Consider the following 57,059-nt stretch of genomic DNA (forward strand, 5'->3'; position numbering starts at 1 on the left):
GGCCGACCGGCGAGGGTGCTGCCGGCGTTGCAGCTGGCCGCATCGATGGCGCCGTTCCACGAACCCGTACAGGCCGGCCTCATCTCCATCCTCGGGGCGGCGGGACGCCAGGCGGAGGCACTGTCGGTGTTCCGCGAGGTCCGCGCCCGCCTTGCCGACGAGCTCGGTATCGATCCTGGCCCGGAGCTGCAAGCCGCACACCTGCGAGTGCTGTCGCAGCCCTCGGCGTCGCCGCTCGTGGCGCGTACGGACGGTGGGGATGACGGCGCGTCGGCGCGAACGGCAGCCGGGCTGGTCGGCCGGGCCGAGGAACTCGCCCTACTGCGGCAATCCATCGAGATCGCGTTCACCGGCCGCCCAGCGCTCCGTATCGTCGAAGGCGAGCCGGGCGTAGGCAAGACCCGCCTGGTACAAGAGATCGCCACCGAAGCGAGCCGGCGTGGCGCGCTGGTCGTCTGGGGTTCGTGCCTGGAAGGCGACGGAACACCGTCGATGTGGCCCTGGGAACAGACGCTCCGCCCGATTCTCGACAGCCTGCCCGCGCCGCTGCGGGAGAAGTGGCTCGCCAGTGAGCTCGGCAGTCTCCTGGAATCGCGAGACGACTACGCCGCCGCGCCGGCCATTCCCGACACCGGTGCCCAGTTTCGCCTGTTCGAGCAGGTCGTCACCGCCGTTGGGCAGGCCTCGGCGCAACGGCCCACGCTGCTGATCGTCGATGACCTCCAATGGGCCGACGTTGCCTCGCTCCAGCTGTTCGGCCACCTGACGGCCCGGCTACCCGCCGGCACGGTGATCATCGGTGCGCTACGCGATCGCGCACCCACACCCGGCTCTGATCTGTCGCGGGTCCTGGCCGCGGTCAGCCGGCTGCCCGGCCACCGCAGGATCCGGCTCGGCCCGCTCGGCTTGACCGACGTGACCGAGCTCATCCGCCGAGAGACCGGCCACGATCCCGGTGCCGAAGTCGCCCGCGGCATCCATGCCCGCACCGCCGGCAATCCGTTCTTCGTCCAGGAGCTGTCCCGGCTGCTCAGCGACGGCGGCTCGCTCGGCGACGGCGGCGCGTCAGTACGGGCCGGGGTGCCGGCCACCGTGCGAGACGTCGTCCGCGATCGGATGTCCGGTCTCGACGACAGCGCTCACGGCCTGCTGCGCATCGCCGCGGTCATCGGCCGCGACGTGGACCTCGACCTGCTCGCCCGCGCGATCGGCGTCGATGTCGCGGACTGCCTCGAACGCCTCGAACCGCTGCAAGCACTCGGTCTCCTGGAGACCGAGCCGGAAGACCCGTTCTCGTGGCGCTTCGCGCACGACCTGGTCCGCGAGTCGGTCACCGAGACCATTGCGCAGCGGCAGGCCGTCCAGCTGCATCTGCGCGTCGCCGACGCCCTCGAACACATCCATGCGGACGACGAGTCCGTCGCCGAACGCCTCGCCTACCACCTTCGGGGCGCCGGCCCCTTGGCCGACCCGGTTCGCACCGCGGAGGCACTGGCGCGCGCTGGTCACCGCGCGGCGACCAAGCTCGCGTTCGCGGCCGCCTATCGGAACCTGGAATCGGCCGTCCAGATCGCCCGGACGGCAGGGCTGCTGGAGCTGGAACTGTCGGTCCTGTCGCTGCTCAACCTCCTTGCAGTCGAGCCCCCGGGAATGGGCGGCTCGACGTTCGAACTGCTGGAACGGGGCGCATATCTTGCCCGCAGACTCGGCCGCGAGACGGCCGAGGCCGAGTTTCTCTTCGTTCGGATGACCGGGGCCTACGTCTCCACCGAGAAAGATCGTGGGGTGTGGGCTCGCCGGCTGTATGAGCAAGGCCAGGCGTCCGCGAACCCGATCATCCAGGCGTACGGCCGGCAGGCCTGGGGCCTGTACCACTGGGACATCGGCGACATCGGCGCGGCGTATCAATGTTTCAGCTGGGTAGGCCGTACCACTGCGGACGGCATTGCCTCGCTGCTCGCGAACTCGGCCGACCCACACCCGGAGCCGGCTCAGGAAAGCATGTACCACCTTGCCTGCCGGGTCGGGGGCGTCCCGGTTCGACGCCGCGACGACCTCGGACGTTGGCGGATCCAGGATGAGTGGGTCGGTTATCTGGCCGTGATCACCACGCTGCATGGCGATGTCGAGACGGGGCGGTCCCTGCTCGGCACGGTGTACCAGGCCGAGGGAGACCCCTTTGAGATGTCGGGCTGGACCCGCTACCAAACCATGGCCGCCACGATGGCCGGTGACACGACCTGGACGATGCACGCGACCGAGCGGTGGGTCGCGGTCAGCGCCGACCGTCCCGGCGTCGCGCAGGAAGCCTACATACGGCTGGACTGGTACTGGGCCCGTGCCCTCACCGGCGACGACCCGGCCGGCACCGCGGCCAAGGCCGAACATCTCCTGGCCGCGACCCTGCTCGACCCGCCGAGATGGGGCCTCGCCTACTGGTACGGACTGATCGCCGAGATGTGGCTGGCAGCCGAGATGCCCGACAAGGCCGCGACCGCCCTCGACCGGGCCGACGAGGCCGTCAAGGCCCACGGCCAACGCTATGCCGAAGGACTTCTCCTGCTGCTGCGCGCCCGCCTGCTGCACGCCCGCGGCGAACCCATCGACGTGGTGCGAGCCGCCGCCGACGAAGCCCGCGCCCGATCCGGCGAACGCGGGGCCCACCTCTTCGCCCGCCGCGCCGAGAGGTTCCTGGCCGATCTCGACCAGGATCCGGGAGGATGTTGATCGCGATGCGGCGAGATGGGGTCGGCTACGCGTCGGCTATTCGCGTTGTGTTGCGGAGCAGGCCCAGGCCGGCCAAGCCGGCCGCGGTGTCCAGGATAGTCTCCTCGATCGGCCGGGGCCGCCAGCCCAGAGCCTCACGCGCTTTCGCGCTCGACGCCTGGCGTGCCACGCCCAGGTCCGGAACGACCGTCGCGAGGCGAGGGCTCACCAGCGCGCCGAGGCGGATCGCCCAGTTCGATGCCGTCCCGGGTCGGCACTCGGCGGGCCGCCGGGCCGAGCCGTACCCGCAGCAGGTTCGCGATCTCCGGCAGCGACATCACCCCGGCGGCGGCCAGGAACCGCTCGCCCGCAGTACCCGGCTCGACCATCGCGCGCAGGTGCAGGTCCGCGACGTCGCGCACGTCGACCACTCCGAAGATCACGCGTGGAATGGCAGTGGGTGACCGTCCGGCAGGCGGTCGGCAGCGACGACGCATGCCGTCGGCCGTGCGGGTCGCGTACCGCGAGTTGCCAGCCCATTGACGGCAAAGCCGGGCACTGAAACCGCTGATCATCAGGCGGTGGCGTGGGAGAGCGCTCCGTACGGTCAGTAGGGTTGAGGGGTGGACTTTCGTGCGGTTGAACGCGCGATCATGGAGCGAGGCGTCGAGTGGGACTTCGAGCCGACGCTGGACCGGATCGCGGCTCTCATGGACCTGCTCGGCTCGCCGCAGCAGGCATACCCTGTCGTACACATAGCGGGCACGAACGGTAAGACGAGCACGGCGCGCTTGACCGAGGCGCTGCTCAAGGAGCGCAATCTGCGCGTGGGCCGGTTCACGAGCCCGCATCTCGTCTCGGTGCGCGAGCGCATCACCGTTGACGGCGAGTCGCTGAGTGAGGAGCGATTCGCCCAGGCATATGAGGAGATCGCCCCTTACGTTGAGCTCGCCGACACGCAGGGGCGGCGGATCCAGTTCTTCGAGTTGCTCACGGCCATGGCCTTCGCCGCGTTCGCCGACACCCCGGTGGACGTGGCGGTCGTCGAGGCCGGCATGGGTGGCTCCTGGGACGCGACGAACGTCGCCGACGGCACCGTCGCCGTCGTCACCCCGATCTCGCTCGACCATACCGACCGGCTCGGGCCAGACATTCCGAGCATCGCCGGGGAGAAGGCGGGCATCATCAAGCCCGGCGCCACGGCCATACTCGCCCAGCAGCAGCTTGAGGCCGCCGAGGTGCTGATGCGCCGGGCCGTCGACGTCGGCGCGGTGGTCGCGCGCGAAGGGCTCGAGTTCGGTGTGCTCGCCCGCGAGGTGGCGATGGGCGGACAGCTGCTCACCCTGCGGGGCCTCAAGGGCGTCTACGAGGAGGTCTACCTGCCTCTCTATGGCGAGCACCAGGCGAGCAACGCGGCCTGCGCACTGGCCGCTGTGGAGGCTCTGACGGGGGGTGACGATCCGCTCGACGTGGAGCTCGTACGCCAGGCGTTCGCGGGGGCGTCCTCACCGGGCCGGCTGGAGATCCTTCGCCGCAATCCCACGGTCGTCGTCGACGCGGCGCACAACCCCGGCGGCATGCAGGCGTCGCTCGAGGGCATGCAGGAGGCGTTCGACTTCGCCAAGGTCGTCGGCGTCGTCGCGGTGATGCGTGACAAGGATGTGGCTACCCTGCTCGACCTGCTGGAGCCGATTCTCGACGAGATCGTCGTCACGCGTAACTCCTCGCCTCGGTCGATGTCGCCCGCCGAGCTGGCGGAGGTGGCCATACCGCTGTTCGGAGAGGACAGGGTGCGGGTCGTCGAACGCCTCGACGAGGCCATCGACATGGGCATTGGCATCGCCGACGCCCAGGGTGAGTTCAGCGGCACGGGTGTGCTCATCACCGGCTCGGTCGTGACGGCCGGGGACGCGCGTCACCTGCTCAAGGCGGGGAGTGTGTGATGAACTTCCAGGTCACCCCGGGCATGCGCCGGCTCGGCGCCAGCGTCCTCGGCATGGAGGCCATCGTCGCCGCGCTGATTACGCCGGTGGCGATCAACAGCGGCGTTCAGACGGCGGTGGCGGTCACTGTCGGTATCGGTCTGGCGGTGCTGTGCGTGGTCGTCGCCGGGCTGCTCAAGCGGCCCTTCGCGTACGTCGCAGGCACTATCCTGCAGGTCCTGGCCATAGGCACGGGGTTCCTCGTGCCGACGATGTTCTTCCTAGGGGTGATCTTCGCGGCGCTATGGATTACCGCGATATTCGTCGCTCGCCGTGTCGAGGGCGTGACTTCCCGCTAAAGTCGGCGAACATGGCCGTCCCCCCGATCCAGCGGTCCCCGAACGCACACAGCGCGGGACCCACCGCACGCGTCAGGTTCCCATGGTTGCTCGACTCGGTGCTCGGGCTGCTCATCATCGTCGCGTTGCCACTGGCGATGCTCGCGATCCCCAACACCGTGTCCGTGGTCTCGGGTCTGTTGCCCGAGGGCTTCGACAAGCTCGCGCTGATGCGCGCGCACGGGCTGGCGCTTCCGGCGATGATCCTCACGGTGCCGCTCGCCGCGGTGGCGCTGCGCCACGTCAAGGTCCCCCACATGCTGCTCGGCGGGCTCACGGTGCTCGCGCTGGCCGACGTCGCGGGCGGGTTCGCGGGCTCGACGTTCCTGGTGGCGACGCTGCGCGTGCTGCACGGGATCGGCGCGGGCCTGCTCATCCCGGCCACGTTGGTCGCGGCCTGGGAGCGTTCCATGGCATTGCGGGCGATCTGGACCGGCATGCTCGCGTTCAGCCTGCTCACCGCCCAGGCGCTCGCATTGTGGCCGCTCGACCAGGTGAGCGACTGGAAGATCACGCTTCAGCCCTACCCGCTGCTGACGGGCATCGCGCTCGCGCTGGCAGCGGTCTACTTCGTCGTCTGGCTGCTGCAGGGCCAGCCGCCGATGCCCTCGCCACGGGCCGCCGAACGCAGCCGCTTGCTGCTCGCGAGCGTTCCCGCGGTGGGCATCTCGGTGGTGGCCATCAGCACGGCGAGTGAGGAGTGGGGGCCCGGCCTGGTCATCCTGCTGGCCGTGCTGGCGATCGTGGCGCTGCTCGTGATGGCCTCCTTCGGCAGCCGTGGGGGTCCCCGCACGCCGGCGTACGTGATGGTCGCCGTCGGCATCGTGCTGCTCCCGAGCCTGGCCCAGATCACCTACGTGGAGATGCGCGGCCTCGGCGGTCCGGGCCTGCTCGGCGGTTCGGGCATGACCGGGCTGTGGATCCCCTTGGTGGTGGCGGGAGTGTTGGCGCTGGCGTCCGCCATCGCGGTGCGGCTGTTCGCCGGAGCGCGGTGGCTCGCACCGCTGGGGCTGCTGGCGATGGTGGTCGGCCTGGCTTCGGTACGAGTCCTGGTGCCGGCGGCCGATGGGCTCGTGTTGGTGATCCCGTTCACTCTGCTGGCGGCGGGTGCGGCGGTGGCGCTCACGTCCGCGCTCAGCCAGTCGGGCATCGGGGCGGGGCTGTTCGGTCTGGCGCTCTGTTTTCCCGGTGTGCTGGCCGGTTATCTGCTGGCTACCGGGGTGCAGTTGATGATGCTGCGTGGGGTTACGGTGGCGCAGCAACTGGTGGACCGGTTCGTGGGCACGTTGCATCTGTGGTCGTTGATCGGCGGGTTCCTGGTGGTCGCGGTCATCGTCCTGGCGGAGCTGCTCTCGCGGCGCGCGGCTCCGGCCGATGAAGCAGATGAGGCAGATGAAGCGGCCGAGCCGATGGGCAGTGATGCGGCGCCTACGCCGTCTTCGGTGACTTCATCGGATGCAGACGGTCATTCGGTCTCTTCGGTCTCTTCAGGGACTTCCACGGACGTGGTCGCGGAGGTGGCTGGGGAAGGTGCGGGCGCTGAGGCGGCGGTCCCTACGGTGCGGAGGAGTCGCCGGTCTGAGCGCCGCGGGCCGACCATAGCGGTGGACGCCGTGGAGGTGCCTGCCCAGCCGGCAGCCGGGGCAGAGGATCGGCCTGCCGGGGCGATACCGCGCATCCCCGTGTCGCCCGACTCCTCCGGCGCGGCTGAGCGGAATGTCGCGAGTGTGGAGGGGGTGGGTGAGGTGACCGGTCCTGTCCCACCTGTCCCGCCGCAGGCTCAATCCCCCGAGGACACCACTCCATAGCACCGGCCCATCCGGGTTGCGCTGGCCCGGCGGATCGGCCCGGGGCGCCGGTCCGTAAGGGCCCCGCGTAGGGCCGGCCTGTATGTAGGGCCACTCACTCTGTAGGACCGGCCCGGACACACTCTGTGGGACCGGCCCGTAGGAGTGGGGTCCGCGGAGGGTTGCCTCCCAGGTCGTTGGTCGATGGTGTGCCGTCGCGCGAGTCGTGTGCGGATGTGGCCGGTGCGAGGCGTGCCGGTGTGTGCGGCGTTGATGGGGCTCGGTCGCGGGGAAACGGGGGAGCCGTCGTGGGCGGTAAGCTGAGCCGCAGCCACCTCGACGCGAGGGCCTGCGCCCCCGGGCCGATCCCCCGTGGAGCCAAGCCGGTGCATGTGGCCGCAGCCCCGAACCACACCCTGTTCGAAGGAGAACCTCAAGTGTCCGAGCGCACTCTTGTCCTGATCAAGCCCGACGGAGTGAAGCGTGGCCTCATCGGTGACGTGATCGCCCGCGTGGAGCGCAAGGGCCTGAAGGTCGCTGCGATGGACCTGCGCACTCTCGACGTCGACACCGCCAAGGCCCACTACGCCGAGCACTCCGAGCGCCCGTTCTTCGGCGAGCTCGTCGAGTTCATCACCTCGGGGCCGCTGGTCGCGCTGGTGCTGGAGGGGCCGCGCGCCGTCGAGGCGTTCCGCGCGCTGGCGGGGCTCACGGACCCGGTCAAGTCGGCGCCTGGCACGATCCGCGGCGACCACGCGCTGGAGATCGGCGAGAACATCGTCCACGGCTCCGACTCGCCCGAGTCGGCCGCGCGGGAGATCAAGATCTTCTTCCCGGACCGGTTCTAGCCTCTCCCGCTTCTCCTGCCCTCTCTGACGTCTCCGCTTTCTCCGACGTCTCTGAGGTGCCGAGCGCCCGCCATGATGGCGGGCGCTTTTTTTACGCAATTTTTGTCCGGTCCACTCGGCCGTGCGTGGCGGTGTGCGGCGGGATATGACAGGCTTTTTGCGATCTTGTACGGCAAGCCCGGTGCACCCCACCCGCCGCACGGGGCCGGCGTCTGTCCAGGGGCACGCTCCTCCGGCGGAGCGTGGCCGGGCGCCGTGACGTGCGCGTTGTGGGCCGTCTTCCGTGGATTGGGCCGGCCACGGTACAGATTGGGCCGGCCACGGTACAGAGGTGTTAGATCCTCAGCTGCCCGATGATCGGCCGCCGACGGCGGGTGGGTCAAAACGGTGCAAGACGGAGGCCCAATGTTGTCCTTCGCCTGCGGCGACATCGGGGCTTCCGGATGGGCTGAAGAATTTGTGGGGCACAGGGGGCTCATTGCGCGCCCTGGTGGGTAACGTCACGTTACGATTCGAATTCGATCCGTAGTCATTCGCGAACGACGTTACGGAAGGCTCCGTTCCCCATGGGCAGCAAGCTCGCGTTTCTCGGCCGTGATATGGCGGTCGACCTCGGCACCGCCAACACGCTGGTCTACGTGCGCGGCCGGGGCATCGTGCTCAATGAGCCGTCGGTCGTCGCGATCAACACTGCCACCGGGAAGATCGTCGCGGTCGGCATCGAGGCCAAACGCATGATCGGGCGGACGCCGGGCAACATCGTGGCCGTCCGGCCGCTCAAAGACGGTGTGATCGCCGATTTCGACGTCACCGAGCGGATGTTGCGCTATTTCATCCAGCGGGTGCACAAGAGGCGGCACTTCGCCAAGCCGCGCATCATCATCGCCGTGCCCAGCGGCATCACCGGGGTGGAGCAGCGGGCGGTGAAGGAGGCCGGCTACCAGGCCGGGGCCCGCAAGGTCTACATCGTCGAAGAGCCGATGGCCGCGGCGATCGGCGCGGGGCTGCCGGTGCACGAGCCGACGGGCAACATGGTCGTCGACATCGGTGGCGGCACCACCGAGGTGGCCATCATCTCCATGGGCGGTGTGGTGACCAGCCAGTCCATCAGGGTCGGCGGCGACGAGCTCGACCAGGCGGTGATCACCTTCGCGAAGAAGGAGTTCTCGATCATGCTCGGCGAGCGCACCGCGGAGGAGATCAAGATGGCCATCGGCTCGGCGTGTCCCATTGGTGAGGACCTGCACGCCGAGATTCGCGGCCGTGACCTGGTCAGCGGCCTGCCGAAGACGGTCGTGGTGTCCGGCGATGAGATCCGCAGGGCGACGGAGGAGTCGGTCAACACCATCGTCGACGCCGTCAAGGTCACGCTCGACAAGTGCCCCCCGGAGCTGTCCGGCGATCTGATGGACCGCGGCATCGCGCTCACCGGAGGGGGCGCGCTGCTCAAGGGTATGGACGAACGCATCAAGACCGAGACCGGCATGCCCGTCCACCTCGTCGAGAACCCTCTCGACTCGGTGGCGCTCGGCTCGGGCAAGTGCGTCGAGGAGTTCGAGGCGCTGCACCAAGTGCTCGTACCGGAGTCACGACGCTGATGAGAGACTCCCGCCACGCCCGGCTGATCCTCGGAACGCTGCTCACGGTGGCGCTGGTCATCCTGACCGTCGACCACCGCGCCGGCGCGGCGTCGCCGCTGTGGCCGCTGCGCACGGCCGGTTCGTGGTTCTTCGGTACGGTCGAGCAGGTCGGCGGCTCCGTGGTCCGCCCGGTCGGCGGCTTCTTCCACGCCATCGTCAACGCCCCCGCCGCCCAGGCCGAGCTCGACCGGGTCAAGGCGGAGAACGTCAGGCTGCGGGCCGGTCTGGCCGCGGGCCGGCTCGACGCCGCGCGTGCCGCCGAGCTGAAGCAGTTGCTCGGTGTGGCGGGGCTCGGCGGCTACAAGATCGTGACGGCGAACGTGGTGGCCAGGCGCGGCCAGCCCGGCTTCGAGGACGCCATCGAGATCGACGTCGGCACCTCCGACGGCGTACGCCCCGAGATGACCGTGCTCAACGGTGAAGGGCTGGTGGGCCGGGTCATCCAGGCGTCCGCCGACAGCTCGACCGTGGTGTTGATCAGCGACCCGGGCTCGGCCGCCGGTGCCCGGCTCGAAGGCGGCCAGGAGATCGGCGTCGTGCACGGGGTGGGGGAGAACGGGCGGCTCGTGCGCTTCCGGCTGCTGGACTCGACGGCGGCGATCACCCGTGGGAGTCGCATCGTCAGCTTCGGCTCCCAGCGGGGCGCGCCGTACGTCGCCGGGGTGCCGATCGGGGTGATCGAGCGGGTGGAGGCGACGCCGGGCGAGCTGACCCGCATCGCCTACGCCAGGCCGTACGCGGATCTGACCGCGCTCGACGTGGTCGGCGTGGTGGTGGGGGCGCCGGCGAAGGACCCGAGGGACGCCGTGCTACCACCCAAGGAGGAGCCGCGATGATCGTTGGGCTGTGCGTGCTGGCGGCGGTGTTGTTGCAGGTCATGCTCATCAACCGGCTGCCGCTGCCGGCCGGGGGAGCGCCCGACGTGGTGCTGCTCGTCGTGGTGGCGATGGCGCTGCTGCGCGGGCCGGCGGCGGGGGCGATCATCGGGTTCTGCGCGGGACTGCTGGTCGACATCGTGCCGCCCACGGCGCATCTGGTGGGCCAGTACGCGTTCGTGTTCGCGCTGGTCGGCTATGTGGCCGGGCGGGGCGTCGGCGGTCCGGCCACCACTGTCGTCCTGTGTGTGCTGATGGCGCCGCTGGTGTCGGCCGCGCTCGGCGGGCTGATCGCCGATCCGCGGGTGACGCTTTCGACGCTGACCGAGCAGGTGCCGGTGACCGTCGTCTACACGTTGATCCTCTCGCCGCTGGCGATCTGGCTGGTCACCCGTGAAAGGCCGCACCCGAGGTTCCCGCAATGATCAGGATGCGGACCCGGCTGGTCGTGCTGCAGGTGATCGTGATGGGTGTGCTGGCGGTGCTCAGCCTGCGGCTCTGGCAGGTGCAGGTGGTGCGGGGGCAGGAGCTGGTCACCAGGGCCACGGAGACCAGGACGCGGTCGGTGATCGTGCCGGCCGTGCGCGGGCAGATACTCGACTCCTCCGGTCGGCCGCTGGTGCGCAACCAGACCTCGCTGGTCGTCTCGGTCGACCGGACCGGGCTGATCAGGATGCCCGAGCAGGGGGTTCCGGTGCTGCGCAAGCTCAGCGAGGTGCTGGGCCAGCCGGTCAAGCAGTTGCAGAAGCGCATCACGCCGTGCGGTCCCGGGGTGACCAAGCCCTGCTGGACCGGCTCGCCGTACCAGCCGATCCCGGTGGAGGAACGGGCCGACACCCGTCAGGCGCTGCAGATCCTGGAGCGGCAGGAGGAGTTTCCCGGCATCTCCGCCGAGATCCAGTCCGTCAGGCAATACCCCGGAGGCAAGGCCGGCGCGCAGATGCTCGGCTACCTGCAGCCGGTCACCGAGGCCGAGTTGGCCAAGCGCGAAGGGCTGAAGGCCGCCTTCTCCGGCGTCGACCTGGTCGGGCGCGACGGCCTCGAGTACATCTACGACGACGAGCTGCGTGGCAAGGCCGGGCTGCGGCGGGTGCAGGTCGACCGGATGGGCAAGGCCATCGGGGTGGAGGAGCAGGTGGCGCCCGTCAGTGGCGACAACCTGGTCACCAGCATCGACGCCCGCGTGCAGGACCTGGCCGAGCAGGCGTTGCAGCACGCGATGAAGAACGCCCCCAAGGCGGACGGCGCCGCGGCGGTCGTGCTCGAACCCGATACCGGCCGGGTGATCGCGCTGGCCAGCATGCCCGGCTACGACCCGGCCGTCTGGGCGGGCGGGATCTCCGACCGCGGCTACCAGCGTCTGCTGTCGGACGCCACGGGCAAGCCGCTGGTGTCACGGGCGCTGAACGGGATGTTCGCACCCGGTTCGACGTTCAAGGTGTCGTCGGTGACGTCGATGCTGCGGGCCGGATATCCGCTCAATGGCACCTACGACTGCCCGGGGGCGGTCATGGTGGGCGACCGGGCCTTCCACAACTTCCACGGCATCGGCCTCGGCACCATGAACCTGCACACCGCGCTGGTCAAGTCGTGCGACACGATCTTCTACAGCGCGGGCTACGCCCAGTGGCTCAAGGACGGCGGGCTCAATCCCAAGAAGGCGCCGAAGGAGGTGTTCGCCAACACGGCCAAAGCGTTCGGCTTCGGCAAGCCGACGGGCATCGACCTGCCGGGTGAGTCGGCCGGGCGCATCCCGGACCGCACCTGGAAGAAGAACATGTGGGCCCAGACGAGCGGCACCAGTTGCCGGCGCGCCAAGAGCGGCTATCCGGAGGTGGCCGACAAGTCGCGGGCGGAGTTCCTCAAGCGGCTGGCCAACGAGAACTGCCTCGAAGGCTTCCTGCTGCGGGCGGGTGACTCGGCCAACTTCTCGATCGGCCAGGGCGACGTGCTGGTGACGCCGCTCCAGCTGGCCAGGGCGTACGCGGCGCTGGTGAGCGACGGGAAGCTGCGCAGCCCGCGCATCGGCTGGGCCACGGTCCGGCCCGACGGCGCGCTGGTCAGGCGCATCGACGCACCGGTGGTCGGCAAGCTGCCGCTGTCGAAGAAGGAGCGCCTCTACATCAAGGACGCGCTCAGCGACGTGCCCTCCGACGGCACCGCGGCGGGGGCGTTCGCCGGGTTCCCGATGGACAAGGTGCGGATCGGCGGAAAGACCGGCACGGCGGAGGTGTGGGGCAAGGAGGACACCTCCTGGTTCGCCTCGTTCGCACCGGCGAACGATCCGCATTTCGTGGTGGTCGTCATGGTCTCGCAGGGCGGTATGGGCGCCTCCACCGCCGCGCCCGCCGCACGCGAGATCTACGAGGGCATCTTCGGCTTCGCCAAGAACAAGCCCGCGTTGCCCGCGGGCCGGCCGGTGTCCAAGCTGCCGAAGATCTCGGCCGACGGCACGGTGGCCGATGGCAAGACGACCGACGGCGCGGTGGCGGGCGGCGCGGGCACGAGCGGCCCCGGGACGGACGAGGCGGGGGCAGACGGCCCCGGGACAGACGGCGCGGGCGCGGACGACGCGGGGAAGGGCGGCGCGGAGAAACGCGGCGCGGGCACGGGCGGCGCGGGGAAACGCGGCGCGGAGATGGGTGACGCGGGAACGGGTGGCACCGTGGCGGGTGGAACAGGGGAAGACGGCAAGAGCAAGGGCGCCAAGAAGGAGGGCGGCACGGAGGCGGGAGGATGATGGACCGCACGCTGATGGGCGGGCGGCGCTCGTTCGCCCGGCGGGCGGTGGGCGCGCAGTCGGCCATGTGGCGGCTCGACGGGGTGATGCTGGTCGCGGTGGCCGCGCTCTGTGTGATCGGCACGCTGCTGGTCTGGTCGTCGACCCGCACCTGGGCACCCGGCTCCACGGGGCTGGTCAAGAAGCACGTACTCAACCTCGCCATCGGGACGCTGCTCTGCACGGCCGTGACCGTCATCGACCATCGGGCGATGCGGGCGTACGCGCCCCTGGCGTTCATGCTCTCGCTGGTCGGCCTGGGACTGGTGATCACACCGCTGGGCGCGACGATCAACGGCTCGCACTCGTGGATCCTGCTGGGCGGCGGCTTCGCCGTGCAGCCGTCGGAGTTCGCCAAGCTCGGCCTGCTGCTCATCATCGCGATGCTGCTGGCCCAGCCCGGCGAGGGCAGCGATCGGCCGCGCGGGCTCGACGTCTGGCTGGCGCTGTTCGCCGCGTTGCTGACGATGGGGCTGGTGATGTTGCAGCCCGACCTCGGCACCACGCTCGTGCTGGCCGTGATCACGGCCGCCGGGCTGGTGATCGCGGGAGTGCGCAAGAGGTGGATCATCCTGCTGACGCTGATCGCCGGGGTCGGGGTGTTCTGCGTGTTCGCGTTCGGGATGCTGGAGCCGTACCAGGTCGCGCGGTTCACCGCGTTTCTCGATCCGCGCGTCGATCCGCGCGGCGTCGGCTACAACAGCACGCAGTCGCTGATCGCCATCGGCTCGGGGCAGTTGTTCGGCAAGGGGCTCTTCGACGGCGGGCAGACGACCGGCCGGTTCGTGCCCGAGCAGCACACCGACTTCATCTTCACGGTCGCGGGGGAGGAGTTCGGGTTTCTCGGCTCGCTCACCGTGGTGCTGCTGCTCGGCGTGGTGCTGGTGCGCGGGCTGAGGATCGCCCGGCTGTGCGAGGACAGGTTCGGCACGCTCGTGGCCGGGACGATCGTGTGCTGGCTGGCGTTCCAGACGTTCGTCAACATCGGTATGACCATCGGCATCATGCCGATCACCGGGCTGCCGCTGCCGTTCGTCTCGTACGGTGGCACGGCCACGTTCGCCAATCTCATCTCGATTGGGCTTCTACAGTCGATCCGAATCCGCGAACAGTCGTTTAATTGACAGTATGTTCTTGGCCTACTGCGACGAGTGCGAGGAGCGCTTCCTCCTGCCCGCCAGCCACATCACCGCCGTGCACAACCTCGCCAGCGGGGTCATCGCCATCGAGCTGACCTGCTATGAGGGACACAAACTGATCGTTCTCAGTGGCAACGACATCGACATCCCTGGACCTGCCACAGTCTGAGCGCCGCTAGTCTGGGTGCCATGACTGTCGAGTCGATTTTTCCCCGCCTGGAAGCGCTGCTGCCCAAGGTGCAGAAGCCCATCCAGTATGTCGGGGGTGAGCTCAACTCGACCGTGAAGGACTGGGACTCCACCGACGTGCGGTGGGCGCTGATGTATCCGGACGCCTATGAGGTCGGGCTGCCCAACCAGGGCGTCGCGATCCTCTACGAGATCCTCAACGAGCTGCCCGCCACGCTGGCCGAGCGGACGTACGCCGTGTGGCCCGACCTTGAGGCGCTCATGCGCGCGGAGGGCATCCCGCAGTTCACCGTGGACGCCCATCGGCCGGTGCGCGCCTTCGACGTGCTGGGCCTGTCGTTCTCCACCGAGCTCGGCTACACCAACATGCTGACCGCGCTCGACCTGGCCGGCATTCCGCTGCTGGCCGTCGATCGGGGTGATGACGACCCGATCGTGCTGGCGGGCGGTCACGCGGCCTTCAACCCCGAGCCCATCGCCGACTTCCTCGACGCCGCCGTGCTCGGCGACGGCGAGCAGATCGCGATCGCCATCTCCGAGGTCATCCGGGAGTGGAAGGGCGAGGGCAGCCCCGGCGGGCGCGACGAGTTGCTCATGCGGCTGGCCGAGTCCGGCGGCGTCTACGTGCCGAAGTTCTACGACGTCGACTACCACCCCGACGGCCGCATCACGCGGGTCGCGCCCAACAGGCCCGACGTGCCGTGGCGGGTGCACAAGCACACGGTCATGGACCTCGACGAGTGGCCCTATCCGAAGAAGCCGCTGGTGCCGCTGGCCGAGACCGTGCACGAGCGGTTCAGCGTGGAGATCTTCCGTGGCTGCACGCGCGGCTGCCGCTTCTGCCAGGCGGGGATGATCACCCGTCCGGTCCGCGAGCGGTCGATCACGACGATCGGCGCCATGGTCGAGAACGGCATCAAGGAGTCCGGCTTCAACGAGGTCGGTCTGCTGTCGCTGTCGTCCGCCGACCACTCCGAGATCGGCGAGGTGGCCAAGGGCCTGGCCGACCGTTACGAGGGCACCAACACCTCACTGTCGCTGCCCTCGACCCGGGTCGACGCGTTCAACATCGACCTGGCCAACGAGTTCTCCCGCAACGGCCGGCGCTCCGGCCTGACCTTCGCCCCGGAGGGCGGGTCCGAGCGCATGCGCAGGGTGATCAACAAGATGGTCACCGAGGAAGACCTGATCCGCACGGTCACCACCGCCTACTCCCAGGGCTGGCGGCAGGTGAAGCTCTACTTCATGTGCGGGCTGCCCACCGAGACCGACGAGGACGTGCTCGGCATCGCCGACCTGGCCAAGAAGGTCATCAAGGCGGGCCGCGAGATCACCGGCTCGCGCGACATCCGCTGCACGGTCTCCATCGGCGGATTCGTGCCCAAGCCGCACACACCGTTCCAGTGGGCGAGCCAGGCCGACCACGAGACCGTCGACCGGCGGCTCAAGGCGCTGCGTGACTCGCTGCGCGGCGACAAGAACTACGGCCGGGCCATCGGCTTCCGCTACCACGACGGCAAGCCGTCGATCGTGGAGGGCCTGCTGTCGCGCGGTGACCGCCGGGTCGGCGCGGTGATCCGGGCCGTCTGGGAGGACGGCGGGCGCTTCGACGGGTGGAGCGAGCACTTCTCTTACGAGCGCTGGATGGCCGCGGCCGAGAAGGCCGGCGTCGACGTCGACTGGTACACCGTGCGCGAGCGCGAGGAGAACGAGGTCCTGCCCTGGGACCACCTCGACGCCGGGCTCGACCGCGAATGGCTCTGGCAGGACTGGCAGGAGGCCGTGTCCGGGAGCGAGGTCGAGGACTGCCGCTGGACTCCGTGCTACGACTGCGGCGTCTGCCCGACCATGGGGACGGAGATCCAGATCGGCCCGACGGGTAAGAAACTTCTTCCTCTCACGGTGGTCTAGCCGCGCTGAGTGCGCGGCCCGTGCCTCGCCGTACATGATCTGGGACGTTGAGTCTCCGGAGCGGCATATCCTGAGACGAAGGAAACACTTACACGGGAAGGACGACCAGCTCTGAAACCTGTTCCCGATGGGCCCCCGCCCGCGCCCACGGTGCAGCGCCTGCGTGTGCGCTACGCCAAGCGCGGACGTCTGCGCTTCACCAGCCACCGCGACATCTCGCGGGCCGTCGAGAGAGCGGTCCGCCGTGCTGGCATTCCGGTGGCCTTCAGTGCGGGCTTCTCACCCCATCCGAAGATCTCCTATGCGGGCGCGGCGCCGACCGGCGTCGCCAGCGAGGCCGAATACCTCGAGATCGGCGTCACGAAACCGTGCGAACCCGGACGGATCCGTGCCGACCTGGACGGCTCTCTGCCGCCTGGTCTCGACGTGCTCGACGTCGTGGAGGCCACCAGTGGTGGGCTGGCCGACCGCTTGGAGGCGTCTGAGTGGGATGTGCGGTTGCCCGGCGCCGACTGGGAGCTCGCGGAGACGGCGGTGGCGAAGTTCCTCGCCGCCGAGACGGTGGAGGTCGAACGCCTCACCAAGAAGGGGCCCCGACGCTTTGACGCCCGGGAGGCGGTGTTGAGGCTCGAGGTGCCCGAGGGAGCAGACAGAACCGCAGCTCAGGTGCCAGGACAGTCGTGTGTCATACTGCGCATGGTTGTTCGGCACGTGATTCCTGCCGTACGACCCGACGATGTGCTCACAGGGCTGCGCCTTGTGGCCGACTTCGCGCCGCCGGTTCCCCCCGAGGTGACCAGGCTGGCGCAGGGGCCGCTCGACGCCAGCACCGGTGCGCTTGCCGATCCGCTCGGCCTGGACCGCGACACTACGCGCGGCGGCGAGGCGGTTTCGGCGGGTGAGCAGGTCGACGGTTAAGGACGTGCCTTGCGCGAGCGGGGTACGACCGCTGACAGGACTTGGCGCCTGCGCCCCCCTCCGGGGGCGCGGGCGGACAACGAGACACGAGAGCTCCTGCGCGGCGCGGCGACGCGCCCGGGAGCTGACGGGAGAGCGCCCGCATGCTCGAGAACGAGCCCAACGGCGGGGCCAACGGCCCCGGCGGGGAGACAACTGAACAGTCCAAGGTGACAAAGCGTCGCCGTGCCGCGAGCCGGCCGGCGGGACCGCCGCCCGAGCTGCCAGAGGAGCCGTCGCCCACGGTCGCGGCCGCTACGACCGCGCCCGCGAGCCCGGTCGAGCCGGCGAGCCCGGTTGAGGCCGCCGTGGCGCAGGCCATGGATGACGCTGTGGCGCAGGCCGCCGACACCGTCACCGAGGAGAAGCCCAAGAGGGCGGCGAGGACGCGGTCGACGGCCACGACGACGCGACGCCGTACGAGCAAGAAGGCCGCCGACGAGGCGACGGAGAGCGCGCAGGACACCAGCGGTGGGGTCCCCGAGAGCGTTACCGGCACCGGCGGTGAGGCCGTGAGCACCCTGGAAGCGGCTGAGGGGGGCGAGCAGGCGGTCGAGGCCGCACCGGTCAAGCGTCGCCGCACCCGCAAGAAGACAGAGCCTGAGGCGGCCGCTGAGAGCGTCGAGACGGCTCCGGGACGGTCCGCCGAGGTCGCGGCGGGCGTTGGTGAGGTGGCCGCCGAGCGGCTCGGCAGCGCCGACGCCGAAGAGGACGTCACCGAGCTCCTGCCCGAAGACGAGCCGCTGGACGACGAGCCCGCCGGCGAGGACCTCGACGAGGTCGACCGGCCGAGCCTGCTCGCCGACCCGTTCGGCCTGTCCGCGCGGGCGCAGAGCCAGCAGGGGACCGCGTTCCAGCGCCCCGCCGCCATCTTCGCACCGCTGTTCCAGGCCCCGGACCCGACCCAGGCCAAGCCCGCCGCGACCCGGCGCCCCGAGCCGCAGCCGCAACCGCAGCCCGAGCAGGCGGCCCCGGAGCCCGAGGAGGCCGCGGAGACGGTCACCGACGAGGAGGCCGACACCGCCGACGAGCAGGAGGAGGAGGGCGGCAGCCGCCGTCGCCGCCGCCGTCGTGGCGGCAGGGGCCGTGGCAAGGCGCGCGAGCGTGACGACGCCGACGACGAGTCCGACGAGTCCGACGACGAACAGGGCGAGGAGCCTCAGGAAGAAGAGGCGTCCAGCTCCCGCCGGCGTCGCCGCCGCAGGCGCCGTGGTGCCGACGACGGCGCCGAGCCGGCCGGGGACGACCCGCCCAACACCGTCGTGCGCATCCGCGCGCCCCGCACGGGCCGCGCCGCCGGGCATGACATCTCCGCCGACGGCGTCACGAGCGTGCGCGGCTCCACCAGGCTCGAGGCCAAGAAGCAGCGCCGTCGTGAGGGCCGCGAGCTGGGCCGCCGGCGTCCGCCGATCATCACCGAGTCGGAGTTCCTGGCTCGGCGCGAGTCGGTCGACCGGATGATGGTGGTGCGCCGCCAGGGCGACCGCACCCAGATCGCGGTGCTGGAGGACGGCGTGCTCGTCGAGCACTACGTCAACCGCGAGGCCAGCCAGTCCTACGTCGGCAACGTCTACCTCGGCAAGGTCCAGAACGTACTGCCGTCGATGGAGGCCGCCTTCGTCGACATCGGCAAGGGCCGCAACGCCGTCCTGTACGCCGGTGAGGTCAACTTCGACACCGCGGGCCTGGAAGGCCAGCCCAAGCGCATCGAGGCGGCGCTGAAGTCCGGCCAGTCGGTGCTGGTGCAGGTCACCAAGGACCCGATCGGCCACAAGGGCGCCCGCCTGACGTCGCAGATCAGCCTGCCGGGCCGCTACCTCGTGTACGTGCCCGACGGCTCGATGACCGGCATCAGCCGCAAGCTGCCCGACAAGGAGCGCACGCGGCTCAAGAGCATCCTGAAGAAGGTCATGCCCGAGAACGCCGGCGTGATCGTGCGCACGGCCGCGGAGGGCGCTTCTGAGGACGAGCTGGCTCGCGACGTGGCCCGCCTGTCGGCGCAGTGGGAGAACATCCAGAAGAAGGCCAAGTCGGCCAGCCCGCCCGAACTGCTCTCGGCCGAGCCGGACCTGACCGTCCGCGTGGTCCGCGACGTCTTCAACGAGGACTTCACCTCGCTGGTCGTGCAGGGCGAGGAGGCGTGGGAGACGGTCGAGGAGTACGTCAAGTACGTCGCGCCGCACCTCGGCGAGCGCCTGTCCAAGTGGGACACCGAGCAGGGTGACGTGTTCGAGTCCTACCGGATCGACGAGCAGCTCGGCAAGGCGATGGAGCGGAAGGTCTGGCTGCCCAGCGGCGGCTCGCTGGTGATCGACCGTACCGAGGCGATGAGCGTCGTCGACGTCAACACCGGCAAGTTCACCGGGCAGGGCGGCAACCTCGAAGAGACCGTCACCCGCAACAACCTGGAGGCGGCCGAGGAGATCGTCCGCCAGCTCAGGCTCCGCGACATCGGCGGCATCATCGTGATCGACTTCATCGACATGGTGCTGGAGTCCAACCGCGACCTGGTGCTGCGCCGGCTGCTCGAATGCCTGGCGCGCGACAGGACCAAGCACCAGGTGGCCGAGGTCACCTCGCTGGGTCTGGTCCAGATGACGCGTAAGCGGGTCGGTCAGGGCCTCCTGGAGGCCTTCTCGACGCCGTGTGACTGCTGCAACGGGCGTGGCCTGATCGTCTCCACGGAGCCGGTCGAGGCCAAGCCGGAGCCGCGCGGCACTCAGGGCAAGATGGCCATCGAGAAGGCGGTCTCGGACAAGGTGTCCGCGGCCAAGGACTCCGGTAGCCGTGATACCGTGACCGATGCGCTTGAAGACGTCCCGGCTGAGGACGACCAGGCGGGCCAGACTTCCGGCAGAGGGCGGCGACGCTCTCGCCGAGCCAAGTCAGCCGAGTAGCCAGGCGCTCCCGCAAGGGAGCGCTCCTCGGCCGACTGCCCCGACGATCCGTCCGGTTCGACCAGGGCACCGTTAATCCGGTACTCTTGAGAATCGGTGCGTCCAGCGGCGCGCCCTGTTCGCGCGCCTACTCGGTTCGTCGGTTCCAGACAGCACCGAATGCCGGGCGCAGCATTCAGAAGTCAGTAGAAGGGTTCCGCGGTGTACGCGATCGTTCGTTGCGGCGGCAGGCAGCAGAAGGTCTCCGTCGGTGACGTCCTCGAGGTGGACAAGGTCGCCGGCGAGGTCGGCTCTTCGGTTTCGCTGCCGACGGTGCTCGTCGTCAACGACGGCGATGTGACCACGGAGGCGGGCAAGTTCCTGGTGAGCGCCGAGATCCTCGGTGAGACCAAGGGACCGAAGATCCGCATCCTGAAGTACAAGAACAAGACCGGTTACAAGAAGCGCCAGGGTCACCGTCAGCGGTACACCCAGGTGAAGATCACCGGTATCGACCAGGCCTGATCGGGGAGTTAGAGAGATGGCACACAAGAAGGGCGCGTCGTCCACCCGGAACGGCCGTGACTCCAACGCCCAGCGCCTGGGCGTCAAGCGCTTCGGCGGCCAGCTGGTCAACGCGGGCGAGATCATCGTCCGGCAGCGTGGCACCCACTTCCACCCCGGCGACAACGTCGGCCGCGGCGGCGACGACACGCTGTTCGCGCTGGCCGCCGGCCACGTGCAGTTCGGTCTCAAGCGCGGTCGCCGCGCGGTGAGCATCGTTCCGGTGGCGGAGTAGATTCTCAGAGTTTCCTGCTCAGGGGCGGATCGGGTTCTCGATCCGCCCCTGAGTGCGTTTTGTACGGCTTTTTGTGTACGGCTCACCGCCGGGGTCGCGGCCCGTTCAGGGCCACGCTCCTCTGGTGGACGTGGCCGCGCGCCGTGAGGTGCGCGTTCTTGGCCCCGGTCCGTGGACTGGGTTATGTGACGGGCCTTGATCGGCCTAGGAGGAGGGGCCGGGATGGCTGACTTTGTGGACCAAGTGGTGCTGCACCTCAAAGCGGGTGACGGCGGCAACGGTTGCGCGTCGGTGCACCGGGAGAAGTTCAAGCCGCTCGGCGGGCCCGACGGCGGCAACGGCGGGCGCGGCGGCGCGGTGATCCTTGAGGTGAGCCCCAACACCGCCACGCTGCTCGAATACCACCACCGGCCGCATCGCAAGGCCGACAACGGCAAGCAAGGCCAGGGGTCCAACCGCGACGGAGCCAATGGCGGCGACGTCGTCCTTCCGGTGCCCAATGGGACGGTCGTCAAGAACGCCGCCACCGGTGAGGTGCTCATCGACCTGGTGGGCGTCGGCACCCGCTACGTGATCGCCGAAGGCGGTTTCGGCGGGCTCGGCAACGCGGCGCTGGCCAGCACCAAGCGCAAGGCGCCCGGATTCGCGCTGCTCGGGGAGCCGGGGGACGCGCTCGACGTCATGCTGGAGCTCAAGAGCGTCGCCGACGTGGCGCTCGTCGGCTTCCCCAGCGCCGGGAAGTCGTCGCTGATCGCGGCCCTGTCCGCGGCCCGGCCGAAGATCGCCGACTATCCGTTCACCACCCTGATCCCCAACCTGGGCGTGGTGACCGCGGGCGAGACCGTCTTCACCGTCGCCGACGTGCCGGGGCTGATCCCGGGGGCATCGCAGGGCAAGGGGCTCGGGCACGAGTTCCTGCGCCACGTCGAGCGGTGCGACATGCTCATCCACGTCATCGACTGCGCCACCATGGAGCCGGGACGCGACCCGATCAGCGACTACGAGGTGATCGAGGCCGAGCTGGAGGCCTACGGCAAGCTCGAAGACCGGCCCCGCATGGTCGTGCTGAACAAGGCCGACGTACCGGACGCCCGGGAGCTGGCCGACCTGGTCAGAGGCGAGTTCGAGGAGCGGGGGCTGCGGGTCTTCACCATCTCGGCCGCCACCCACGACGGGCTGCGGGAGCTGACGTTCGCGATGGGCGAATGGGTGGCCGCGGCCAGGGCCGCCAAGCCCGTCGAGGAGCCCACGCGGCTGGTGCTGCGGCCCAAGCAGCTCGGCGAGGCCGGGTTCAGCGTCCGCCGGGTCAACGACAACCTCTTCCAGGTCACCGGCGAGAAGCCGGAGCGCTGGATCAGGCAGACCGACTTCAGCAACGACGAGGCCGTCGGTTACCTGGCCGACCGGCTTGAGCGGCTCGGCATCGAGGATCAGCTGGTCAAGGCCGGTGCCACCGCGGGCGCGGAGGTCGTGATCGGGCCGATGGAGGGTGGCTACGTCTTCGACTGGCAGCCCACGCTCAACGCCGAGTCCGTACGGCAGGGGCCGCGCGGCACCGACAACCGGTTCAGCTAGCGGCGCGCCGACCCCCCGCTTTCGGTCCCCGGGGTCCGGTACTCGGCCTCCGGCACCCCGTCCTCAGTCCCCGGCCCTCCGGCACCCCGTCCTCGGCCTCCGGGACTCGGCCTCCGGGACTCCGCCTCCGGCCCCCATTCTTTGGCGGCCCTCGGCTCCAGCGGTGTATCCCGGTCCTCGGCGGTATCCCGGCCCTCGGCCGGTTTTCGCGGGCGGTCAGGTCGACCTGCTCAACGTCGGCAGCGTCGAGGCGGGGCTGCTCGACCGTGGGGCCCCGGCCGACCCCGCTGGGAGCACCGGCCGGGAGGTCGGGTCGCCGGTCTCCGATAGGCTTCGAAGGTGCGGGAACAGATCAGCTCAGCGTCGAAGGTCGTCGTCAAGGTCGGCTCTTCGTCGCTCACCACCCCCCAAGGCATGATCGACGTCGACCGGGTCGATGCCCTGGTCGACGTGCTGGCCGCCCGCCGTCGCGCCGGGACCCAGCTGGTCCTGGTCTCCTCGGGAGCGATCGCGGCGGGCCTCGGCCCGCTGGGGCTGACCGCGCGCCCCCGCGACCTCGCCACCCAGCAGGCCGCCGCGTCCGTCGGCCAGGGTGTGCTCGTCGCCCGCTACACCTCCTCCTTCGCCCGCTACGGCCTGCGCGTCGGCCAGGTGCTGCTGACCGCCGACGACATGATGCGCCGCGCCCACCACGCCAACGCCCAGCGCACCCTCAACCGGCTGCTGGAGCTCGGCATCGTGCCGATCGTCAACGAGAACGACACCGTCGCCACCGACGAGATCCGCTTCGGCGACAATGACCGGCTGGCGGCCCTGGTCGCCCACCTCATCCACAGCGACGCGCTGGTCCTGCTCTCCGACGTCGACGCCCTCTACGACGGTCCGCCGAGCCGCAGCGGGTCCCGGCGGCTGGCCGAGATCCGCGGCCCCGAGGACCTGGTCGGCGTCGAGCTCGGCAAGAACGGCGCGGCGGTCGGCACCGGCGGCATGGTCACCAAGGTGCAGGCGGCCAGGATCGCCACCGGCGCCGGGGTGCCGGTCGTGCTGACCGCGGCCGCGCACGCCTCCCAGGCGCTGGCCGGGGCCGATGTCGGGACCTATTTCCATCCCGGCGGCCGCCACCCAGGCACCCGGCTGCTCTGGCTCGCCCACGCGACCACCGGACGCGGGCGGCTGCTGCTCGACGACGGCGCGGTGGAGGCCATCGTGGCCAGGCGCAAGTCGCTGCTGCCCGCGGGGGTCACCTCGGTGGAGGGTGACTTCGCGGCCGGCGACCCGGTGGACCTGTGCGGGCCGCGTGGCGGGGTGGTGGCGCGGGGGCTGGTCAACTTCGACGCGGGGGAGATCCCGGGCCTGCTCGGCCGCTCGACGCGAGACCTGGGCAACGAGCTCGGTCCAGAATACGAGCGTGAGCTGATCCACCGCGACGACATCGTCATACTGGAAGCCCACAACTAGACAGCCGGAAACCGGTAGCCCACAACCAGGCCATCGAAAACAATCGGGTCAGCGGAGGCCCGCAACCAGGCCACCGAAAGCAACCGGGCCACCAGCCAGCGGAGGCCCGCAACCAGGCAGCCGGATACCGGAGGCCACAACTAGGCAGGCAGCCGGTTCACCGGCGGAGGAGCGTGTGATGTCCGAGGAGTTCCTGAAGGTCGCCCGCGCGGCGCGAGAGGCCGCCGCCGAGCTGGCCCCGCTGCCGCGGGCGCCCAAGGACCGGGCGTTGCGCGCCGTCGCCGACGCCCTCGTCTCCCACACCGCCGAGATCGTCGAGGCCAACGCCAAGGACGTCGCGCAGGCGCGGGAGCAGGGCACGCCGGAGGCCATGATCGACCGGCTGCGCCTCGACGGGCCCAGGATCGAGGCCATCGCCGAGGCCGTACGCCAGGTGGCCGACCTGCCCGACCCCGTCGGCGAGGTGATCCGGGGCAGCACGCTGCCCAACGGCCTGGAGCTGCGCCAGCTCAGGGTGCCGCTGGGCGTGATCGGCATCATCTACGAGGGCCGCCCCAACGTCACCGTCGACGCCGCCGCGCTCTGCCTCAAGAGCGGCAACGCGGCCCTGCTCAGGGGTTCCTCCAGCGCCTACTCCTCCAACACCGTGCTGGTGCGGGTGATGCAGGACGCGCTGGAGGACACTGAGGTGCCTTCTGGGGCGGTGCAGCTGGTGCCAGGCCTGACGCGCGACTCCGTCAAGGAGCTGATGCGGGCCCGCGGCCTGGTCGACGTGCTGATCCCGCGCGGCGGCGCGTCGCTGATCAACTCGGTGGTCGAGGAGTCGACGGTCCCGGTGATCGAGACCGGTGTCGGCAACTGCCACGTCTACATCGACGCCGACGCCGATCTGGACCTGGCCGTCGACATCCTGGTCAACGCCAAGGCGCAGCGGCCGTCGGTGTGCAACGCGGCCGAGACGTTCCTGGTCCACGCCGGGGTGGCCGACGCGTTCGTGCCCCGGGCGCTCCAGGCGCTCAAGGACGCGGGCGTGACCGTGCACGGCGACGACCGGATCGCCGCCTACGGCGAGGTGGAGCCGGCCACCGAGGACGACTTCCTCGCCGAATACCTCTCGCTCGACATCGCCGCCGCCGTCGTCGGCTCGCTGGAGGAGGCCGTCGCCCACATCAGGCGCTACGGCTCGGGCCACACCGACGCCATCGTCACCCGGTCGCAGCAGGCGGCGCGCAGGTTCGTGTCGCTGGTCGACTCGGCGGCCGTCGCGGTCAACGCCTCCACCCGGTTCACCGACGGCGGCGAGTTCGGTTTCGGCGCGGAGATCGGCATCTCCACCCAGAAGCTGCACGCGCGCGGCCCGATGGGCCTGCCTGAGCTGACGTCCACCAAATGGGTCTATACCGGCGAAGGGCATCTGCGCACATCAGCGGGCACGGTCATCCCAAGGTCAGGCGCCTGACGGGGTTGGGCAGCGGTGGCGTGTCGGCGTGACCGGTCGGCGGAGGAGCTCGGTTGACTGGTCGACATGGAGATCGTCATCGCCTTGGCCTTCGCGGCCGTGGTGCTGGTCGGCGCGGATCGGCTGCTGCTGTGGATGGAGAGCCGCGGCCACATCCACTGGCGCAGGAAGGGCAGGAAGGACCTGTCGGCGGAGCCTACGACGGAGCTCGACAGCATGCTGTCCGAGCGACGCGACCGATAAAGCTTCGGCGCGTCGCACGCGTCGCAGGGCCTCCCGACGCTAGGGTGTTGTCCCTTATGGGCGCGCCGGGCGGGGAGGGACGGTGACCAAGCTCGGCAAGGTCGGGCCGTACACCCTGCTCGAGAGGCTCGGTCGGGGCGGCATGGGCGAGGTCTATCTCGCCAGCTCCCGCCGGGGCGAGCGGGTCGCCCTCAAGGTCCTGCACGACCTGGCAGAAGACAGCTCCATGCGGGTCAGGCTCGAACGTGAGGTCCGGGCGCTGCGCCGGGTCGAGAGCCCGTACGTGGCCAAGGTGGTGGACGCCGATCTGTCGTGCGACCGGCCGTACCTCGTCATGGAGAACATCGAGGGCGCCACGCTGCTCGACATGGTGCGCCACAGCGGCCCGCTCAACATGACGCAGCTGGTGGAGCTGGCGCAGGGCATCGCCACCGCACTCGCGATCATCCACGCGGCCGGCGTGGTGCACCGCGACCTCAAGCCCGCCAACATCATCATGGGCGCCGAGGGCCCGGTCCTCATCGACTTCGGCATCGCGCAGGTGGTGGACGCCACCCGGCTCACCCTGACCGGCACCTTCCTCGGCACGCCCGGCTACACCGCGCCCGAGATCTTCGCCGACGAGCACGTCGACTCACCCGCCGACATTCACGCGTGGGCGGCGACGGTGGCGTTCGCGGCGACCGGGCGGCCGACGTTCGGGCGGGGGACGGCCGAGGCGCAGATGTACGCGGTGCTCAACGGGCAGGCCGACCTCAAGGGCGTGCCGGTGGCGCTGCTGTCGCTGGTGCGGGCCGCACTGAACCGGGAGCCGGGCAAGCGCCCGACGGCCGCGCTGCTCGCCGACCGCCTGTCACGGCTGGCCAAGGCGACCAGCCCCGCCGAGCCCGATGCCGCCCGTGCCGTGCCCGCGGCCGAGGAGGGCGTCGCGGTGCGTGGCCGGGCCGGTGAGGAGGCCAAGCCGCGTAGTCGTACGGCAGAGGAGGCGAAAGCCCGCAGCCGCACGGCGGAGGAGGCCAAGCCGCGTGGCCGGACCGGTGAGGAGGCCAAGCCGCGCGGCCGGACGGTGGACGACGGGAAGGTGCCCGCGCCGCGGACGCGGACGAACCCGGACGGGAAGGTCCCGATGCCGCGCGGCCGTACGAGTGCGGACGGGAAGGTGCCCGCACCCCGGGGCCGCACGAGTACGGACGGAAAGGGCACCGGGCCACGGCTCCGCACGGGTGAGGGCGTCAAGGCCACACCCGTACGGAGCCGCACGAAGGCCGTGACCGGGAAACCCCGGACGCCGGGCACGCGCAACACCGGACTCGGGTCGGAGTCGGGCTCCACCACGCTGCCCGCGGGCAACGCCGCGCTGTTGCTGCTCGCGGTGCTGGCCGTGCCCTGTGTGGTGGCGTCGGTGATCTGGCCGATCGCGACGATCGGGATCACGGCCGCGTTCGTACTGCTGACCAGGACGCTCTGGATGAGCCACTGGATGGTCAGGAAACGGGTCTCGCGCCGGGTCAGGGTGACCCTGCGCGTGGTGCTCTTCCCGTTCGCGTTCACCGGTGCGACCGCGACCGCCGTGGTGTGGCCGGGCGTGCCCGTCGCGGTGGCTGCGGGTGGCGCGCTCTGGCTGATCGGCGGCGGCCAGATCGATGCCGACTGGTGGCAGCAGCCCGCGCCGGTCACCGCCGCGGGTGTCGTGTTCGGGATGCTCTGTGGCGGCATTACCGGACGCGAGATCGAGCGGGTCGGCGCTCATCTGCCGGATCTGCGCAGGGAAGGGCTGCGCGCACTGGCCGTGCTGGGCGGGTTCGTCGCCCTGTGCGCGGCGGCGGTGCGCGCTATCGCGCTGCTTCTGTGACCGGCTGTGGGTTAGCCCTGGCCGCCGTCGCGGCGGGAGAAGCGGTTGAAGATGCGCTCGCCCGCGTTGACCGCGCCCTCTGCCACGTCGCGCAGTACGCCGATGAACGGATCCTGCGACTGGGACCACGACGCGCGGTAGGACTCGGCAGCGGCCTTGATCTCGTCGGTGACCCGGGCGCTGGCGTCGTCTTCCCTGCGCGGGTAGTCGCCGCCGAGGATGCGCTCGTACTCGCCGCCGCGGTGCCACTTGTCGAGCTCGGCCACGCGCACCACGGCGAACGGGTGGGTGGTGCCGAGCAGGTTGAGCACCTTGAGGAAGCCGTCGCGCAGGTCGCCCGCGGTGTCGTATTCCTGGTATTGCTCCAGGAACGCCTCGATGTTCATCTCGTGGGTGTAGGCGCCGCCGGCCAGCTTCATCAGCGCGCGCTTGGCCGCGTCCGGGTCCTGGCCGGTGAGCAGGCCGCCGCGGTCGGAGGAGAGCTCCGACTTGCGGTACCACTCCTCCAGGCCCGCGACGATCGCGCGCAGGCCGATGTAGCCGAGCGGGATCCAGGCCACGCGGGTGGCCAGGCGGGTGAGGATGTCGAGCATCGTCCGGTAGACGGCGTGGCCCGACAGGATGTGCGAGGTCTCGTGACCGATGACGAAGCGCTGCTCCTCCTCGTTCATGAGGTTGAGCAGGCCGGTGGTCACCACGATGAACGGGTCGTCGAAACCGATGGCCTTGGCCTGGACCTGCGGGTCCTGCTGGACGTAGATCTCGGGGATCCGGTGCAGGTCGAGGACGTAGGCGGCGTCGCGGCCCATGTCGTAGAGGGAGCGGAACTGGGTCTCGCTCACACGCACGGCCGACGCCAGATACATCAGGCGCAGGCGGCGCTCGCTGATGAGGCCGGACATCTGCTTGAGAACCGTGTCGAACCCACTCAACTTACGCAGAGCGACCAGCGCGGACCGGTCTGCGGGGTGTTCGTAGGCACGAGACGAGATGCCGGGCAATTGGACGCGGTTGCGGTCCGGGGTGGTCGTCATGCCCGGCATGCTACGTCGGCAGCCGGGACGGCGCGCGTTCATCACCTGGGTTCGTGACGGGGTTGGTGACCGCTTTGGTCAGCGGGGGGTGCCATGTGGGTGTCGGATAGCCGACGCGTAGGGTCCTTTCATGATGAACGCGCCGAGTGTCCAGGGAAAGCGACGCGTGGGAGTGATGGGTGGGACGTTCGACCCGATTCACCACGGTCACCTGGTCGCCGCCAGCGAAGTGGCTCACCACTTCAATCTCGACGAGGTCGTCTTCGTGCCCACGGGCCGGCCGTACCAGAAGTCGGAGCGCGAGGTGTCCGCGCCCGAGGACCGCTATCTGATGACCGTGATCGCGACCGCGTCGAACCCCCGCTTCTCGGTGAGCCGGGTGGACGTCGACCGGCCCGGGCCCACCTTCACGATCGACACGTTGCGTGAGATCTCCGCGATCTACGGACCTGACGCACAGCTCTACTTCATCACCGGAGCCGACGCCCTCGGCGCGATCCTCAGCTGGCAGGACGCCGAGGAGCTGTTCGAACTCGCCCATTTCGTGGGGTGCACGCGGCCCGGTCACACGCTGCACGATCCGGGCCTGCCCCCGGGGAAGGTGACCTTGCTGGAGATCCCCGCCCTGGCCATCTCCTCGTCGGAGTGCAGGCAGCGGGTGGAGAAGGGTGAGCCGATCTGGTATCTGGTGCCGGATGGAATCGTGCAGTACATCAACAAACGCGGCCTTTACCACGCAGAGGGGTGAAGGTGCTCGCGCCATACGTGGGGCTCTTGAGCCGTAACGGGTACCCTCAACATAGGGCCATGTTGCCGACACAGGAGGACCGACCCGCATCGTGACCGCTTCCGAAAGAGCCGTCCAGCTCGTCCAGATCGCCGCCGAGGCCGCGGCCGACAAGCTGGCCGATGACATTCTCGCCTACGACGTGAGCGAGCAACTCGTCATCACCGACGCGTTCCTGCTCTGCTCCGCCACGAACGACCGCCAGGTCCGCGCCATCGTCGACGAGATCGAGGACAGGCTGCGCATCGAGGCCGACGCCAAGCCGGTACGCCGCGAGGGCGAGCGCGAGGGCCGTTGGGTGCTCCTCGACTACCTCGACATCGTCGTACACGTGCAGCACGAGGAGGACCGCACCTTCTACGCGCTGGAACGCCTCTGGAAGGACTGCCCGGCCATCCCGCTCCCGGAGAGCGTGGCGCAGGCCAACATCCAGCGGGCTCGCACTTGAGCAAGAGGATCGTCTGCCTCAGGCATGGCCAGACGCTGTGGAACGTCGAGCGTCGCTTCCAAGGCCACTCCGACATCCCGCTCGACGAGACCGGTGTCGCCCAGGCGGCCAGGGCCGCGTCCCTGCTGGCCTCGCTGCGGCCCACCGTCATCGTCTCCTCCGACCTCCAGCGAGCCAACGACACCGCCCTGGCGCTCGGCCGGATCGTCGGTCTCGAGGTCTCCGTCGACAAGGACCTCCGCGAACGCGGCGGAGGTCAGTGGGAGGGCCTGACCCGCGACGAGATCGCCGCCCGCTGGCCGGAGGAGTACGTGGCCTGGGAGGCCCCCGACGGCGAACCGGTCGCCGACGTGGCCGGCCGGGTGGCCGCCGCCATGCGCCGCTGGGCCGACCGGCTCGACGACGACGGCCTGCTGGTCGTGGCCTCGCACGGGGCGGCGCTGCGGCTGGGCATCTGCGAGCTGCTGGGGCTGCCCGAGGAGCTCTGGCCGGCGCTGGGCGGGCTCGGAAACTGCTCCTGGTCGGTGTTGCAGGAGGGACGTAAGGGGTGGCGGTTGCTCGAACACAACGCGGGCACGCTGCCTGAGCCGGTCAACAGCGACGACCGTCCGGACGCCTAGCCCCGCCTGGCCCAGGTCTGCTGCGTCGAGCCCGGGTCCCGCCACGTCGAGCCCGGGTCCTGCCGCGTGAGCCTGGTCTGCTGCGTGGGCGGATTCGTCCGGCGATAGCGGATTTGTAGCTCTAGTGCGGGTGGCGGAGGGGATGTGGTGTTATTTCGTCTTAGTGCGCTAGGGCGATGAGGAGACTTCGCGGTGGACCGAGGTGAGGTGCCTTACCTCCGGATCGTCGGCGAACTGCGGCGGCGGATCGCCGCAGGGGAGCTGGCGGTGGGGGACAGGATCCCGTCCACCCGGCAGATCATGCGTGACTGGGGCGTGGCGATGGCCACGGCCAGCAAGGTGATCGGCGCGCTTCGGGACGAAGGGCTGGTACGCCCGGTGCCCGGGATCGGCACCGTGGTGGTCTATCGGGTCGACACTCTGCCCGAGGCGGCTGACGACAGTGGGGGGCTGGAGTCCGCCCCCGCGGACCTGACCGAGCAGCGCGTCCTCGGCGTGGCCATCAAGGTCGCTGACAGTGAAGGGCTCGCCGCCGCCTCTATGGACCGGCTCGCCACCGAGCTCGGTACTCCGGTCCTGTCGCTTCATCGGCACGTACGGAACAGGGACGAACTCGTACACCTGATGGCGGACGCCGCCTACGGCGAGATTCCGCTCCCCGCACAGCCGCCGCCCGGTTGGCGCGCCCAGCTGGAGGTGTCGCTGCGGCTTCAATGGCGCCTCCACCGCCGCCATCCCTGGTTGTCCCAGGCCATCCCGCTCACCAGGCCAGAGTTCGTCCGCAACGCGATGGCGCACACCGAATGGGTCCTGCGCGCCCTCGACGGCCTCGGCCTCACCCCCAACGCCATGCTGCATGCCAGCGTGTCGCTGGCCGGGTTCGTACGAGGAGTCGCGGCGGCCCCGGAGGCCGACGATGAAGGGCTTGCGGCGGTCAGGGAGGGGCAGCTGGCCGAGGCGCTCTCCTCCGGTGGCTTCCCGACCATGGCCAGGGTGATCGTGCAGTCCGGACTCGACCTCGACCTGGACTCGCTCTTCGAGTTCGGGCTGCGGCGCCAGCTGGACGGGCTGGCCGTACTGGTGGCCGGTGCGGCGCACGGACGGCGCGATTAGGCGAATCCCCGCGATGGCTATATGCTCTCGGAGCGCCGTAACGAGCCCACTCGTCACGGTGACCAGGGGCTATAGCGCAGCTGGTAGCGCACCTCCATGGCATGGAGGGGGTCTGGGGTTCGAATCCCCATAGCTCCACTCGTTGGCGGGGTTGGTATGGTCGCTCGCCCCCTACGGGGGCTCGCTCCCCGCGGCCTCCTCGTTGTTTACCCCGGGGGATAACCCCCGGACCCCCAGCGTCGGGCCAATCGGCCTTCGCTTCGCTCCGGGCTGTTTTCCTTTTTCCCACAATCGGCTTCGCCTCTTTTGGCGCTTCGCGCTTGGGGGCTTCAGGCGGTTTCTTCCAGTCGGGCCTGGTCCCGACCCCTGTACGGCCTTCGCTTCGCTCGGTCGTCCTTATTCGGCGCTTCGCTGGCTTGTGGCCGTTTGGGATCCTCGGCGTGTTGGGGGTGGAGTGTCGACGACGGGTGAAACTGACCTGTGGCGACGCCCTAGAACCCGCGCGACGCCAGGGGGGTCAGGATTCCGAATCAGGCACACATTCCGTGATCGGACCCGTTGAGTAGGTCACGGTTCGGGTGTTCTGGCCGGTAGCAGGATCCTTGATCACGAACATCGTGTCGTGGCCCAGCTTCCAGTGAGGAGTGGCTCCACCTTGGTGAGGCGGATTCACGTCTAACCAACGTCGATCGCGACGAATGTCTGTGAGTAGTCGCCGTCGCGAAGCGCTTGCTTTGGAATGAGGAAGTTCAGCGAGCCTCCCTTGGGGAATTCCCATTCGCCGAGGTTGCTGGAGAGGTGGAGCAAGTGGGTGTACTCGCCCCGGAGGTCCGGTAGAGGGTCCTCCGGCGCTATCCAGGTTGGCCAGCCGAAGGCTTGGTCGTCATCGGCCGACCCCGGGTAGTGCCCGCCCGCGGAGTCTCCGGCGAACAGGTCGGTCACCGACTCCTCTGGGTCGCAGATGCTCGTGAGATCGGGGCCCGGGTCGAGTCCGAAGCCCTCGATGAGGTCTTCCAGCGCTCCGCCCCACCACATGTCGGGGAGCGACAGTCGCCGCCTGGCGTGCAGCGGGACGATCGCGAAGGCGTGATCGTCGGGCGACCTGAGCTCAACGGCACCGGTCGGGTCCGCCGGGATGACCTGGCAGTCGTAGAAATTGCCGAGGAAGAAGTTGAGAAGCCCGGGCCGGACGGGCAGTTCATCCCCGAGCCACGGGGCTAGTTCGTCGGTGTCGAGCACGGCGTACAGGTTGAGCGGGCCCTTGCCGTCGTGTGGCCACGGCGTTCCCGGGTCCAGGAGGGCTGCGCCGCCCAGGCGGCTGCGTCCCGCCGCTGGCCGGGACTCGCTGGCCGGGCTGAGACCAAATCCCGGTCTGGCCAGCGCGGCCAACTGAGATCCCAAGTGCTCCCCAAGGAACTCGGCGCAGACCGAACGAATGTAGGCGGCTTCCGACTCGTGATCCATCCCCCGATCCCAGCACACATCCCCGACAGACCCAGGACCAGCGCCCGCAGCGTCGTCTCATCCATCCCCAGGGCGACGAACATGATCGAGCGGTCAACATCTACCCCATGGGGGGGCCAGCGCTCGTTGCTACGAGGGCAGGCGCAATGAAGGCTCACGAGGGTATGGGATGGCCGGATTGTAGATCAGGCGCCCTCTGGCGATGGCTCGTCTAGGCCTCACCCGATGCTCCTGCTGCAGGCTGGCGGTCCCATGCCGTTCGGAAGGACGCAGGGGATGTCGCTGGCATCCGATTGGATGAGGTTCATGACTGCTCACGATGTGGCCCGGTTCCTGACGACGACGGGTGAAAACTGAATCAAGCACACATTCCGTGATCGGACCCTGGTCAGTCGGCGAGCAGGATTCGTTTGCGCAGGAGATCGGGGTTAGCGCGGCCGTACATCTGTCGCTTGAGCATCTTGGTCCGGTTGACGTGCCCTTCGACGGGCCCGGCCTCCCAGTGCCAGCGCGATGGCCTGCAACGCTCTCGCCGCTCGGATGCTACGGCGTCCGTATCGGACTGTCAGCCCCGGGATCTGTTCAGCGAACGTCGCCTTCGTACACGTGGAAGCACGGCAGAAGAACCGGTGAACCCGCAGGTGGATGAGCACTTCCTGGCCTCCGACCGCGGTATCGGACAACCGTCGTTCATAGCGGCTGTGCACCCGCTGCGAGGGAACAAGACGGCGACCAGCTCCTTGATCAACACGCTGCAGATGTTCGTGATCAGAGGCTCGGCTACCGGCCGGAACGCCCGAACCGTGATCTACTCAATGGGTCCGATCACGGAAAGTGTGCCTGATCCAGGATGCCGCCGTCGTTGACAGTGGAGTCTGATCCAGTGGTGGATCAATGATCTCGTTGTGCGTCTCCCACATGGGCTAACAGGGCTGAGCGGGTGAGAAACTACGCCGCTCTGTTGGTTGGGGCTGTGATCGTTGTCGGGCAGCCGCTCGTGGCCAGCGGTGCGGGGCAGGCTTACGCAGTTGCCGTCGCCTGACTGTCGCCGTTCAGTCGCAAGCACATCAACGTTTATCTGGATACGTTGCAGATTCGTGGTCAACAAGCCGAAGCCTGCGCCGCTCTCATGCAGCGCTCGACTGGTAATCGTGTTCTTTGCAGCGCGAAAGGAGATCATCACGTGTCGCAAGTTCTCGTCATACTGACGTCTCACGGGCAACTGGGCTCGACAGGGCGGGCAACGGGCGTGGGGTTGCAGACGTTCGCGTCGCCGTACTACGCGCTGAAGGAGGCCGGCGTCGAGGTTGTCGTCGCGTCACCACTTGGTGGCGACCCGCCGGTCGATCCTTTGAGCTTCGGCGAGGGCGTCGAGACGGTGGCTTTGCGGAGGTTGAACGAGGATGTCGAGGCGCGAGCGCTACTGCGTTCGTCGCTGCCCCTGCGGAACGCGGCGACGACTGACTACGACGGCCTCTTCTTCGCCGGTGGCCATGGCGGGATGTGGGACTTTCCCGATGATCCCGTGATCGGTGGCCTCCTCGCCGCGGCGCTGAACGCGGGCAAGCCCGTCGCCGCGGTGTGCCACGGTGTTGCCGCATTGTGCGGGGTCGATCCGGTGAGCGGCCGACCACTTGTCGAAGGCCGGAAGGTGACAGCACTGACGAACCAGGAGGAGGCGGCACTCGAACGCGACACTCTCGTGCCGTTCTTGTTGCAGGAGCGACTCATGAAACTGGGCGCCGAGTTCGAGGAGGAGGCCGAATTCACCTCGCACGTCGTGGTCCACGGCTCTCTGATCACCGGGCAGAACATGCGGTCGGCCGACGAAGCTTCGCGCGCCTTCCTGGCCGCACTCGCCTCGTGGTGCACATAGGACCAGGTTCCACCGACCCATAGCCAAGATGTGGTCGGAAGTGTGCGGGTGTGGGATCTCATCACCGGTGAACAGGTCGCAGGACCCTTGACCGGTCACGAGGGCATGGTGTGTGCGGTCGCCACGGCGGAGATCGAGGGTAGGCCGCATGTTGTCACAACAGGTGACGATGCAACGGTGCGGCTATGGGACCTCAGCATCCGACGGCCCGTGGGCAAGCCCATGAGAGCCTACGACTCCATGCGCGCGGTGGCCATGACGGCGGTGGACGGCCGCCCTCACGCCATCACCGCCAGCGCTTCGGTGGCCGAAGTCTGGGACCTGACCACCCGTGAGCAGGTAGGCCGGGAGCTGATATTCCCCTCAGGGATCAGTGCACTGGCTGTGGCATCGGATGGCCGATTGGTGGTGGGCGGCGGCGAACTCGTCGTACTGGCTCGCCGCTGACGGCATCCCATCGACCGCCGTTTCGTCCGATGCCGGCACCACCGGCGAAACCCGTTGTCAGCGCCACGGAAGGGGCGGGCAGCCAAGGCGCGGCGATCCTGCTGACGCCGGATCCCGTTCCGCGTCACTCCGAGTCCCGAGGCCACGCGACGTCGTCGATCGCGAGGAACGGCTGGACCGCGACCGCGGTCGGCGTCATCCCCGCGAAGGCCACGACGTCTCTGTGAAGGTGGGACTGGTCGGCGTATCCGCTCTCCGCTGCTACCGAGGCGGCGCTGTGGCCGGCGGCGAGGCGGTGGGCCGCGTGGTCGAAGCGGATGAGCTGGGCGACACGCTTCGGGGTCAGGCCGACCTGGGCGCGGAACCGGGACCAAAGGCGCTTGCGGCTCCAGCCGATCTCGGCGACCAGTCGTTCGACGCGTACCCGCCCTCGGCTGGCCACCATCTGTCGCCAGGAGAAGGTGACTTCCGGGTCGACGGCTCGGCCTGCGTCGGCCCGCCGCGCCAGCGCGGCCTCCACGATCGCGAATCGGTCCTCCCACGATCTGGCGGCCCGCAATCGCTCTTGGGTTCGTACGGCGTCTCGTCCCCACAGGTCGTCGAGGGAGGCCAGTGTCCCGCCCAGTTCCGAGGAGGCGCCCAAGACCGCGTGCGCGACCATCGGCGAGAGCCGCAGTTGGAGGCATTCGGAGCTTCTGGCGAACCCCCGCCCTCGAGCCCTGTGCGGGGCGAGTCCGGCGACGACGCGGTCTCGCTGCCGCGCACCACAGTCGTCTTCGATGACGAAGGGTTGGTCGCCGAGGTCGAAGATCACCATGACCGTGGGGTGCGGGACCAACGCGACATCGCGCAGCTCATTCGCCTGATCGCCGAACCCTGCCATCGTGACCCCCGGCAGCCGCCCAGGACGCGATGGGACCGTGATCTCCCATCGTGGTACACCGGCGCGAGCCGACTCGGCTGATCGCACAGCCGACATGGTAGGAGCCACTTCGTGGTGTCGCAATGCCACAACGCGTCTCCGGGGCTCGGCAGGGTCCTGGCTCAGCACCAATAGGCCGGTGGTGGCGAGAAATGGATCGCCACCGCTGAGCCGTACGGTCGACACCGAATGGCAACTCCCGGGCAGCGTCGGCTGGTCCACACACCCCGCGCTCAGAACCACTGGTCAGCGCCGGTTGGTCCACACCTCGCGCTCGGCGCCGTCGGGGTCGTCGACGACGGTGATCCTCTCGTCGATCAACGCGGTGGACCGGTCGGCCAGGTTGTAGCGAGGCCAGCCCGGATCCCCCCCGGCGACGAAGCGGACCCAGGCGCCGTGAGCCGTGTCGGCGACGACCTGTGGTGGGTCGTCGCCGATGAGGGCCTGGGTGGACTTCTCGTCGAGCAGGTCGAACACGTACGGGAGTTCCACCGCGTGGGCGGCGCCGAGGCGGCCGGCGAAGCTCGGCGACTCGTGGTCGAAGCGGTACATCCAGGTGTCGGCCCCGCCGGCCTCAAGGCGTGCCTCGGCGACCCGGATCACCGGAACCCGGATGAAGCAGTCGGTGGTCAGGGCGGCGAGCAGATCCCCGTCGTTCGCTCCCGGCCGGGCTGCCCGGTAGAGGCCGATCGTCCCGTCTGGCCCGCCGTAGGCGCCCACGACCGCGGAGAGGACGCGCTCGTCGGCGAGGTCGATCATGCCGGTGGGGACGAGGCCGATCCGGGTGTCGTCGCGGTTCCAGCCGGCCAGGAGCCGTACGCCGCTGCCGGCGTCCCTTCTCAGCGCGTCGAGCGGGTGGTCAGGGAGGGTGTCGCCGTCGATGACCGGGGCGAAGGGGAGGCTGCCCCACTTGGTCGGATCCGCGACGCTCTGGACCTCCTTGACGAGGGCGGACGCCGCCCGCGTCAGCCGTTCGACCGGCACCTCGCTGAATGCCTCGCGGGTCGGTGCTACCCCGAGCGACTCAGCCAGCCGTGAGGCGACGTCTGTGGCGCTCTCAGCCGTGAGCGTCTGGGCGGCCGCACCGCTCTGGGTGATCGCCTGGTGGAACAGGCCCCGGGTGCGGGGCATGGCCATGAGGGTGATGACGCTCATGGCCCCGGCGGACTGACCGGCGACGGTCACTCTCCCCGGGTCTCCGCCGAAGGCGACGATGTTGTCCTGGACCCACTCGAGCGCGGCGATCTGGTCCAGCAGCCCCAGGTTGGCGGTGCCGTCATCCAGGTGGAGAAAGCCCTCGGCACCGAGCCGGTAGTTGATCGTGACGCACACGACACCGTCGCGGGCGAAGGAGGTGCCGCGGTAGCCGGCGACGGATCCGGACCCCTTCGTGAACATGCCGCCGTGAATCCAGACCAGTACCGGTAAGCCGGATGCCCGGGGATCGGGGGTCCACACGTTGAGGTTGAGGCAGTCCTCGCCAGGGATCACGGCCTCCGGGAACAGCGCGGCGCCCTCCGGGTCGTCGTTGTCTTTCGGGCAGGTCGGCCCGTAATCGGTAGCGCCGCGCTCGCCCTCCCACCGCACGGGCGGCTCGGGAGGTCGCATGCGGCGTGCTCCGAAGGGCGGGGCGGCGTACGGGATCCCGAGGAACGCCGCCACTCCCTGGTCATGGCGGCCCCGCAGCCGGCCACTCGCCACCTGAACCTCTGGCGCGCTGCCCACGGTCTTCGTCATTACCTCTCCAATCGACGTTCCGGCGTTCCGGACATGAGGTCGAGCATCACAAGCTCCGGGCCTGGGCGTCTTGGATGAATGTTTCGTTCCGTGGTCAACACCGGGGCTCTTGCCGAATGTTATCCGCATGTGTAAATTTATACGCATGGATAAGAAGCCGTGGAATCTGGTCCGGACGCTCTTCGTCGCCATGCTCGTCATTTCGATCGCGACGCTCGGCGTGGCCGCCGTCATCGGTGGCAACTGGGTGGTGTGGTTGCGCGGCGCCGCCGTGGCCGCCGCCTCCGTCTGGCTCGTGGCTCTGGCGGGGCAGGCCGCACGAGGCAAGCGATCGGCCTACCTGCGCATCCGCTTCATCACCTTCGCCGCGCCCATCGGAATCGTGCTCATCCTCCTCGCGCCGGACAGCGGCTATCCCGGCTGGATGAAGGCGGAGCAGGCAGTGGTCGGCGTCCTGGTCGCCGCTGTCGCGGTCATCGTCAACCGTCGTGCCGTACGTGAGGCGTACCCGAAGCGTGGCAAGCTGGGGTGATATGCAGACCTCCGGAACTCGCCGCGAAGCCACCGAGGCCCGCAGAGCCCAGATCGCCTCCGCCACCATCGCCGTGCTCGCCGAGCGCGGCTATGCGGAGACCACGTTCGAGGCCATCTGCGAGCACGCCGGGCTCAGCAGCAAGAGGCTGATCTCCTATCACTTCTCCAACAAGGAGCAGCTTTTCGAGGCCGTCGTGCGTCAGGTCATCACTGACGCGGCCGCCTTCATGCGTCCGACGCTGGACGCCGTCTCCGGAGCCAATGCGCAGCTGGAGGCGTTCATCCGGGCCAACATCGCCTTCATCGCCGCCCATCCCGAACACGTGCGCGCGGTGCAGCAGATCGCGCACAACCAGGCGTTCGCGGGTGACCACGAGCGGGACGCCGCGATCGCCAGGCTGGTGGCGCTGTTCGCGGACGGGCAGCGTACGGGGGCTTTCAGGGCGTTCGACAGTGTGCTGATGAGTACGGCCCTGCGCGCGTCGATCGACGCGATGGCCGACCGCATCGTCGACGGCCTCGACCCGGGCCACTGCGCGAACGAACTCGTCGAGATCTTCGGCCGGGCGACGAGAGCTGGATTTTAAAGTCGTCCCATTGCTCGCGACAGTTCTGCGACAGTGCGGCGAAAGGGCGTGGCGCGACGATGTTCCTCGGCGGGGCGGCAAGAAATCCGCTCCAGTGGCCCCGAGGAGAAAGAATGAAACTGATCAGCAAGACGGCGATCGGCGCATCGATTACCGCCCTGTCGTTATCGGTCGCGCTTACGGCGGGAGCCGCCCCGGCACAGGCCGCGGTCTGGGACTGCTCCGCGTATATCGACGTCGCCTACAACACGGCCTCGGCCACCTGTCTCGCCGGGTTCGGTAACTTCCGGGTGCGGGCCGAATGCAATTCCGGGCATTGGCCCTACACGACCACCATTTGGGGGCCATGGATATACCGGTCCAGTGGGCCGTCGAGGTTCGTGTCGGAAGTCTCCGGTGACGCCTACGGTTGCAATGTCGCCAGAGCGTGGTACGAGGTCTGATTCGGCCGAGCCCAGCCCTGGCCGCGCGCCTATGGAGGGGCGGGTTGCCGGGATTTTCTTCGTTATAAGCGGCGACACGCCCATTTCATAAGAGCTGCTGTCGTATCACCGCTCGCTTCAGGAGCAACCGGTCCGGCCCATAGCATTCCTCTCTGAGTCGATGATCTTGACGGCTTGCGCCGTCTTCTGTCCGGCTCTGTTGCGTGGGGTACTGCGACCGGGGGGTGGCACATTGTCGGAGCGTGAGAAGAAGGCCATGGGGAGGCGTCGGCTGCCCTGGGTCGGGCTGGTCACTGCCATGGTGGCCAGCCTGGTGTGCGGGCCGGGGGGCGGATCCGGCGCTGAGGCACGCATGGCCGGTGCGAGCACGGCTTCCACACAGGTGGTCGCTGCGGGCACAGGCCGTGCGGAACCGGCGGGGAGCGCGTCGGACTTCGCGGCCCGTGCCGCGAAAGGCGCCCGCGCGCAGGAGCGGGAGGCCGGCTCGGGAAGGCCGGTCGGCGGTAGGAGAGCCGCCGTTGTCTGCCCGCCGACCTCCGTCATCTGCATAGAGAACAGCAAGCCCGGCAACCCCGCCAGCGAATGGGACATCTCGGGAGCGGGTAGCAGCGCCATCCAGGGCTATGCGACGCAGATGAGCGTCAATCACGGGGAGACCGTGCTGTTCAAGGTCGACACCGTGGCGAGCGATTATCGCCTCGACATCTACCGCATCGGTTACTACGCCGGAATGGGGGCGCGAAAGATAACGACGGTCCAGCCGTCCGCCGCGCTGCCCCAGTCGCAGCCCGCATGCGCGCAGGATACGTCGACCGGGCTCGTCGACTGCGGGAACTGGGGGGTGTCGGCCTCCTGGGCGGTGCCCAGCGACGCCGTCTCCGGGGTCTATATCGCGAAGCTGGTCCGGGAGGACGGAACGACCGGTAGCAGCCACATCATTTTCGTGGTCCGGGATGACACCAGGGGCTCGGACCTCCTTATGCAGACCTCCGACACGACCTGGCAGGCGTACAACAGGTACGGCGGGAACAGCCTTTACTACGGCAATCCCGTGGGCCGCGCCTACAAGGTGAGTTACAACCGCCCGTTCAAGACGCGCGACACGGGCACCATGGACGCCCCGGAGGGCTTCTTCTTCAACGCCGAATACCCCATGGTCCGATGGCTTGAGGCCAACGGATATGACGTGAGCTATTTCAGCGGCGTGGACAGTGCCACACGCGGTCAGGAACTCCTGGAGCACAAGGCGTTCCTCTCCGTCGGGCATGACGAATACTGGTCGAACCAGATGCGCAACGCCGTCGAGACCGCCCGCGACAGCGGCGTGAACGTGGCCTTCTTCTCCGGCAACGAGATCTTCTGGAAGACCAGGTGGGAGCCGAGCATCGCCGGTACGGCAACGCCGTTCCGGACGCTCGTCTGCTACAAGGAGACCCACGCCAACGCCAAGATCGACCCCAGCCCGGAATGGACCGGGACATGGCGCGATCCGCGTTTCTCGCCGCCGTCGGACGGAGGCAGACCGGAGAACCGCGTGAGCGGAACCTTCTTCAGGATCAACGGTACGGTCAACGACGCCATGACCGTTCCGGCGGAGTACGGGCCGATGCGACTCTGGCGCAACACGTCCGTGGCAAGCCTGCAACCCGGGCAGACCGCGACATTCCCGGCGGGAACGCTCGGGTTCGAATGGGATGAGGCCCCGGACAACGACTTCTCGCCGCCGGGGACGATACGGCTCTCCCAGACGACCTTGTTCTCGTCCAACAAATTCCTGCTCGACTTCGGTAGCACCTACGGTGCCGGGACCGCGACGCACAATCTGACGCTCTACAAGGCGCCGAGCGGCGCGCTGGTCTTCGGCGCCGGTACGATCCAGTGGGCGTGGGGCCTGGACAGTGTCCATGACCGGGCGGGCACCCCCACAGATGTCCGGATGCAACAGGCGACGGTCAACCTCATGGCCGACATGAAAGCCCAGCCGGTCACTCTCCAACCGGGTCTGGTGCCGGCGACGGCGTCGACCGACACCACCCCTCCGACCTCGGCGATCACGACTCCGGCCGCCGGCGAGAACGTGCTGCCCGGAACCATCCAGGTCGTGGGAACGGCGGCCGACACCGGCGGAGGCGTGGTCGCCTCCGTGGAGGCGTCGGTCGACGGCGGCGCCACCTGGCGCCAGGCGACTGGCCGGAACAACTGGCAGTACGCATGGACGATCCAAGGCACCGGCGCCAAGACGATCATGGTGAGGGCGGTGGACGACAGCGGCAACATCCAGTCGCCCACCACATCGAGGACGGTCAACTCGACCACGGACTGCCCCTGCAGCCTCTGGGCGTCGTCCACGGTGCCCTCCGTGCCCGCGGCCGATGACCCGAGCGCGGTCGAGGTCGGGGTGAAATTCCGGTCCTCGGCATCGGGCACCATCTCGGCGCTCAGGTTCTACAAGGGCGCGGGCAACACCGGCACCCATGTCGGGAGCCTGTGGACCAGCGGCGGCCAGTTGCTGGGGAGGGCGACGTTCACCGGTGAGACGGCGACCGGCTGGCAGCAGGTGAACTTCGCGACCCCGGTCTCGGTGAGCGCCAACACCACCTATGTGGCCTCGTACTTCGCGCCCAACGGCGGGTACGCCCGGGATGTCTCGTACTTCGCGAACTCGGTCGTGCGGGGTCCGCTCACCGCTCCGGACAGTGCGAGCAGCGGCGGCAACGGCGTGTACATCTACGCGGGGAGCAGCACCTTCCCCAGCAAAACGTACTCGGCGACCAACTACTGGGTGGACGTCGTCTTCAACACCACCGGCCCAACGCCGACGCCCACACCCACTCCGACACCGACGCCCACTCCCACGCCCACTCCGACGAACAGCCTGTGGCCTGACACGACGGTTCCGGGGACGCCGTCGGCGGGCGATCCGACGGCCGTCGCGCTGGGCGTGAAGTTCAGGGCGACGACGAGCGGGAGGATCCTGGGGGTCCGGTTCTACAAGGGGGCGCAGAACACCGGGACCCATACCGGGTACTTGTGGACCAGCGCCGGGGCGCTGCTGGCGTCCGGGACGTTCACCAATGAGACGGCGACTGGCTGGCAGCGGATGAACTTCGCCACGCCTGTCACGATCGCCGCCAACACCACCTACGTGGTCTCGTACTTCACGACCTCCGGGAACTACGCGGTGGACCGGCAGTATTTCGCCACCCAGTACAACAACGATCCGCTCCTCGCGCTGGCGAGCGGCGCGTCAGGAGGCAACGGCGTGTATCGGTACGGCGCGACGAACGGCTTCCCGACGAAGAGCTACCAGGCCAGCAACTACTGGGTGGACGTGGTGTTCGCCGCCGACTAGTCAGCATGATCACTAGGGCGGCCGCCATTGGCCGCCCTAGTGGGCTTCGTAGCTGTTGATCTCGCCGACCTTGGCGTTCGAAGGACTGGCCTCGTCGAAGGTGTAGCCGAGCCACTCATGGACGAGCTTTCGCGCGAGTTCGATGCCGATGACGCGCTGTCCGATGCAGAGGATTTGGGCGTTGTTCGACAGGACCGATCGTTCGACGGAGTAGCTGTCGTGTGCTGTGGCGGCTCGCACGCCTTTGACCTTGTTGGCGGCGATGGCCACGCCGAGCCCTGTTCCGCAGATGAGGATGGCGCGGTCCGCCGCCCCGTGCGCGATCATCTCGGCGGCTTGAATGGCGATGGTCGGGTAGTTGGCGTCGGTGCTGACGTCGGTGACCTCGATGACGCGTGAGTCGGCTTGAAGGTCGGTCTTGATGCGCTGCTTGTAGTCGTGTCCTGCTTCGTCGGAGCCGATGACGACGCGGAAGGCATTCATGGAGGGTGTCCGTTCGTTAATGGGCTGTCAGGGAGTGTGGCTCGTCGTGGGGGCGACGAAGGGTTCGACGGTGTGGGCGATGATCGCGAGCGACACTGCCCCCGGGTCGGGTGTGCCCAGCGACCTCTCGCCGTGCGTGCGGGCCCTTCCAAGGCGTGGAAGCAGGTCGGCGGTCGCGTTCGCGGACGTCGTGGCGGCGGTGGCGGCCTTGCCCCAGCCGGAGGCGAGGGTTTCGCCGGCTTCGATCGCGGCGCTGAACGTGTGAGCCAGCGGTACGAGTGCGTCGACCAGGGTTTTGTCGCCGACGACGGCTTGCCCGTACGCGGTGACGTCAGAAACCGCACGGTTCAGGCCGCGGACGAGATCACGAGTCGTGGGTTCCTTGTCGTCGCCGAGTTCGCGGCCGATCGCCCGCAGAATGACCGCCCAGATGGCGCCTGACGTACCACCCGCCTTGTCGGACCACGCGTCGGCGGCGATGTTGAGCGTTGTCTCGGCCCCGCGGTTTCCGCTGACCGCGGCCGCGGCCGCCTGCGCCGCGGCTCGAGTGCCGCGCCGCATGCCGATCCCGTGGTCGCCGTCGCCGGCCACGGCGTCGATGCGGCCGAGGTCGTCTGATGCGGCGTCGATCGCGAGGAAGGCCGCATCGAGAGCCGAGGCGATCCTCGCGGCGAGCCGGCGGGATGCTTCGCTCGATGGCGCCGGAGTTTCCGCGTCGGCCCGTGTGTGCTCGGCGGTGAACGGGCGCAGGGCGGCGGTGTCGACGGCGCCGGTGCGGAACGCGGGCGTGTCCGCAGGCGCCGCCCACAGCCGTTCGAGTTCGTCGTCGAGCCACAGCAGCGTCAGGGAGACGCCTGCCATGTCGAAGCTTGTGCAGTATTCGCCGACATGGGGGTCGACGACGACGAGCCCCGCGTCATGGAGGAGTTCGGCGATCCGGCGGTAGACGACGAACAACTCTTCGTTCTTCACCGATCCGAGGCCGTTGAGGATGGGCACGATTCGGGCGCCGCCGGGTAGAGGTCTCTCGTCGGCCGTCAGTAGGTGGTCGATGAACAGCGTGGCCAGCTCGTCCGCGGTGGGCATGTCGGCTTCGTCGATTCCGGGCTCGCCGTGGATCCCCAGCCCGACCGCCATCCGCCCTGGTGGGACGGTGAACAACGGTTCGGGTGCGCCCGGCAGACTGCAGCCGGAGAAGGCGACCCCCATCGATCTCGTGTGGAGATTCGCGCGTTTGGTCACAGCCTCGACCGCGTCCAGGTCATATCCCGTTGCGGCGGCGGCACCTGCGATCTTGAACACCGCGAAGTCGCCGGCGATCCCGCGTCGTTGTGCCGTGTGGCGTGCGGGGGCGCTGAAGATGTCGTCAGTGACGAGCACCGTCCGGCAGTCGATTCCCTCGGCTCGAAGGGCCTGCTGTGCGGCACCGAAGTGCAGCACGTCGCCGGCGTAGTTGCCGTACGACAGCAGGACGCCCTCGCCCTGATCACTCGCGCGCACGACCGACTCGACCTGGTGCGCCGACGGCGAGGAGAACAGGTTGCCCATGGCGGCTCCGTGCGCGAGGCCCGGGCCGACGAGTCCGCCAAAGGCCGGATAGTGTCCTGATCCTCCGCCGATGACCACCGACACCGTCGGCCGCGCGTCTCGCGTCGAGCGTACGACCCCACCTGGCACCTGCCGCACCCACCGGCCGCAGGCCGCGGCGAAGCCTTCGAGCATCTCATCGGCGAAGTCGTCCGGCACGTTCCACAGACGGGTCATTGCGTTGCTGCCTCTCACTCGCCGCAGGGTCGTTGGTTAGAATAATTGTTGACAAAAAAATGTCAACGGGTACTGTTGCCCAGCATGGACAACGGGACGCGCGCCACGCTTGACCGCAGCACGCTGCGTGAGCGGTGCACGGCATTTGTGCGAGAACGGATCATCTCTGGGGGGTTGCGCCCCGGGGAGCACATCGTCGAGGCGTCGCTGAGCCGCGAGCTGGGCGTGAGCCGCGGGACATTGCGGGAGTCCCTTCGCCCGCTCGAAGCCGAGGGCCTCATCGTCAGCGACGGTCGTGGCCACATGCTCGTCCGCGAGCTCCTCTCGGGCGAGATCCTCGAGGTCTTCGAGGTTCGTGAAGCGCTGGAGGTGCTGGCGGCGACGAAGCTGGCCAAGCGCGAAGATCGTTTGGCCATCGCCGCGGAGCTGCGTCAGCTGCTTGTCCCACTGCGGTCGCTTGATCTGGCCTTCGGCAAGCAGATCGAGTTGGACCTCGGGTTCCACGCCCGGCTGGTGCAACTGGTCGGCAGCGAGACGCTCATGTCCACGTGGGGTCGTCTGATCGGTCAGATCGAGATGATGATCATCGCCGCCGGGCCGCAACGCGCCGCTGACCGGATGCGTTACGCCGAACACGTCGCGATCGCCGATGCGATAGAGACCGGCGACCCCGCCCACGTGGCCGCCGTCGTGTCGGCTCACATGGGCGACTACTGCCGCAAGTACATCGAAGACGCGCTGGCTGACGAGTCGCGCGCCAAAGAGATCTCATCCCCCGATACCGAAAGTCCGGTCGCGTCATGACGACGGTCCCGCCCTTGGCCTGCTCCACGATCACTTTCCGGCACTACCGGCTGCCCAAGGCCCTCGACATCATCGCGGAGCTGGGGTTCGACCAGGTCGACCTCGGTGCCCTGGCCGGGTTGTGCGAACATGTCCCGCCCAACGGCAGCGCGGCGGCGCTCTCCGAGGTCGCGACCCAGGTGCGCGCGAGTTCGCTGATGGTCACCAGCGTCAACGCGGATCCGGGCTCGTTCAACAGTGCCGAAAGCCGCTCAACCGTTCTCGGCGCGATCCATCGTCTGCTCGACTTCTGCGCCGACGCCGGAAGCCCTCGTCTCGTCCTGACCTGTGGAGCCCCCGAACAGCCCGCCGTCGCCTCTCACACCCAGGTCGGCTTGGTGGCCGATGGGTTGAACACCGCGCTCGAACGGGCCCAGGAGCTGGGGATCGAGCTCGTGGTTGAAGCGCCGCACTACTTCCGGCTGGTCAACACGGTTTCACGGGCCCAGGCACTGCTGTCCGCGCTTTCACCGGCGGTGCGGCAGGCGTGGGACGTCTCCCACGTACGGGCCTCCGGCCAGGATCCCGCCGGGTTGTTCCCACGGTTCGCGCATCGCGTGTCGATCGTCCATCTGCGTGATGCGCTCCTGGGCGACATCCGCAGGCCGATGGGCTTGGGTGACGTGGACTTCGGCGGCGTCTTCGCCAGCGCGTCGGCGTCCGGCTTCGACGGACCGTACGTCCTCGAATTGGAGACGCACGACAGCCCATTCGAAACGAAGGAAGAGGAAGTGCGATCCGCCCTGAGCCATCTGAGCACCGCCGCGACGTCCGCGGCAACGTCCGCCGCGATCGGCGGGGAGGAGCAGTGAACGTCGCGTTCGTCGGCGTCGGCGCGATGGGGTCGGCGATGGCCCGCCTGGTGGGACGCCGTCATCCACTGACGGTCTTCGACCTCGACGCCGACCGGGTCGCCCAACTCGTCGCTGAGGGAGCGCGAGCGGCCACCAGCGCGTCCGCCGCCGCGCGGGGGGCGGACGCGGTGATCGTGATGGTGGCGACATCCGCCCAGCTTGAGGAGGCGCTCTTCGGCGATGACGGCGTTCACGCCGGACTCGCCGCCGGCACGGTCGTCATCCTCATGAGCTCGGTCGGCATCGATGCCGCGGTCGAGGCCGGCCGGCGCCTGAACGCGCTCGGGGCACACGTGGTCGACGCCCCGGTCACCGGCGGTGTCGTCAGAGCCGTGACCGGGGAGCTCACCGCACTCGTCGGTGCCGAACCGGACGCACTCGACGCGGCGCTGCCTCTCCTGCGCCTCATGACCGCGAAGGTCGTCCACTGCGGCGACCGCGTCGGCGACGGACAGGCGGTGAAACTGGTCAACCAACTGCTGTGCTCGGTTCACTTAGCTGTCGCGGCCGAGGGGCTTCAGTTCGCGCACCGGCTCGGCCTTGATCCCGCCAAGGTGCTGGCCGCCATCGAATCCGGGGCCGCCGCCTCGTTCATGTTGAGCGACCGAGGCCCCCGGATGCTCGCCGAGGAGCACCTGCCCGCGCTCAGCGCGATCGACATCTTCGTCAAGGACTCCTCGCTCGTCCTCGCCGCCGCCCGCGCGGTGGGCGCCGTGACGCCCCTGACGGAACAAGCCAACAAGATCTTCTCCTTGGCCAGCCGCGAGGGGCTGGGCAGGAGCGACGACTCCAGCGTCATCCGAGTATTTGAGAAGGAGCGGTAGCCGATGAAGTACCGCAAAGTCGGTGGAAGCGGACTTGAAGTCTCCGCAGTGACCTTGGGCTGCATGAGCTACGGCGACCCTGGCCGGGGCGCCCATGGCTGGACCCTCCCGGAGGAGCCCAGCCGGGAGTTCATCAGACGGGCGCTCGAACTCGGCATCACCACCTTCGACACGGCGAACATCTATTCCCTGGGACAAAGCGAGGAGATCCTCGGGCGGGCCATCCGTGAGTACGCGCGTCGCGAGGAAGTCGTGCTCGCGACGAAGGTGCACGGCGTGATGCGCCCCGGACCCAACGGAGGCGGGCTGTCGCGCCGGCACATCATGGAGCAGATCGACGCGAGTCTGCGACGCCTGCAAACCGACTACGTCGACCTCTATCAGATCCACCGGTGGGACGACACGGTCTCGATCGAGGAGACGATGGAGGCCCTCCACGATGTCGTGAAGGCCGGCAAGGCCCGTTACATCGGAGCCTCGTCGATGTACGCCTGGCAGTTCGCCAAAGCCCAATACACCGCGCGCCTAAACGGCTGGGCGACCTTCATCTCGATGCAGGCCCAGTACAACCTCCTGACCAGGGAGGACGAACGAGAACTGCACCCGTTCTGCCTTGACCAAGGTGTGGGCGTGCTGCCGTGGAGCCCCCTCGCGCGCGGCAAGCTCGCGCGCCCGTGGGATGTCGGCAGCGATCGGATCAACACCGATCCGCTGGGCAAGACGCTGTACCAGCAGGCCGAAGCGGAAGATCAGAAGATCGCCGAACAGGTCGGCGCCATCGCCGAGGCTCGGGGCGTCAGCCGTACTCAGATTGCCCTCGCCTGGCTGTTGCACCGCCCCGCCGTCACCTCACCGATCATCGGAGCGACCAAGCTCCAGCATCTCGACGATGCCGTCGCCGCGGTCGAGATCGCCCTCGGCGCGGAGGATATGCGGCGGTTGGAAGAGCACTACATCCCGCATCGGGTGGAAGGTTTCTGACCCCTCGCTTGCCATGAAGAAAGGAACACCCCCCGATGCACAACACTGACACAGCGCTGTCCCGGCGATCTCTCCTCCGCTACGGAGCCGCGGCGACCGGACTCGCCGCACTCGCCCTGACCGGCTGCTCCCCGTCCGGGGACACCCCGAAGCCCGGAGGGGCGCCTGCGGGAAACACGGCACTGCGGATGTCCGCCTACGGCTCGACCGCGCGTCAGCAGAAGCTGCGACAGGTCTACGACCTGTACGCGAAGAAGCGCGGCGGCTCGGTGGAGCTCGCCCTGCTCGCCAACGACGCGTACTCCCAGAAGCTGGCGACCGAAATCGCCGGCGGCGCCGCCGCCGACACGATCGCGCTGTTCCAGAACATCGTCGCGCAGTACGCCGTCAAGAACGCGCTCGCCCCGCTCGACGCCTACATTCCCAAAGTCCTTGATATCTCCCAGCTCGACCCGTCGTCCATCGCCAGCGGCGTGATCAACGGCAAGCGGGCAGCACTTCCGCTCGGAGACAACGCCTATGGAACGATCTACGACAAGAGCGCCCTGGACGCCATCGGGATGTCGGTGCCCAAGCCCGGCCACACCTGGGATGACTTCATCGCCTTCGCGAATGACGTCAGGAAGAAGTCGGGTGGCAGCTACTACGGCACCATGGATGACAGCGGCGACTTCAATGGCTTCGAGGTGTTCGTCCGCCAGCGCGGGAAAGAGCTGTACAAAGACGGCAAGCTCGGAGTCTCCCGTGACGACGTGCAGGCGTGGTTCGAAATCTGGGCCGAGCTCCGCAAGACCGGCGCCGCCCCGCCCGGCGACCTGACCGTCCAGACCTCCACCGGAGGCTTCGGCACCACGCTCCTCGTCGGCAAGAAGGCGCCGAACCTCTTCATCTACCCGAACGTCCTCGGCGCGCTCCAGGCGCTCACCAAGACCGAACTCGCTGTGACGACCATGCCCATGCCGAGCGCCGCTCAGTCCGGGCACTTCCTGCGCGCGTCCAACTGGGTGGGCGTTTACGCGCGCTCAGAGCATCCCGCGGACGCGGTCGATCTGGTGAACTTCATCCTCAATGACGAAGCGGCGGGCAAGGTGCTGCAGGCCGAGTTCGGTGCCCCGCCGAATCTCCAGCTGCGCAAATCGATCACCTACAACAAGGTAGATCGGCTCTTCATCGATTACGTGGACCTGGTGGCCAAGGAGTTCGCGCACCCCGTGCCGTCGCTGGCCGATGAGTTCCCCAGTGGCTCCGCCCAGGTGATGACGACCTTCGTCACGACCAGCCAGACCATCGCCACCGGCAAGCAGACGATCTCCGCCGGTGTGGACAGCTTCATGTCCCAGGCCGCGGGATTCCTCACATGACCACGACCACCATGCCCCACCGTAAGGCGCCGGTCGCCATGAGCTCGTCACCGGCCTCAAGCTGGCGACGTTCGCAAGGCAAATGGGCCCTGCTGTTTCTCAGCCCCTGGATAGTCGGGCTGGTGCTGCTGACCCTGGGGCCGATCGTCGCGTCGCTGTTGATGTCGTTCACCGACTACGACCTGCTGGACACGCCTCGATGGGTCGGCGTGGCGAACTACACCAGGATGTTCACCGCGGACCCCCTGTGGTGGCAGTCGGTGAAAGTGACCGCGATCTACGTCGCCGTCTCCGTTCCCCTGCAACTCGCCTTCGCGCTGCTGCTGGCGATCATGCTCAATCGCGGCGTCAAGGGCCTGGTCATGTGGCGGGCCATCTACTACATTCCCAGCCTGTTCGGATCCGGCGTCGCCATCGCGATCCTCTGGCGCGAGATCTTCGGCGCGACCGGACTGCTCAACACCCTGCTGGGCGTCATCGGGATCCAGTCCACCACGAGCTGGATCGGCGACCCGAACTGGTCTCTCGGCACGCTGATGCTGTTGCGTGTCTGGGAGTTCGGCTCCCCGATGATCATCTTTCTCGCCGGGCTCAAGCAGATTCCCGGCGAACTGTACGAGGCCGCCTCGATCGACGGCGCGGGGGGCCCACGGAAGTTCTTCTCCGTCACCCTGCCCATGCTGACACCGATCATCTTCTTCAACTTGATCCTGCAGCTGATCAACGCTTTCCAGATCTTCGGCTCCGCCTTCATCATCGGCGGTGGTACGGGAGGCGCGGCGAACTCGATGCTCGTCTACACCCTGTACCTGTATCAGGCCGCGTTCAACAACTTCCAGATGGGCTATGCGGCGGCGATGGCCTGGGTGCTGCTCGTGATCATCGGCGCGGTGACCGCCGTCAACTTCTGGATCAGCCGCTACTGGGTCCACTACTCGGATGACTAGGCAGAGCGTGCTATGACCATCACCTCACGTCACGTATCCCCGGCCAGGCCGGCGGCACGCGCGATCATCTACGTCCTTCTCGGCGTGGGCGCGATCGTCATGCTGTACCCCTTGCTCTGGCTGCTCGCGAGCTCGTTCAAACCCGCCGACGAGATCTTCAGCTCCGCCGCCCTGCTGCCTCGGAGCTGGGAATTCGGCAATTACCTGCACGGTTGGAGCACGGCGGCCGGGGCGACGTTCGGGCGGCCGCTGCTGAATTCGATCATCGTCAGCGGCGGAGCCGTCGTCGGTAACGTCATCACGTGCTCGCTCGCGGCATTCGCCTTCGCCCGGCTCGAGTTTCGATTCAAGCGCACCGCGTTCGCCCTCATGATGGTGACCATCATGTTGCCGGCTCAGGTGACGATCATTCCCCAGTACATCCTGTTCCACTCCCTCGGCTGGGTGAACACGTACACGCCGCTCATCCTGCCGAAGTTCTTCGCCGTCGACGCCTTCTTCATCTTCTTGATGGTCCAGTTCATCCGCGGCATCCCGCGTGAGCTCGATGACGCGGCCGCGCTGGACGGGTGCAACCCGGGCAAGATCTATCTGCGGGTGATCTTGCCGTTGCTGAGGCCCGCCCTGGTCACGACCGCGATCTTCACGTTCCTCTGGACCTACAACGACTTCTTCTCGCAGCTGATCTATATCTCGCGCTCGCAGCTGTACACCGTCTCGCTCGCGCTGCGTCAGTTCATCGACGGCACCGGGCAGTCGGAGTTCGGGCCGATGTTCGCGATGAGCGTGGTCTCGCTGCTGCCGACCCTCATCCTGTTCCTGCTCTTCCAGCGTCTGATCGTCGACGGCATCTCCACGTCAGGGTTGAAAGGATGATCCACTCGACCGTTCGGTATCGGTGGACCGGCACCACGCTCGGAGCGCTCGACACGGTCTGCCGGTACCTGTTGCTGAGCACACTGTGGACGATCGGGACGGCACTGGTGGTGACCGCGCCGGCCGCCACCAGCGCGCTCGTCGAGATGGCGCGAGGCGGTTCGCGCGGCGACCACGGCCCTGTGCTCACCACGTTCCTCGCGAACATGCGACGCACCGCACGCACGAGCACCGCCGCCGTGGCGGTCTTGCTGCCGATCGCCGTGCTCCTGGCGGTCAACTTCGCCATCGTCCCCCACATGCGCGAACAAGGGACGATCGTGGCGGCCGCCCTGACGTCAATAGCGATCCCCTTCCTGCTGTTCGGCGCCAACCTCATCCCGGCGACGGCCGGCGAGAGTCTGCGGGTCCGCCAGGCGTATCAGCGGACTCTCGCGCGTATCGTCACCCATCCGTTCGTCGCGATCGCCACCGCCCTGATCGCGGCCGGTGGCGCCGTACTGATCTACCTCCAACCGCTGAGCGCGTTCATCATCGCCGCACCCGCCGCGCGCCTGGTCGTCGCCGTGCACGATCGCTCCGCCGCACAGCCGACCAGGGCCGATCAAGGAGACCAACCATGACCACGATCTCGATTCGGGACACTGACTTCCTCATCGATGGTCAGATCGCCAACCAAGGCCGCAAGCTGGATGACATTCCCCTTGACGGCCTCCTGCTGAACAGCCGGATGATCAACGGAGCCTTCGACGACGCGAACCCGGCCACCGTGCACAGGTGGGCCTACCCGGACACCGGAGCGTGGGACGCGGAGCGCAACAACCGCGAGTTCATCGCGGCGATGCCCCAGTGGAAAGCGGACGGGCTCAACGCCTTCACGCTCGGAATCCAGGGCGGCAGCCCTCAGGGTTACAGCACGGAACAGCCCTGGGACAACGCCGGATTCACCGCCGACGGTCACCTCAAGGACGGCTACCGGCGCCGAGTCGGCAACATCCTTGAAGAAGCCGACCGGCTCGGCCTTGTCGTCATCCTCGACATCTTCTATCACGGCCAGGATCACCGGCTCCGCGACGAGGACGCGATCAGGACCGCGATCACCGAGGTGTGCGAGTGGGTGCTCCAGTCGGGTTGGCAACACGTTCTGATCGAGATCGCGAACGAGGTGAACTACCACACGCACTACACACACGCGCTGATCAAGGCCCCACGCGTGCACGAGTTGATCGCGCACGCCAAGTCGGTGTCACACCACGGTCGGCGGCTGCTGGTGAGCACGAGCTTTCTCGCTCTTCCGCCGATCGTCACCCCTGAAGTGCTCATCGAGTCGGACTTCGTCCTTCTGCACGGGAACGGCACCCCGAACCCGGACCGGCTACGAGAGATGGTCGAAGAGGTGAAGTCGACTCCCGGCTACGCTCCGAAGCCCATCATGTTCAACGAAGACGATCACTTCGACTTCGGCGAGCCGCACAACCACATGAAGGCCGCCCTCGCCGCCGGCGCGTCCTGGGGATACTTCGACCCCGGTTCGATCACGACCAACCCCCCTCGGCCGACACTCGGGGACTACACGAACGGCTACCAGGCCGTGCCGATCAACTGGGGAGCGAGTACGGAAACGAAGCGCGCGTTCTTCGAGACGCTACGACGGGTGAGATGACGTCGTTTTCGCGAGGGCGTCGCTGACGTAGCGCTGCGAGAAGTCGCCCATGTGGCTGGTGAGCGTCTCCTGCACCGTGTCAACGTCGCCGGACCGGATGGCGTCAACGATCGGCACATGCTCCTCGTAACGCATCCGCCCCATGGCGCGTTCCGGCCCGGTGGCGATGATCATCATGCGGATCTGGCCGATCAGTTGGCGCCATGCGGCGCTCAAGGTGCTGTTCCCTGTCAGCTCACACAGGTAGGCGTGAAAACCAAGATCGAATTCGATCCGTTCACCGAAGCCGAGATCTTGCCGCTGCAGCGGCTTGATCTTGCTCTCGAGCAGGTCGGCGAACTCCGCGCGCCGAGGGCTCCGCGTGAGCTTGGAGGCCGCCAGGATCTCAAGGGCGTTACGCACCTCGAAGACATCGGCGATCTCCGCCGCGCTCAAGGTTCTGACGTGCGTGTGACCTTTGCCGTCATTGACGATCAGGCCCTCGTTCTCGATCGAACGCAGAGCCTCGCGCAAGGTGCCTCGGCTGATCCCCAGCGCCTCGCTGAGTTGGGCTTCTTTGATGTGCTCACCAGGCTGCAACGCTCCCGACACGATCTCATGGCGGAGATATTCGACACAGCGCTCGCGCAGATTTCGGCGATCAAAACGGCCCACACCCATGGATCAAGGCTACCCAGGATCGGCCCGCTTGGCCTGCCTTAGCGTTCCTTCCGGGAATCGAGTACGCGCGGAGGGGGCGGCCGATGGACCGATGAGTTCTCGGCCGAACCTCTGTCTCATCAAGGGTCAACCGCTTTGATGGAGGTACGCCGTGAGCAAGCTGCTGTATTCGTGCACCATGTCGCTGGACGGGTTCATCGCGGGGGCAGGTGGTGACATGTCCTGGCTGACCGAGCACATCGGGCCCAATCCGCTGGTGGACGAGGTCATCGGCAAGATCGGCGCCCTGCTCGTCGGCAACCGCACCTTCCGCGGTGACGATCCGCACCGGGGCACCGACAAGGAGGGCAAGCCGTTCGGCGGGGGATGGACCGGACCGCAGTTCGTGCTCACCCACCACGCGCCGGACACGCCCGTGCCGGGTGTCACCTTCGTCGGGGACCTGGACGGCGCCGTCGCCGCCGCGAAGGCCGCCGCGGGCGACAAGTACGTCAACGTCCTCGGCGCCGACACCGCCCGGCAGTGCCTCGAGGCCGGTGTGCTCGACGAGATCCTCGTGTTCATCGCGCCCGTCCTGCTCGGCGACGGGGTCCGGCTGTTCGACCGGCCGGGCGGGGCCGACGTCAAGCTCGAACGCCTGAGCCTGACCAGCGCGCCGCTGGCGACGAACCTCTGGTTCCGCGTCCTCTGACAGGGTCAACGTTCCATACTTACCGGAGGCGAAAGAAAGTTTCTAGGTCTACGTCGTCGGGGAAAATTTTTTCCTGATACCTCTTGACCTGGCTCTTAATCACTGGGGAGGGTGGGAAGGCAGAGCCCAGGGTGAAAGGACCCCCATGGTCACTGTCCGCGCGTTCGCCTCGGGGGACGAGGTCTCCCTCATAGACGCCTGGAACCAGAGCATGCCAGGCGACCCCACGACCTCCGGCTGGTTCCGTGACTGCGTGCTGCTCGACCCCAACTTCGACCCCGAGGGACTGCGGGTCGCCGTGATCGACGGGCGGGTGGCCGGCTGCGCGTACGCCGTGCGCCGGCTGACCCCGCTCGCCCCCGGCACCGACCTGGAGCCGGAAATGGGCTGGATCCCGTTCTTCTTCGTGGCGCCCGAGCACCGGGGGGCCGGGCTCGGGCGGCGGTTGCTCGGCGAGGCGGTCGCCTTCCTCGAAGCCCAGGGCAGGACCAGGATCGACTTCTCCTCCTACACGCCCAACTACGTGCTGCCGGGCGCCGACGCCGCGCTCTACCCCGACGGGTACCGGCTGCTGGAAGGGCTGGGGTTCGAGACGCTCTACTCGCCGGTCGCGATGGACCGCACGCTGGTCGGCTACGTGACACCCGACGAGGTGCACGCGCTACGGGGCAAGCGGGAGAGCGAGGGGTATGAGTTCCGCAGCCCGCGTGAAGGGGAGTTACCGGAGCTCATCCGGTTCGCGGCCGACGTCTTCAACCCGGACTGGGGCGAGGCGATCAGGCAGCACCGCGACACCAAACGCATGATCATTGCGAAAAAAGCGGAAATAGTCGGGTTCGCGTTATACGGGGCTTACCGGGGGATCCCTGAGAGGTTCGGGCCGTTCGGGGTCGATCCGGGCGAGCGGGGCACCGGGCTCGGCAAGATCCTCCTTCACCTGACCATGACCATGATGCGGGCCGAAGCCCTGCACTCCTCGTGGTTCCTGTGGACCGGCGAGGCGAGCCCGGCCGGTCACCTCTACAGCGGAGCAGGCTACGAGGTGACCAGGCGCTTCCACGTGATGAGGCGGTCGGCGTGACCCACGTCCTCGCTATCGGGGCCCACGCCGGTGACCTGGATCTGACCGCGGGCGCCGTGCTCGCCCAGCACGTCCTGCGCGGCGACCGCGCGACGCTGCTGCACCTCACGCTCGGGGAGCGCGGCCACCCGCGCCTGTCCATCCCCGAGTACGCCGAGCAGAAGCGCGCCGAGGCGGAGACGTTCGCCGCGGCGATCGGCGCCGGCGTGCGCTTCCTCGACTACGAGGACGGCCTGCTGCCCGAGGACGAGGACGTCAAGATGCGGGTCGGCGACCTGATCAGGGAGCTCCGGCCGGACGTCATCCTCACCCACTGGGGCGAGTCCATCCACAAGGACCACGCCCGTACCCACCGGATCGTGCGGGACGCCCGCTTCTACGGCGGCCTGAAGACGCTCGAGCGTGAGCTGCCCGCGTACTGGGCGAGCGAGCTCTACTACGCGGACAACTGGGAGGACGCCGACGGCTACACGCCCGACGTGTTCGTCGAGCTGTCCGACGAGGCCTACGAGGTCTGGTCGGAGGCGATCACGGGTTACGCGTACGCCCGAGGCGAGACGTACGGATTCCCGTACGTGGACTACTACCGCGCGCTGACGATCGTGCGCGGCGCACCGGCCGGATTCCGCCGGGCCCAGGCGTTCGCCGCGCCGAAGGGCTCACGTGATCTCCGGACGCGTTATCTCGGAAAGGCGGCACTCCAATGAAACGAAGCCTGGTGGTCACCGCGGCGCTGGCCGTCGCGGTGGCGGGCTGTTCGAGCAGCGGCTCCACGAGCAAGAACACCGCCGGTTCGCCGCCCTTAGTCATTCACGCGGTGGACGCGGGCACCTTCCAGGAGGACTTCAACCCGTACCACCTGGAGAACGTGAACTTCGGCACGTCCGGGATGATCTACGAGACGCTGGAGTTCTTCAACAAGCTCAAGCCCGGCGAGGTCACCCCCTGGCTGGCTCTTGAGCACGCGTGGTCCGACGGCGGCAAGACGATCACCTTCACCCTGCGTCAGGGGGTGAAGTGGACCGACGGGCAGCCGTTCACCGCCGACGACGTGGCCTTCTCCTTCGATCTGATCGCCAAGAACGCCCAGCTCAACCGGAGCGCGCTGGAGATCGCGGGCACCAAGGTCGTCGCGCCGGACAAGGTGCAGGTCACCTTCAAGTCCACGTCGTACGCCAAGCTCTACAACATCGCCGGAAACACCCCCATCGTGCCCAAGCACATCTGGGAGAAGCAGCAGGATCCGGTCACGTT

General features: G+C 68.4%; 52 protein-coding genes, 1 tRNA gene and 1 pseudogene (2 of these 54 cut by a window edge). 45 read left to right on the forward strand and 9 right to left on the reverse strand.

What is annotated here, in order from left to right:
* Positions 1-2,727: the 3' portion of a BTAD domain-containing putative transcriptional regulator gene (locus ACQP2T_RS15025; RefSeq protein WP_433516756.1), read on the forward strand. It extends 591 nt beyond the left edge of the window; 2,727 of the gene's 3,318 nt are visible here — the last part of the coding sequence; its start codon lies off the left edge, out of view; its stop codon occupies positions 2,725-2,727.
* Between the two features lie 134 nt (positions 2,728-2,861).
* Here the strand turns inward: ACQP2T_RS15025 and ACQP2T_RS15030 are convergent, their stop codons facing one another.
* Positions 2,862-3,149: a hypothetical protein gene (locus ACQP2T_RS15030; RefSeq protein WP_433516757.1), complete on the reverse strand. Its 288-nt coding sequence runs from the start codon at positions 3,147-3,149 to the stop codon at positions 2,862-2,864.
* Between the two features lie 210 nt (positions 3,150-3,359).
* Here ACQP2T_RS15030 and ACQP2T_RS15035 point away from each other — a divergent pair, with 210 nt between their 5' ends.
* The 20 genes from ACQP2T_RS15035 to ACQP2T_RS15130 all read left to right on the forward strand — a co-directional run bounded on the left by ACQP2T_RS15035 (position 3,360) and on the right by ACQP2T_RS15130 (position 27,413).
* Positions 3,360-4,649, forward strand: coding sequence for a bifunctional folylpolyglutamate synthase/dihydrofolate synthase (locus tag ACQP2T_RS15035; RefSeq protein ID WP_433519775.1), 1,290 nt, complete (start codon positions 3,360-3,362; stop codon positions 4,647-4,649).
* On the forward strand, positions 4,649-4,987 hold the full coding sequence (locus tag ACQP2T_RS15040) for a DUF4233 domain-containing protein (RefSeq protein ID WP_433516758.1): 339 nt from the start codon (positions 4,649-4,651) through the stop codon (positions 4,985-4,987). Before ACQP2T_RS15035 ends, ACQP2T_RS15040 begins: the two co-directional genes overlap by 1 nt.
* A gap of 11 nt (positions 4,988-4,998) precedes the next feature.
* Positions 4,999-6,834, forward strand: coding sequence for a hypothetical protein (locus ACQP2T_RS15045; protein ID WP_433516759.1), 1,836 nt, complete (start codon positions 4,999-5,001; stop codon positions 6,832-6,834).
* A gap of 416 nt (positions 6,835-7,250) precedes the next feature.
* A complete protein-coding gene (gene ndk, locus ACQP2T_RS15050; protein WP_214642928.1) occupies positions 7,251-7,661 on the forward strand; it encodes a nucleoside-diphosphate kinase in 411 nt (136 codons plus the stop codon).
* A 566-nt stretch (positions 7,662-8,227) separates the two neighbouring features.
* Entirely contained in the window at positions 8,228-9,259 is a 1,032-nt protein-coding gene (locus ACQP2T_RS15055) for a rod shape-determining protein (RefSeq protein WP_357939777.1), read from the forward strand.
* Entirely contained in the window at positions 9,259-10,137 is an 879-nt protein-coding gene (gene mreC, locus ACQP2T_RS15060) for a rod shape-determining protein MreC (protein ID WP_433516760.1), read from the forward strand. The genes ACQP2T_RS15055 and mreC overlap by 1 nt, the downstream gene beginning before the upstream one ends.
* Entirely contained in the window at positions 10,134-10,601 is a 468-nt protein-coding gene (gene mreD / locus ACQP2T_RS15065) for a rod shape-determining protein MreD (protein ID WP_357939781.1), read from the forward strand. The genes mreC and mreD overlap by 4 nt, the downstream gene beginning before the upstream one ends.
* Positions 10,598-12,916, forward strand: a complete 2,319-nt coding sequence (gene mrdA / locus ACQP2T_RS15070; RefSeq protein WP_433516761.1) for a penicillin-binding protein 2 — start codon at positions 10,598-10,600, stop codon at positions 12,914-12,916. Before mreD ends, mrdA begins: the two co-directional genes overlap by 4 nt.
* A complete protein-coding gene (rodA, locus tag ACQP2T_RS15075; protein WP_433516762.1) occupies positions 12,913-14,079 on the forward strand; it encodes a rod shape-determining protein RodA in 1,167 nt (388 codons plus the stop codon). Before mrdA ends, rodA begins: the two co-directional genes overlap by 4 nt.
* 4 nt (positions 14,080-14,083) lie before the next feature.
* Entirely contained in the window at positions 14,084-14,263 is a 180-nt protein-coding gene (locus tag ACQP2T_RS15080) for a hypothetical protein (RefSeq protein ID WP_357648066.1), read from the forward strand.
* Between the two features lie 20 nt (positions 14,264-14,283).
* Positions 14,284-16,194, forward strand: a complete 1,911-nt coding sequence (locus ACQP2T_RS15085; protein WP_433516763.1) for a TIGR03960 family B12-binding radical SAM protein — start codon at positions 14,284-14,286, stop codon at positions 16,192-16,194.
* A 165-nt stretch (positions 16,195-16,359) separates the two neighbouring features.
* Positions 16,360-17,112 carry a TIGR03936 family radical SAM-associated protein gene (locus tag ACQP2T_RS15090; RefSeq protein WP_433516764.1) on the forward strand — a complete coding sequence of 251 codons (753 nt, stop codon included), beginning with the start codon at positions 16,360-16,362 and terminating at the stop codon, positions 17,110-17,112.
* A 143-nt stretch (positions 17,113-17,255) separates the two neighbouring features.
* On the forward strand, positions 17,256-20,048 hold the full coding sequence (locus ACQP2T_RS15095; protein WP_433516765.1) for an Rne/Rng family ribonuclease: 2,793 nt from the start codon (positions 17,256-17,258) through the stop codon (positions 20,046-20,048).
* A 201-nt stretch (positions 20,049-20,249) separates the two neighbouring features.
* On the forward strand, positions 20,250-20,552 hold the full coding sequence (gene rplU / locus ACQP2T_RS15100; RefSeq protein WP_138694024.1) for a 50S ribosomal protein L21: 303 nt from the start codon (positions 20,250-20,252) through the stop codon (positions 20,550-20,552).
* 16 nt (positions 20,553-20,568) lie between these two features.
* Entirely contained in the window at positions 20,569-20,826 is a 258-nt protein-coding gene (gene rpmA, locus ACQP2T_RS15105) for a 50S ribosomal protein L27 (RefSeq protein WP_090773491.1), read from the forward strand.
* A gap of 222 nt (positions 20,827-21,048) precedes the next feature.
* Complete coding sequence (gene obgE, locus ACQP2T_RS15110) at positions 21,049-22,401, forward strand: GTPase ObgE (RefSeq protein ID WP_433516766.1); 1,353 nt, start codon at positions 21,049-21,051, stop codon at positions 22,399-22,401.
* A gap of 339 nt (positions 22,402-22,740) precedes the next feature.
* The gene (gene proB, locus ACQP2T_RS15115; protein ID WP_433516767.1) at positions 22,741-23,859 is read left to right on the forward strand and encodes a glutamate 5-kinase; all 1,119 of its coding nucleotides are present in this window, start codon (positions 22,741-22,743) and stop codon (positions 23,857-23,859) included.
* A gap of 178 nt (positions 23,860-24,037) precedes the next feature.
* On the forward strand, positions 24,038-25,318 hold the full coding sequence (locus tag ACQP2T_RS15120) for a glutamate-5-semialdehyde dehydrogenase (protein WP_433516768.1): 1,281 nt from the start codon (positions 24,038-24,040) through the stop codon (positions 25,316-25,318).
* A 66-nt stretch (positions 25,319-25,384) separates the two neighbouring features.
* Positions 25,385-25,561 carry a hypothetical protein gene (locus tag ACQP2T_RS15125; RefSeq protein ID WP_433516769.1) on the forward strand — a complete coding sequence of 59 codons (177 nt, stop codon included), beginning with the start codon at positions 25,385-25,387 and terminating at the stop codon, positions 25,559-25,561.
* A gap of 82 nt (positions 25,562-25,643) precedes the next feature.
* A complete protein-coding gene (locus tag ACQP2T_RS15130) occupies positions 25,644-27,413 on the forward strand; it encodes a protein kinase domain-containing protein (protein WP_433516770.1) in 1,770 nt (589 codons plus the stop codon).
* Positions 27,414-27,424: 11 nt separating this feature from the next.
* Here ACQP2T_RS15130 and ACQP2T_RS15135 read toward each other — a convergent pair whose 3' ends face one another.
* Positions 27,425-28,456 (reverse strand): M48 family metallopeptidase, encoded by a 1,032-nt coding sequence (locus ACQP2T_RS15135; protein WP_225302586.1) that lies wholly within the window; start codon positions 28,454-28,456, stop codon positions 27,425-27,427.
* A gap of 166 nt (positions 28,457-28,622) precedes the next feature.
* Here ACQP2T_RS15135 and nadD point away from each other — a divergent pair, with 166 nt between their 5' ends.
* The 5 genes from nadD (at position 28,623) to ACQP2T_RS15160 (ending at position 31,553) form a co-directional block, all read left to right on the forward strand.
* Positions 28,623-29,195 (forward strand): nicotinate-nucleotide adenylyltransferase, encoded by a 573-nt coding sequence (gene nadD, locus ACQP2T_RS15140; protein ID WP_433519776.1) that lies wholly within the window; start codon positions 28,623-28,625, stop codon positions 29,193-29,195.
* A 91-nt stretch (positions 29,196-29,286) separates the two neighbouring features.
* Positions 29,287-29,682 (forward strand): ribosome silencing factor, encoded by a 396-nt coding sequence (gene rsfS / locus ACQP2T_RS15145; RefSeq protein ID WP_357648089.1) that lies wholly within the window; start codon positions 29,287-29,289, stop codon positions 29,680-29,682.
* Complete coding sequence (locus ACQP2T_RS15150) at positions 29,679-30,302, forward strand: histidine phosphatase family protein (RefSeq protein WP_357939809.1); 624 nt, start codon at positions 29,679-29,681, stop codon at positions 30,300-30,302. The genes rsfS and ACQP2T_RS15150 overlap by 4 nt, the downstream gene beginning before the upstream one ends.
* Before the next feature lie 192 nt (positions 30,303-30,494).
* On the forward strand, positions 30,495-31,415 hold the full coding sequence (locus ACQP2T_RS15155; RefSeq protein ID WP_433516771.1) for a TetR/AcrR family transcriptional regulator C-terminal domain-containing protein: 921 nt from the start codon (positions 30,495-30,497) through the stop codon (positions 31,413-31,415).
* Positions 31,416-31,480: 65 nt separating this feature from the next.
* Positions 31,481-31,553: transfer RNA gene (locus ACQP2T_RS15160), tRNA-Ala, on the forward strand.
* Positions 31,554-32,090: 537 nt separating this feature from the next.
* Here the strand turns inward: ACQP2T_RS15160 and ACQP2T_RS15165 are convergent.
* Positions 32,091-32,879, reverse strand: coding sequence for a DUF1963 domain-containing protein (locus ACQP2T_RS15165; protein WP_433516772.1), 789 nt, complete (start codon positions 32,877-32,879; stop codon positions 32,091-32,093).
* Between the two features lie 659 nt (positions 32,880-33,538).
* Positions 33,539-33,586 (reverse strand): annotated as a pseudogene (locus ACQP2T_RS15170) (hypothetical protein); the annotation flags it as partial.
* 476 nt (positions 33,587-34,062) lie between these two features.
* Here ACQP2T_RS15170 and ACQP2T_RS15175 point away from each other — a divergent pair.
* Together ACQP2T_RS15175 and ACQP2T_RS15180 are read left to right on the forward strand one after the other, a co-directional pair.
* A complete protein-coding gene (locus ACQP2T_RS15175; protein WP_433516773.1) occupies positions 34,063-34,755 on the forward strand; it encodes a type 1 glutamine amidotransferase domain-containing protein in 693 nt (230 codons plus the stop codon).
* A 48-nt stretch (positions 34,756-34,803) separates the two neighbouring features.
* Positions 34,804-35,202 carry a hypothetical protein gene (locus ACQP2T_RS15180; RefSeq protein ID WP_433516774.1) on the forward strand — a complete coding sequence of 133 codons (399 nt, stop codon included), beginning with the start codon at positions 34,804-34,806 and terminating at the stop codon, positions 35,200-35,202.
* 124 nt (positions 35,203-35,326) lie between these two features.
* Here ACQP2T_RS15180 and ACQP2T_RS15185 read toward each other — a convergent pair whose 3' ends face one another.
* Together ACQP2T_RS15185 and ACQP2T_RS15190 are read right to left on the reverse strand one after the other, a co-directional pair.
* Positions 35,327-36,085 (reverse strand): helix-turn-helix domain-containing protein, encoded by a 759-nt coding sequence (locus ACQP2T_RS15185; protein ID WP_433516775.1) that lies wholly within the window; start codon positions 36,083-36,085, stop codon positions 35,327-35,329.
* 285 nt (positions 36,086-36,370) lie between these two features.
* Positions 36,371-37,861 (reverse strand): carboxylesterase/lipase family protein, encoded by a 1,491-nt coding sequence (locus tag ACQP2T_RS15190; protein WP_433516776.1) that lies wholly within the window; start codon positions 37,859-37,861, stop codon positions 36,371-36,373.
* A gap of 145 nt (positions 37,862-38,006) precedes the next feature.
* On the opposite strand from ACQP2T_RS15190, the gene ACQP2T_RS15195 reads away from it, so the two are divergent.
* From ACQP2T_RS15195 to ACQP2T_RS15210, 4 genes are all read left to right on the forward strand, one after another.
* Positions 38,007-38,393: a hypothetical protein gene (locus tag ACQP2T_RS15195; RefSeq protein WP_433516777.1), complete on the forward strand. Its 387-nt coding sequence runs from the start codon at positions 38,007-38,009 to the stop codon at positions 38,391-38,393.
* A 1-nt stretch (position 38,394) separates the two neighbouring features.
* Complete coding sequence (locus ACQP2T_RS15200; RefSeq protein WP_433516778.1) at positions 38,395-38,982, forward strand: TetR/AcrR family transcriptional regulator; 588 nt, start codon at positions 38,395-38,397, stop codon at positions 38,980-38,982.
* Between the two features lie 113 nt (positions 38,983-39,095).
* On the forward strand, positions 39,096-39,425 hold the full coding sequence (locus ACQP2T_RS15205) for a hypothetical protein (RefSeq protein ID WP_433516779.1): 330 nt from the start codon (positions 39,096-39,098) through the stop codon (positions 39,423-39,425).
* A 256-nt stretch (positions 39,426-39,681) separates the two neighbouring features.
* Positions 39,682-42,777, forward strand: a complete 3,096-nt coding sequence (locus ACQP2T_RS15210) for a DUF4082 domain-containing protein (RefSeq protein ID WP_433516780.1) — start codon at positions 39,682-39,684, stop codon at positions 42,775-42,777.
* A gap of 36 nt (positions 42,778-42,813) precedes the next feature.
* On the opposite strand, the gene ACQP2T_RS15215 is transcribed toward ACQP2T_RS15210, so the two are convergent.
* Positions 42,814-43,260 carry a ribose-5-phosphate isomerase gene (locus ACQP2T_RS15215; protein ID WP_433516781.1) on the reverse strand — a complete coding sequence of 149 codons (447 nt, stop codon included), beginning with the start codon at positions 43,258-43,260 and terminating at the stop codon, positions 42,814-42,816.
* 27 nt (positions 43,261-43,287) lie between these two features.
* The gene (locus ACQP2T_RS15220; RefSeq protein WP_433516782.1) at positions 43,288-45,024 is read right to left on the reverse strand and encodes a dihydroxyacetone kinase family protein; all 1,737 of its coding nucleotides are present in this window, start codon (positions 45,022-45,024) and stop codon (positions 43,288-43,290) included.
* An 84-nt stretch (positions 45,025-45,108) separates the two neighbouring features.
* Here ACQP2T_RS15220 and ACQP2T_RS15225 point away from each other — a divergent pair, with 84 nt between their 5' ends.
* Genes ACQP2T_RS15225 through ACQP2T_RS15265 form a run of 9 tightly spaced genes read left to right on the forward strand, consistent with a single transcriptional unit; the run spans position 45,109 to position 53,373 of the window.
* Positions 45,109-45,828, forward strand: a complete 720-nt coding sequence (locus ACQP2T_RS15225) for a GntR family transcriptional regulator (protein ID WP_433516783.1) — start codon at positions 45,109-45,111, stop codon at positions 45,826-45,828.
* Positions 45,825-46,679, forward strand: coding sequence for a sugar phosphate isomerase/epimerase family protein (locus ACQP2T_RS15230; RefSeq protein WP_433516784.1), 855 nt, complete (start codon positions 45,825-45,827; stop codon positions 46,677-46,679). The genes ACQP2T_RS15225 and ACQP2T_RS15230 overlap by 4 nt, the downstream gene beginning before the upstream one ends.
* Positions 46,676-47,545, forward strand: coding sequence for an NAD(P)-dependent oxidoreductase (locus tag ACQP2T_RS15235; RefSeq protein ID WP_433516785.1), 870 nt, complete (start codon positions 46,676-46,678; stop codon positions 47,543-47,545). Before ACQP2T_RS15230 ends, ACQP2T_RS15235 begins: the two co-directional genes overlap by 4 nt.
* 3 nt (positions 47,546-47,548) lie before the next feature.
* Positions 47,549-48,526, forward strand: coding sequence for an aldo/keto reductase (locus tag ACQP2T_RS15240; RefSeq protein WP_433516786.1), 978 nt, complete (start codon positions 47,549-47,551; stop codon positions 48,524-48,526).
* Between the two features lie 35 nt (positions 48,527-48,561).
* A complete protein-coding gene (locus ACQP2T_RS15245) occupies positions 48,562-49,887 on the forward strand; it encodes an ABC transporter substrate-binding protein (protein ID WP_433516787.1) in 1,326 nt (441 codons plus the stop codon).
* Positions 49,884-50,834, forward strand: coding sequence for a carbohydrate ABC transporter permease (locus tag ACQP2T_RS15250; protein WP_433516788.1), 951 nt, complete (start codon positions 49,884-49,886; stop codon positions 50,832-50,834). Before ACQP2T_RS15245 ends, ACQP2T_RS15250 begins: the two co-directional genes overlap by 4 nt.
* 12 nt (positions 50,835-50,846) lie before the next feature.
* The gene (locus ACQP2T_RS15255; protein WP_433516789.1) at positions 50,847-51,710 is read left to right on the forward strand and encodes a carbohydrate ABC transporter permease; all 864 of its coding nucleotides are present in this window, start codon (positions 50,847-50,849) and stop codon (positions 51,708-51,710) included.
* Complete coding sequence (locus ACQP2T_RS15260; protein ID WP_433516790.1) at positions 51,707-52,333, forward strand: hypothetical protein; 627 nt, start codon at positions 51,707-51,709, stop codon at positions 52,331-52,333. The genes ACQP2T_RS15255 and ACQP2T_RS15260 overlap by 4 nt, the downstream gene beginning before the upstream one ends.
* Positions 52,330-53,373, forward strand: coding sequence for a hypothetical protein (locus ACQP2T_RS15265; RefSeq protein ID WP_433516791.1), 1,044 nt, complete (start codon positions 52,330-52,332; stop codon positions 53,371-53,373). Before ACQP2T_RS15260 ends, ACQP2T_RS15265 begins: the two co-directional genes overlap by 4 nt.
* Here the strand turns inward: ACQP2T_RS15265 and ACQP2T_RS15270 are convergent.
* Entirely contained in the window at positions 53,356-54,033 is a 678-nt protein-coding gene (locus tag ACQP2T_RS15270; RefSeq protein ID WP_433516792.1) for a GntR family transcriptional regulator, read from the reverse strand. The genes ACQP2T_RS15265 and ACQP2T_RS15270 overlap by 18 nt on opposite strands.
* 151 nt (positions 54,034-54,184) lie before the next feature.
* Here ACQP2T_RS15270 and ACQP2T_RS15275 point away from each other — a divergent pair, with 151 nt between their 5' ends.
* From ACQP2T_RS15275 to ACQP2T_RS15290, 4 genes are all read left to right on the forward strand, one after another.
* Positions 54,185-54,724 (forward strand): dihydrofolate reductase family protein, encoded by a 540-nt coding sequence (locus ACQP2T_RS15275; RefSeq protein ID WP_433516793.1) that lies wholly within the window; start codon positions 54,185-54,187, stop codon positions 54,722-54,724.
* 145 nt (positions 54,725-54,869) lie between these two features.
* Positions 54,870-55,805, forward strand: a complete 936-nt coding sequence (locus ACQP2T_RS15280) for a GNAT family N-acetyltransferase (RefSeq protein ID WP_433516794.1) — start codon at positions 54,870-54,872, stop codon at positions 55,803-55,805.
* Positions 55,802-56,512 (forward strand): PIG-L deacetylase family protein, encoded by a 711-nt coding sequence (locus tag ACQP2T_RS15285; RefSeq protein WP_433516795.1) that lies wholly within the window; start codon positions 55,802-55,804, stop codon positions 56,510-56,512. Before ACQP2T_RS15280 ends, ACQP2T_RS15285 begins: the two co-directional genes overlap by 4 nt.
* Positions 56,509-57,059 carry the beginning of an ABC transporter substrate-binding protein gene (locus tag ACQP2T_RS15290; RefSeq protein WP_433516796.1) on the forward strand. Its footprint extends 1,060 nt past the window's final position, so 551 of the gene's 1,611 nt are visible here — the first part of the coding sequence; its start codon is at positions 56,509-56,511; the stop codon falls past the right edge of the window. The genes ACQP2T_RS15285 and ACQP2T_RS15290 overlap by 4 nt, the downstream gene beginning before the upstream one ends.

The sequence above is a fragment of the Nonomuraea sp. CA-143628 genome (genome assembly GCF_050942315.1).
GTDB lineage: Bacteria > Actinomycetota > Actinomycetes > Streptosporangiales > Streptosporangiaceae > Nonomuraea.

What these genes read in the sequence shown, in the direction of transcription:
- ACQP2T_RS15095 (WP_433516765.1), top strand. Translation starts at nt 17,256, where the DNA reads ATGCTCGAGAACGAGCCCAACGGCGGGGCCAACGGCCCCGGCGGGGAG.
- obgE (WP_433516766.1), top strand. Translation starts at nt 21,049, where the DNA reads ATGGCTGACTTTGTGGACCAAGTGGTGCTGCACCTCAAAGCGGGTGAC.
- ACQP2T_RS15210 (WP_433516780.1), top strand. Translation starts at nt 39,682, where the DNA reads ATGGGGAGGCGTCGGCTGCCCTGGGTCGGGCTGGTCACTGCCATGGTG.
- rpmA (WP_090773491.1), top strand. Translation starts at nt 20,569, where the DNA reads ATGGCACACAAGAAGGGCGCGTCGTCCACCCGGAACGGCCGTGACTCC.
- ACQP2T_RS15245 (WP_433516787.1), top strand. Translation starts at nt 48,562, where the DNA reads ATGCACAACACTGACACAGCGCTGTCCCGGCGATCTCTCCTCCGCTAC.
- ACQP2T_RS15230 (WP_433516784.1), top strand. Translation starts at nt 45,825, where the DNA reads ATGACGACGGTCCCGCCCTTGGCCTGCTCCACGATCACTTTCCGGCAC.
- ACQP2T_RS15240 (WP_433516786.1), top strand. Translation starts at nt 47,549, where the DNA reads ATGAAGTACCGCAAAGTCGGTGGAAGCGGACTTGAAGTCTCCGCAGTG.
- ACQP2T_RS15040 (WP_433516758.1), top strand. Translation starts at nt 4,649, where the DNA reads ATGAACTTCCAGGTCACCCCGGGCATGCGCCGGCTCGGCGCCAGCGTC.
- ACQP2T_RS15205 (WP_433516779.1), top strand. Translation starts at nt 39,096, where the DNA reads ATGAAACTGATCAGCAAGACGGCGATCGGCGCATCGATTACCGCCCTG.
- mreC (WP_433516760.1), top strand. Translation starts at nt 9,259, where the DNA reads ATGAGAGACTCCCGCCACGCCCGGCTGATCCTCGGAACGCTGCTCACG.
- ACQP2T_RS15270 (WP_433516792.1), bottom strand. Translation starts at nt 54,033, where the DNA reads ATGGGTGTGGGCCGTTTTGATCGCCGAAATCTGCGCGAGCGCTGTGTC.
- ACQP2T_RS15200 (WP_433516778.1), top strand. Translation starts at nt 38,395, where the DNA reads ATGCAGACCTCCGGAACTCGCCGCGAAGCCACCGAGGCCCGCAGAGCC.
- ACQP2T_RS15250 (WP_433516788.1), top strand. Translation starts at nt 49,884, where the DNA reads ATGACCACGACCACCATGCCCCACCGTAAGGCGCCGGTCGCCATGAGC.
- mrdA (WP_433516761.1), top strand. Translation starts at nt 10,598, where the DNA reads ATGATCAGGATGCGGACCCGGCTGGTCGTGCTGCAGGTGATCGTGATG.
- ACQP2T_RS15085 (WP_433516763.1), top strand. Translation starts at nt 14,284, where the DNA reads ATGACTGTCGAGTCGATTTTTCCCCGCCTGGAAGCGCTGCTGCCCAAG.
- ACQP2T_RS15195 (WP_433516777.1), top strand. Translation starts at nt 38,007, where the DNA reads ATGGATAAGAAGCCGTGGAATCTGGTCCGGACGCTCTTCGTCGCCATG.
- ACQP2T_RS15255 (WP_433516789.1), top strand. Translation starts at nt 50,847, where the DNA reads ATGACCATCACCTCACGTCACGTATCCCCGGCCAGGCCGGCGGCACGC.
- ACQP2T_RS15215 (WP_433516781.1), bottom strand. Translation starts at nt 43,260, where the DNA reads ATGAATGCCTTCCGCGTCGTCATCGGCTCCGACGAAGCAGGACACGAC.
- rodA (WP_433516762.1), top strand. Translation starts at nt 12,913, where the DNA reads ATGATGGACCGCACGCTGATGGGCGGGCGGCGCTCGTTCGCCCGGCGG.
- ACQP2T_RS15220 (WP_433516782.1), bottom strand. Translation starts at nt 45,024, where the DNA reads ATGACCCGTCTGTGGAACGTGCCGGACGACTTCGCCGATGAGATGCTC.
- ACQP2T_RS15120 (WP_433516768.1), top strand. Translation starts at nt 24,038, where the DNA reads ATGTCCGAGGAGTTCCTGAAGGTCGCCCGCGCGGCGCGAGAGGCCGCC.
- ACQP2T_RS15135 (WP_225302586.1), bottom strand. Translation starts at nt 28,456, where the DNA reads ATGCCGGGCATGACGACCACCCCGGACCGCAACCGCGTCCAATTGCCC.
- ACQP2T_RS15125 (WP_433516769.1), top strand. Translation starts at nt 25,385, where the DNA reads ATGGAGATCGTCATCGCCTTGGCCTTCGCGGCCGTGGTGCTGGTCGGC.
- ACQP2T_RS15055 (WP_357939777.1), top strand. Translation starts at nt 8,228, where the DNA reads ATGGGCAGCAAGCTCGCGTTTCTCGGCCGTGATATGGCGGTCGACCTC.
- ACQP2T_RS15265 (WP_433516791.1), top strand. Translation starts at nt 52,330, where the DNA reads ATGACCACGATCTCGATTCGGGACACTGACTTCCTCATCGATGGTCAG.
- ACQP2T_RS15080 (WP_357648066.1), top strand. Translation starts at nt 14,084, where the DNA reads ATGTTCTTGGCCTACTGCGACGAGTGCGAGGAGCGCTTCCTCCTGCCC.
- ACQP2T_RS15035 (WP_433519775.1), top strand. Translation starts at nt 3,360, where the DNA reads ATGGAGCGAGGCGTCGAGTGGGACTTCGAGCCGACGCTGGACCGGATC.
- ACQP2T_RS15225 (WP_433516783.1), top strand. Translation starts at nt 45,109, where the DNA reads ATGGACAACGGGACGCGCGCCACGCTTGACCGCAGCACGCTGCGTGAG.
- ACQP2T_RS15190 (WP_433516776.1), bottom strand. Translation starts at nt 37,861, where the DNA reads ATGACGAAGACCGTGGGCAGCGCGCCAGAGGTTCAGGTGGCGAGTGGC.
- nadD (WP_433519776.1), top strand. Translation starts at nt 28,623, where the DNA reads ATGGGTGGGACGTTCGACCCGATTCACCACGGTCACCTGGTCGCCGCC.
- mreD (WP_357939781.1), top strand. Translation starts at nt 10,134, where the DNA reads ATGATCGTTGGGCTGTGCGTGCTGGCGGCGGTGTTGTTGCAGGTCATG.
- ACQP2T_RS15165 (WP_433516772.1), bottom strand. Translation starts at nt 32,879, where the DNA reads ATGGATCACGAGTCGGAAGCCGCCTACATTCGTTCGGTCTGCGCCGAG.
- ACQP2T_RS15185 (WP_433516775.1), bottom strand. Translation starts at nt 36,085, where the DNA reads ATGGCAGGGTTCGGCGATCAGGCGAATGAGCTGCGCGATGTCGCGTTG.
- ACQP2T_RS15260 (WP_433516790.1), top strand. Translation starts at nt 51,707, where the DNA reads ATGATCCACTCGACCGTTCGGTATCGGTGGACCGGCACCACGCTCGGA.
- ACQP2T_RS15045 (WP_433516759.1), top strand. Translation starts at nt 4,999, where the DNA reads ATGGCCGTCCCCCCGATCCAGCGGTCCCCGAACGCACACAGCGCGGGA.
- ACQP2T_RS15280 (WP_433516794.1), top strand. Translation starts at nt 54,870, where the DNA reads ATGGTCACTGTCCGCGCGTTCGCCTCGGGGGACGAGGTCTCCCTCATA.